A 57671-nucleotide genomic window follows, 5' to 3' on the forward strand; every position below is an offset into this window, starting at 1 on the left:
ACGTAACATGATCATGCGCACTAAAGGCGCTGTGACTGAGCAATCTATCATGCTTAAGCAAAAAGAAGAGCGTGCAGAGCGTGCTCCTCGTCGTGATGACCGTGAAGAACGTGCACCACGTCGTGAAGAAGAAGCTAAGCCAGAAGCTGCTGCTGAGTAATTCTTTTTTGGCCTTTTAGGTCATTAAATTTTATTCAACTCGTTTAGGTATTTTCACTACAAGCATTTGCTTACGCTTATTTATAAGCCTGTGTTAATACCGCATTATTAAATTTAGATCAGGAGATAGCCCATGGCTCGTTTCTTCCGTCGTCGTAAATTCTGCCGTTTTACTGCAGAAGGCGTACAAGAGATTGACTACAAAGACGTAGCAACTCTAAAAAACTACATCACTGAAGCTGGTAAAATTGTACCTAGCCGTATCACTGGTACAAGTGCTAAATACCAACGTCAGCTAGCTCGCGCTATCAAGCGTTCTCGTTACCTAGCTCTACTACCGTACACTGACAAGCATCAGTAATCGGTAATAGTTAACAATAGTTTAAGAGGACTAAGATAATGCAAGTTATTCTACTTGATAAAATCGGTAACCTAGGTGGCCTTGGCGACCAAGTAAACGTTAAATCTGGTTACGCTCGTAACTTCCTTATCCCACAGGGTAAAGTAGTTATGGCAACTAAAGACAACGTTGCTATGTTCGAAACTCGCCGTGCTGAACTAGAAGCTAAAGTTGCTGAGCAACTAGCTGCTGCAGAAGCTCGCGCAGAGACAGTTAACACTCTAGAAGGCGTTACAATCGCTTCTAAAGCTGGTGACGAAGGCAAACTATTCGGTTCTATCGGTACTCGTGACATCGCAGATGCTATTACAGCAGCTGGTGTTGCAGTAGTTAAGAGCGAAGTACGCCTACCTGAAGGCGCTCTACGTAACATCGGCGAATTCGAAGTAAGCATCCAACTTCACTCTGAAGTTTTTGCTACTGCGAAAATCGCTATCGTTGCAGCTGAGTAATTTCAGTACCAAGACGAATTCTTTCTTTTGAAAGTTTTAAACACCAGCTTCGGCTGGTGTTTTTTTATGTCTGAAATATAGGAAAATATAGCGAAGGGGTTATGGTAAGTAAAAAGCTTACAGTGATCCAAAAGCCCTTATTGCTGAACAGGCTGTTCTCAAGGTTATAAGTCGCCTTAAGACTAGAACAGCTCTTGATACTAGAACTGCTCTTGAGATTAGAATAGTTCTTGAAACTAGAACTGAAAGAGCAGGTTAATCGACAGCACAGAGTCTTCTTTGCTTAATCCATCAGGTACCTTATCGTGGTACTGGCGAGAGTGAGCTATTTTCAGCGCGATATTGTCAGTAATATCGTTGATCGCTTCTAATTCAGTATCAAATTTCAGGTTACTGTGGCCAGATACTAACGTCACATCAGCCTTGAGCTGCAAATTCTTCAACACCTGCCATGATGTATTCACATTGCCACGGAAAATCGCCTCTTCAACAATCTCTGGGAAGATGATGTCATCGTCGTCCAATTCATCGAGATTAGGTTCTTGGTAACGAAAACCCGGTCCGACTTCGACTTCCAACACAAACTCTTCAGTGTTCGAGAACTGATAACCCAAACCACTAGATATTGTGTAGTCTTTAAAGTAAGCACTGTATCGTGAATCGACACCTTTAAAGCTGCCGTAAAGGTAGGTTTTAGGACTTAACTTGTAGTCACTCTGAGCCGAGTAAGTCGATTGCCTTTTATCTTCTTCACCGTCTTTGTAGAGGTTGTAGTATTTCCATTCGCCACTGGTTCTATGACGGCCAGCCGTATACTCACCGTTTAGGCGGGCATTTAGCGATCGTGAATCAGAATTACCAGTATGCGACTGATACCCAAATTCGACTTCCGTCTTGAGTGGGTTCGGCAGTTCTGTGTCACTCGTATCACTTGGTGCGATATCCATATCTTTTTCAGGTGTCGGTGCAACGACGATCGGCTCAACAGTAGGTTCTGAAACTACTATAGAGTCGAGGATTGCATCGACAGAGGCTTTAGTATCATCATCAGCTAAGGCCAACGGAGAGCTCAGAAGGCTGGTGCTTAGAAGACCAGAGCTTAGAAGACCAGTGCTCAGAGCCAATAATTTGGACACGCATACCTCTAGTTATACAGTGAGTGAATGGCAGGATCGTAATGCTACCCTTGGTTAATTCCGTCAGCAATAGGTAAATTCTTCCTGAAGAATAAAACAAACGCTTAGGAACGGATTACAAATGAGTGTTCTTGGGTATAATGAACGATCATTATTAGTTATTGAGTGTAGTCATAGTGGATACCAAAAGTCAGAAATCAGCCAACGATCAGGTGGACGCCATCAAGGTCCCGCCACATTCATTAGAAGCTGAGCAATCTGTTATTGGCGGTTTGTTATTGGATAACGAACGCTGGGATACAGTTGCTGAAAAGGTTGTGGCCAAAGACTTTTATAGCCGTCCTCACCGTCTGATCTTTGAAGCGGTAAAGGATATCCTTGAAGAAAGTTCTCCTCTGGACCTGATTACACTCTCTGAACATTTAGAGCTTCGTGAGCAGCTAGAAGACGTAGGTGGCTTTGCTTACCTTGCTGACTTAGCCAAAAACACCCCAAGTGCCGCTAACATTAATGCGTATGCTGATATCGTGGCACAGCGAGCACTGGTTCGCAGCCTGATCGGTGTGGCGAATGAGATCGCCGATTCTGGTTATGACCCTCAAGGTCGTACATCGGAAGAGCTGGTTGATCTTGCTGAAAGTAAAGTCTTCGCGATTGCAGAAGGCCGAGCAAGTGAAAACGAAGGCCCACAAAACGTTGATAGCATTCTCGAGAAGACGCTAGAACGTATCGAAATCTTATATAAATCGCCACAAGATGGTGTTACTGGTGTCGACACTGGCTTTAACGACCTCAACAAGAAGACAGCAGGCTTGCAGGGTTCTGACTTAATCATTGTTGCTGCGCGTCCATCGATGGGTAAAACTACGTTTGCGATGAACTTGTGTGAAAACGCGGCGATGAAGCAAGACAAACCGGTTTTAATTTTCTCGCTAGAGATGCCAGCTGAACAGCTGATGATGCGTATGCTTGCGTCACTTTCTCGCGTCGACCAAACCAAGATTCGTACCGGTCAATTAGACGATGAAGATTGGGCGCGTATTTCGTCGAGTATGGGTATTCTTATGGATAAGAAGAATATGTATATCGATGATAGCTCGGGCTTAACACCAACAGAGGTGCGTTCGCGTGCTCGACGTATCGCTCGTGAGCACGATGGTATCTCTATGATCATGATAGATTACCTTCAATTAATGCGTGTACCCTCGTTGTCTGAAAACCGTACGTTAGAGATCGCCGAAATTTCGCGTTCCCTAAAAGCGCTAGCGAAAGAGTTGAACGTTCCGGTTGTGGCACTTTCTCAGCTTAACCGTTCCCTAGAGCAACGTGCTGATAAGCGCCCAGTAAACTCGGATTTGCGTGAATCAGGTTCTATCGAGCAAGATGCCGATTTGATCATGTTTATCTATCGTGATGAGGTTTATAACCCAGACAGTTCACTGAAAGGCATCGCTGAGATCATCCTTGGTAAGCAACGTAACGGTCCTATCGGTTCGGTTCGTTTAACATTCCAAGGTCAACACTCCCGATTTGATAACTATGCAGGTCCTGCATTTGATGATGAGTAAGTTAATGACTTATATGAAAGCAGCGACGGCAAGCATTGACTTAAACGCGCTCGAACATAACCTGAACCAGATAAAGTCGAAGGCTCCACAGTGTAAAGTTATGTCGGTTGTGAAAGCAAATGGCTACGGGCACGGCTTACTGCATATCGCTAAGCACTCGAAAAACTCAGATGCTTTTGGTGTGGCACGTATTGAAGAAGCCTTACAATTGCGAGCTGGTGGTATTGTTAAACCCATCTTGTTGCTGGAAGGGTTTTACTCTTCGGGTGATTTACCCATCCTGGTGACCAATAACATTCAAACCGTGGTGCATTGTGAAGAGCAATTAAGCGCGCTAGAGAATGCAGATTTGGAAACACCCGTTGTGGTATGGCTTAAAGTCGACAGTGGCATGCACCGATTAGGTGTTCGCCCTGAGCAATACCAAAACTTTGTTGAGCGTTTGCATCAATGTGCGAATGTTGCCAAACCTCTACGTTACATGAGCCACTTTGGTTGTGCTGATGAACTTGATAGAGCAACCACCGTTGAACAGACTGAGCTTTTCTTATCTCTCACTGACGGCTGTGAAGGTGAGCGTTCACTTGCTGCCTCTGCGGGTCTATTGGCTTGGCCTAACAGCCACCTTGATTGGGTTCGCCCGGGAATCATTTCTTACGGTGTTTCGCCTTTTGCTGATAAATCAGCGCAAGAGCTTGGCTTTAAGCCTGTGATGACTCTGACCTCACATCTGATTGCGGTTCGTGATGTTAAAGCAGGTGAAAGCGTAGGCTATGGCGCTAACTGGACCAGTGAACGTGATACCAAGGTTGGCGTGATCGCGATTGGTTACGGTGATGGTTATCCACGCATGGCACCTAACGGCACTCCAGTGTTCGTTAATGGACGAAAAGTACCGATCGCAGGACGTGTGTCAATGGACATGCTAACGGTCGACCTTGGCCCTGATGCTGCAGATCAAGTGGGCGATGAAGCGACTCTGTGGGGTAAAGGCTTACCTTCAGAAGAAGTAGCAGATCATATCGGCACTATCGCGTACGAGTTAGTCACTAAGCTGACTTCACGTGTTGCGATGGAGTATGTGAAGTAGCTATGGATCTTGTAAACTAAATGATGTTCAAGCGAACGACTCGACACTGGTTAACGTCAGCTATGGCATTGCTCGGTGTTAGCTTTTCTTCTTCTGTCTTGAGTGAAGAAAAAGATTCAGCCTTTGTCCCTTTCTATTTTAGTACTGAAACATTGGGCAATACCTTTGGGGTTGCGGGTGTCGCAAAGGGTGTTTGGCAACCTCAAGCCGCTCTGTTTGGTATGGCGCTTTATTCAGACAAAGACAGTTATGTCGGTTTTCTATCGGCCTTTAACTACGCTTTGTCTGAGAATATCTTGTTTAGTACTCAGATGTACCAAGCGCGCTTCAACGACAATCCTTATTACATTGGCTCTCAAGGCGATAACGATTCATCTATTGATGATAAAACCATTGCCGATGGCTTAGAGCAAAACTATCAGTTCGAATTTAAGTATTTGCTACCTTGGGGCAATGTTGCAGAACATGGCTTGTTAGGGGCTTTTCAGCCAATCAAAGATGTGAGTTTTGCTTCGCCAGTCGAGTCGGGTGTCAGCTCGATTATCTTCACGCCTTTTTATACGGCACGTGAGCTAGAAGGTTTAAACAACACGGAAGAGGCGACAGGCTTTAGTCTGGCATTGGATTGGGATAACCGTGATAGCACACGTAACCCAACCACGGGCTCTCATACTAACCTTGAATTCACGACTGGCGCAGAAAGCTGGTCTAACGATGATTTATGGTTGAAGTGGACGTTCCAAAATAGCCAGTACTTCGCATTAGGCCCTTTAGGTGACCTGTTCGACCAACAAGTCGTGGCACTCGATTTCTATACCGCTGATACACCAACCTGGGATAACTGTTCTGGGCAAGATTGTGCTCGTCCACCGGAAACTGAACAAGCTCGATTGGGTGGTTTATATCGCTTACGAGGTTATACCGGAGGTCGCTATCATGGACGTTCTGCGGTTCATTACTCTGCTGAGTACCGAGTGATTCCTGACTGGCAACCTTTGGGTGATATCCCACTGATTAACTACTACGATTTGCCTTGGTGGCAATGGGTGGCGTTTGCCGAAGTCGGGCGCGTTGCTGATGAGTACGATATAAAAACACTGCACTCGGATATGAAATGGAGCCTAGGTGGCGCGGTTCGTTTCCAAGTAGAGGGTATTGTTGTTCGTGCTGAGTTAGCTCGAGGTGGTGATGAAGGGACCTTTAGGGTCATGATAAACCAGCCTTTCTAATCTGGTTTTACTAACTCGAATATCTCATATTTTTAAAGGGTGACACATAACTGTGCCACCCTTTTTTGTTGTCTATCATTATGTTTTTAATGGTTTTTTATAGCTAGCTACTTAAGGTTATTCACCTTGAATGGTCGCAACAACCGTACGGCTGCCACCACAATCTCGATGCTCACCTAAGTAAATGCCCTGCCATGTTCCTAAAGCTAAACGACCATTAGTGATGGGTATTGTCACACTGGTGCCAAGTGTCGATGCTTTAATGTGGGCTGGCATGTCATCATCGCCTTCATAGGTGTGTCTGTAGTAGGGTGCTCGCTCAGGTACAAACTTATTAAAGTGTGATTCCATATCGGTACGGACGGTAGGATCTGCGTTCTCGTTTAGCGTGAGGCTGGCAGAGGTATGTTGGATAAAAAGATGTAATAAACCAACAGATAGAGAATTGATATCGTGTATCTGTTGTTCAATTTCATCAGTAATGAGATGAAATCCACGCTTTCGTGCATTTAGGTGTATAGTCTTCTGAATCCACATACGCCATCCTTTATAATGTATTTGGAAAAAAAGTGGTTTAACGCTATCTTTTGAACTTGAATTTATCAGGTATCGCTCACATTTAATTATGTTAGAGCTAGAGTCTGTACCGATTCTTGTATCAGGAAATCGAATCCTGATTTATCTCAAGGTACAGCTCTTCATATGCGGCATAATACGTCGTGAAAAAAAATTACAAAGAATCTTTCAGTGGTGACGCGGTTTGGTCATCACAGAAAAATATAAACTTTCGCCTAATCGGGGGTTCTATTCATCACCCAGGTGACGTTTAGAATAAAACCTACAGTAACATCGGGATAGATACCATGTTGAAAAATATCAACCCAACGCAAACACAAGCGTGGAAAGCTCTAACTGCACATTTTGAGTCTGCTCAAGATATGGATATGAAAGAGCTGTTTGCTCAAGATGCAAAGCGTTTCGAGAGCTTTTCTACTCGTTTCGGTTCTGACATCTTAGTGGATTACTCTAAGAACCTTATCGATGCTGAAACGATGCAGCACCTATTTGCTCTTGCGAACGAGACTGAAGTTAAGTCTGCAATCGAAGCAATGTTCGGCGGTGATGCAATCAACAAGACTGAAGGTCGTTCAGTACTTCACACTGCTCTACGTAACCGTAGCGACAACCCAGTAATGGTTGATGGCAAAGACGTAATGCCAGCAGTGAACGCAGTACTAGCAAAAATGGAACTGTTCACGCACCGCATCGTTTCTGGTGAGTGGAAAGGTTACACAGGTAAAGAGATCACTGATGTAGTTAACATCGGTATCGGCGGTTCGGACCTTGGTCCATACATGGTGACTGAAGCACTTACGCCATACAAAACTCGCCTGAACATGCACTTCGTTTCTAACGTAGATGGCACTCACATTGTTGAGACACTTAAGCCTCTTAACCCAGAAACAACGTTGTTCCTAGTAGCATCGAAGACATTTACGACTCAAGAAACAATGACGAATGCACACTCTGCTCGTGATTGGTTCCTGGCTGAAGCGGGTGATGACGCACACGTAGCTAAGCACTTCGCAGCGCTATCAACTAACGCAACTTCAGTTGCTGAGTTTGGTATTGATACTGACAACATGTTCGAATTCTGGGACTGGGTTGGTGGTCGTTACTCACTATGGTCTGCAATCGGCCTTTCTATCTCTCTTTCTATCGGCTTCGATAACTTCGCTGAGCTACTAGACGGCGCACACGAGATGGATAACCACTTTGCTTCAACTGAGTTTGAAAGCAACATTCCAGTGATTCTTGCGCTTATTGGTGTTTGGTACAACAACTTCCATGGCGCTGAGTCAGAAGCGATTCTACCTTACGATCAGTACATGCACCGTTTTGCTGCTTACTTCCAGCAAGGTAACATGGAATCAAACGGTAAGTTTGTTGACCGTGAAGGCAACCCAGTAGAATACCAAACAGGTCCTATCATCTGGGGTGAACCTGGTACTAACGGCCAACACGCTTTCTACCAACTGATTCACCAAGGCACTAAGCTGATCCCATCAGACTTTATTGCGCCTGCAATCAGCCACAACCCAGCATCTGATCACCACCAGAAGCTAATGTCTAACTTCTTTGCTCAAACTGAAGCACTAGCATTCGGTAAGACAAAAGAGACAGTGGAAGCTGAATTCCTAGCGGCTGGTAAAACAGCAGAAGAAGCAGCGGAGCTTGCTCCTTTCAAAGTATTTGAAGGCAACCGTCCAACGAACTCAATTCTTGTGAAGCAAATGACTCCTCGCACTTTAGGTAACCTAATCGCGATGTACGAGCACAAGATCTTCGTTCAAGGCGTTATCTGGAACATCTTCAGCTTCGACCAATGGGGTGTAGAACTTGGTAAGCAACTAGCAAACCAAATTCTTCCAGAGCTTGCTGATGATGCTCAAGTAACCTCTCACGACAGCTCAACTAACGGTCTAATCAACGCATTTAAAGCGCTGAAAGCTTAAGACTGTTTAAGTAACACCAAGTAATAACTGTAAACGCCAACCTTTCGGTTGGCGTTTTTTATGTCCGTTGATTTTACGGCAATAAAAAAGGCTGACGTATGTACGTCAGCCTTTCATTTTTTATTTACTCGATTGTCTCTATTCGAAACAGATCTCGATGAAGGCGTTACCCCATTGAGATGTGAAAGGCATGATGATAATAGCACCTTCACACTTATGACGAATGGTGTGGCCTTTACCTGATACGACGATTGGCGTTGCCATGTCGAAATCAAAGCCGCTTTCTGCAAGAATTCGTTTTGCACCACCAGTCACCATATTAGTGATTTCACCCACCATATCGGTCACTTCTTCGTTCAAGCCATTTGGTCGTTCACCCAACATGTTTTCCATGATTTCTAGGGCAAGACCTTCATCAAAAGTGATCGACATTGAGCCACGAGATTGTGTGCCAACCATACCAATTAGGCCGGATACATCACCACGAGCGATCTCATCTTTCTTAACTCTTGGTTTTTGTGGCTTCAATTCAAGAGAAGCCATCGTTTTTAGTACATTCATCAAAGAAGCTAAAAACGGGTTTACAAATTCAGCGCGCATAATGTTCTTCTATAATCTTATTCTTTCATTTCGGAGGAGCAAGATTGGCAAATGCCATGCGATTCAATGACATGATTGGTCAATTGAAAGCCATGCTTCTCAGCGTTACTAGCGAGTAGAGTGACAAGCGCATCGTCTTGCAATTCTATCACAGTGCCACATTTATCGCAGATCAGTAGTTGGGAGAAATGTTTGTTCGCATTGCAAGAACAGCAACATATGAAGCTATTGGTTGATTCAACTCGGTGAATGAAACCTTGTTCCAACAAGAAATCCAAAGCACGATAAACTGTAGGAGGCTTGGCTTGCGGTTCACTGACTTTCAACTGCTCTAATAATTCATAAGCACTGGAGGCTTTTTTATTAGAGAAAATGAGCTCAAACACTCGCTTTCTCTGAGGTGTTAATCTAACGCCTCGAGATGCGCATATCCCTTCAACTTGCTCTATTAATGTGTGGTCCAAATTTTTCACCATTCAATCGGACATCCCTATTCAAACCCTATTTCTAGGTTACTACGTTTTGGGAGCCAATGATTTCTATTAAAGTCAGGTACAGAGCGTATTGTGACCCACGACTTTGAATAAGACAAGGTAACTCAAAATGACAGTGTGACTCAAGGCATAACTGATTAATGAGGCTGAATTAGAGATCTGGTGAATGTGTTTATAAAAAAATGTGCAATAAGGTGCTTTTATAAAATGCTCTCAATCGACATTGGCTTGTCATCGACTAAGAAAGGTTTAGCGTTACTTGGCGCGGGAGCGGCTTTGGTAGTTGGTCACCCTGAACTTATCACCGCGAGTGTATCGGCAGATGGTGTGCAATTCGGGGGTATTATTGGCGCAAGTGCTCCAATAGTATTTGGCCTATGGGAAATCCTACGTAATGAGTTCAAGTAATGGCAGAGTATCAGACAGTAATTATCGCAGTTGTCAGTGCGTTATCTAGCGGGGTGGGTGTAGGTATTACACTCAAAACTGATGTTAAGTGGTTGCGCTTAATGATGGAAAAGATGGATGAGCGTTTGACTCGACTTGAAAGTAAAAGCCCTAATTCATAGGGCTTTTTTGAACAGTAATATAATTTTTGGTTAAATCTTTGAGTGTGGAGGTTATCAGCTTAAAAACGACCAAAGCTCACTACTTACTACTAAAAGAATAAGGCTAGAAAATACGATAATGAAGAGCCACTTGATGCCTAACAATTCATTGAATGAAAAGTCACTCTTATTGTTACTATCAAAGTTGTCTCGTCGCATTGTGTATGAGCTAAGTCTACTAAAAAGCTCACCGAGTATATGGACTGTGAACCATGAACTATGTTCTAGTTTCAAATCGTTTGTATAGAAGCTATCTAACCGTTTGACTTCAGGTAAGTCTTTTACCGAGAGTACATTTATAGAATCAAGTTCAATCCCATGCTCAGTTTCTAAAGTTTTTAGACTTTTTAGGTGTGAATCTAAAGTATCAACACTTTCGATATGATCTGGAGTTAGTTGAAACTCGGCTTTATTATGGTGAAACCAATGCCCATTTTTGTAGACATTAACCGATCTATCGGTTCCATTCTCAGTGTATTTAACTACGTATTTGCTTAAGCTCGAAATGACAAACTCTTTACCATCTGGCTTTTCATCAAAGACTCGCCAAGGTTTAAGTGTTGCTATGTAGCCATTTCTTAAAGTTTCAACAACAGGCATCCAGCCTTTGGTTCTTTTCTTAGTTACATATTTGCCGTTATTGGTTGATAGGACAACTTTCACAGGTACTTTGTTTACTAAGTGGTTAATGCTAACTTTATAGTGGCTACACCCATAAAAAGACACGGGCTTGTAAGTCCTAGTTATAGTTTCGAACGGCTGTAAAACTAGTGGATCATCATTTAAATCTTCTAGCTCTATGTAGCAATTATTTCCGATAGAAATGCAAATACCAAAGATAGCTTCAGATTTATCTTTCAGGTTTTGAAGGGTTACATGGCTTGGATAGTGGTCATTGTAAAATGCACTGCTACAAAAAGAAGTCGAACCTATAATTTTAATAGAGCGTTTTAGTCGATATTGAGCCACTGCAAACCATACACCTAGAGCCGCGACAACTAGACTAAGTAAGGCTCCCACTACAGATACAAGGATGCTCAAGATGGTCAGTGTTGTTCCATCTAGTTTACTAAGCACTTCAATAGCTTGAATCAATTTATCCATTAGTTGTGTCATTTAACATATTTTAAGGGATAGCATATCAAGTGTGGTCATTAAAGCCAGTTTTCATAACTGATTCATATGCTTCATAATTGAGCCTTGTTATGTAACATAGATGGGAATAACTGAGTATATACCTGCCACAAAATATTCAAGTTTCGATGTCCCGTAACTTGAGCCACTTCTTCAATAGAGTAGCCCATTTCAAACAACTGGCTTGCTCCCTCTCTTCGTAAGTCGTGATACCTCAAATCTTCAATGCCTAATTCGTTTCTTACACGCTGAAAGCCTGCATTAACACTTCGTGAGTTGTACGGGAAAATAAGTTCGTCTTTGTTCCTGAATGTTTTCGATTCCCTGTGTATAATCGCCCAATTATTTTTGACTACAATGTCCACTGTGAAGCGTGATTCACCGCTTTGAAGTGTTCTTTTTTTAATGCTAAATGATGCCTTCGTTCCACCCCGTCAATACGTACTATAGGCGTACTGAACGGGTGAGTTTGCGGCAGAACTAGCGAGTTTCTGTATATATATGCAGTGTATAGATTTTGAGTAACGCTTTATGAAACCTGACAATACCAGTAAATACGCGGCTAACCGCTTATCCGTCGCTCCAATGCTCGATTGGACTGACCGCCACTGTCGTTACTTTCACCGTTTGCTTTCTCAGCAGACGCTTCTGTACACGGAAATGATAACAACGGGTGCGATCTTACATGGTAAGGGCGACTTTCTAGAATATAACGAGCAAGAACATCCTCTTGCACTTCAACTCGGTGGTTCAAACCCGGTTGATTTGGCGGCGTGTGCCAAGCTTGCTGGTGAGCGTGGCTATGATGAAATCAACCTTAATGTCGGTTGCCCTTCCGACCGAGTTCAGAATGGTCGCTTTGGTGCTTGCCTAATGGCTGAGCCTGAGCTGGTGGCAGATTGTGTGTCGGCGATGAAAGAAGTCACTGATATTCCAATTACCGTGAAAACGCGTATTGGTATCGACGACCAAGACTCTTATGAGTTCTTAACTAAGTTTGTTTCGACGGTTTCTGAAAAAGGCGGCTGTGAACAATTTACTATTCATGCTCGTAAAGCATGGTTGAGTGGCCTTAGCCCGAAAGAGAACCGAGAGATTCCACCGCTAGATTACGATCGTGCATACCAAATCAAGAAAGATTTCTCTGATCTTGTGATTGCCGTGAATGGTGGCGTTACTACTCTTGAGCAAACTAAAGAGCACTTGCAACACCTTGATGGTGTGATGATCGGTCGTGAGGCTTACCATAGCCCATTTATCTTGGCTGAAGTTGATCAACAGATTTTTGGTTTAGACACGCCAATCAAGAAGCGCTCACAAGTGGTTGAAGAAATGTACCCGTACATAGAGCGTGAGCTTTCAAATGGTGCAAGCTTAGGACACATCTCTCGTCATATGCTTGGTTTGTTCCAAAGCATGCCGGGCGCAAGACAATGGCGTCGTTACATCAGTGAAAACGCACATAAGAAAGGTGCAGGTATCGAAGTGATGCAGACAGCATTGGCTAAGATCCCTAAAGAGCTAAACGTATAACCTCCCTCGAGGTTAAAAGTTCGAGCTTAAAAGCCCAAGGTTAGAAACTTAAGGTTAAAAAACCAAGCTTAAAAACTTAAGCTTAAAAACCTAAGGTTAAATTCGCCACTAGAGGCTAAATTTGCCATTGATAGTTTCTTTAAAAGCCACGCATTTAGATGTGTGGCTTTTTATTTGCCTGATAAGTAAGGGTTTTATTGGTTTCACTAACTTGGTATGGAAGCTGCAATGTTAGAAAGTAGGAAAGATAGGTCATTAACTCATTAGGGAGACCATTATGTTTGAATTAATCTTTGTTCTTATTTTCGTCGCAACTCTACTTGTCACTGGTATCACGTTTATGACGGTATTGGCTGCAACCGGAATCGCGTTAGTCGTCATGTTGGTCTTGGGTATGATGGGGGTTGTGTTTAAGTTGCTGCCTTGGTTAATTGTGATTGCATTGGGTATCTGGTTTTTCAAAAACTTTGTACACAGTTCTAACCAAAGACGTTACTAAGGTCATGGTGTCGTCAAATCTTTGATCGTCATCGGTTTATCGTTTTAGAATTTAAGATGTGTGATAGAATTTTCCCCAATAATCTATGAATGTGCATACAATTAGCACAACGATATGGAATTGGAGCTATCTCAAATGAATAAAATGCCATTAATTGCTTTAGTGGGAATGCTATCTTTAAGCTCGGCAGTGTCTGCTGAAGAAGAGTTTTCTTACACGGCTAAAGTCGGTGCCGATATGTGGTGGGGAAGTACAAAGCTAAACGAAGTTAGACAAGATGATGATTCTAACTCACCTTCGTTGTATCTCGCATTTGAGCATAATGCCCCGATGCTACCAAACGCTAGCTTTCGCTATACTTCTGTTGATGCAGATTCATTGGCTTTCGATAAGTACGACTACACCTTCTATTACACGTTGTTAGATCACAAGCTGATGAACTTCGATGCGGGTGTGACGTTTACTCAGTATTCAAACTCGAATTATATCGAACCGAAAACGGGTGGCGCTCAAACAAGCTTTGATGAATTCACTTGGAGCTTCTACGGCAACGCAGAGATCAACGTTCCTGAGACCAATTTCGATATCATCGGTACGATGGAGTTCGGTGATAGCAGTGGTATTAAGAGCACGGATTTGATGGCAGGTGTTCAGTACCGAATTCCTGTAGCAGAAACTGAGATAGCACTGCGTGGTGGTTACCGCGTGATCGACCTTGATTCGGAAGAGTTCTTCTCTTCAGAGGTTGGCAAAGAGTTTGTCATGGTTGATGGCTGGTTTGCTGGCGCTGAAGTGCGCTTCTAGGCCATAGAAAGCAAATTTAGAACGAATTTTGAGAACGCCACTTTATTAAGTGGCGTTTTTTTATATCTATTGGTTATATCCTTCTGGAATTAGTTAGCACATTCATCACTTTCGACCATCCTTTATACAGAGAGCTAATTAGCGTCTATTCTTATAAGGTCTATGTTGTGAGGTCAAAGCAAGGGATGGAATATGACACTCAATGAATTACGAAATTTATATAGAGAAAATCTGTTAGTTGAAGCGATCATAGAGCCCTCAATTCAAGAAGGGGCTTGGGTTGTGGAGTTTCGCCATATGGGAGGTGGCTTTGTTCTGCTTACTGATGTTCATGGTGAAGAGTGCCATTACGCGGATTTAGACCTAGCATCTAAGTCGGCAATGGCGGTTGGCTTTCAGCAAGTGCGTATTGAAAACCAGTAAGTCAATTTAGGTTTCAATCGGTTTTTACTTCCAAAAAGTTATAAAACATACTTTTCTATTCTTTCTTGTTATTAAAAGGAGTGGTTAATCTATCGTCACGCAATGATTAGGGATGTCGTGACCATGTCTTTAAATAAGAAAGAGTCTTCACAAAATAATAATGCACAGTCTGGGGCTAATGAGTTACCTGGGCTAGCAGCACCACTTAATGACCAACAATTGGGTCATCTTCAACACACTGTTTCTGAGTTATCTTCACAACAACTGGCATGGGTCAGTGGTTACCTTTGGGGAGTGAGCCAAGCTCAGCCTGTCGGTGCAGCTGCGCCAATCGCTCAAGCGGCTGCTGCAGTAGCGGCTAAACCAGCGGGTAAGCTCAGCATTATCTTTGCTTCTCAAACAGGTAATGCTAAAGGTGTCGCTGAATCGCTTGAGGCAGAAGCTAAAGCCTTGGGTATTGCTGTCGAGCTTTTCGATGCAAGTGATTATAAAGGTAAGAACCTAGCCAAAGAGACACACGTCATTTTTGTCGCTTCAACCAATGGTGAGGGCGAAGCCCCTGATAACGCTATTGAGTTGCATGAATTCCTACAATCGAAGAAAGCGCCAAAATTATCAAACCTACAATACGGTGTGATTGGTTTAGGTGACTCAAGCTATGAGTTCTTCTGCCAAACGGCTAAAGACTTCGATAGCTTCCTCGCTAAGCTTGGTGCTCAATCGTTTGTCGACCGTCTTGATTGTGATGTTGATTACGAAGAATCAGCAACGGAATGGCGCGCTAAAGCATTAGAGCAAGTAAAAGAGACGCTATCGACAGGCACTGAAGCTGATGTGGTTCAATTACCAGTCGGTCAAGCGGCTGCCGGTCATTCGCAATACACTAAACAAAATCCATACACCGCGACACTATTGACGAGCCAAAAGATCACCGGCCGTGATTCGGGCAAAGATGTTCGTCATATCGAGATTGATCTTGATGAGTCGGGTATTACTTACCAACCGGGTGATGCGCTAGGCGTATGGTTTGAAAACAGTTCAGAACTCGCTAATCAGATTCTTTCTAAGGTTGGGTTGTCTGGTATCGAAAGTGTTGATGTCGATGGTGACAACTTATCTATCCACAGCGCACTCGTCAGTAAATTCGAAATTACATCTTCAAATCCTCAACTAGTGACTAAGTTTGCTGAGCTTTCGGGCAGCAAGAAGTTAATTAAGCTGGTGGAAGATAAAGACAAGCTTCGTGAATACGCGGGTAATACTCAAGTTGTCGATGTTTTAGCTGAGAAGAAAACTAAGCTATCGGCTGATGAATTGATTGGTCTACTACGTAAGCTGACCCCACGCCTCTATTCTATTGCATCAAGCCAAGCTGAAGTGGATGAAGAGGTTCACTTGACGGTTGGTTTGGTTGAATACCAAAAAGGCGATGAATCTCGTTTAGGCGGAGCTTCTAGCTTCTTAGCCCAACGTCTTGAAGAAGGCGGTGAAGTGAAGGTGTTTGTTGAGAACAACAATAACTTCAAACTACCACAAGACGACAATACACCAATCATCATGGTCGGCCCGGGTACCGGTATCGCACCGTTCCGCAGTTTTGTTCAAGAGCGTGAAAACAATGATGCTGAAGGCAAAAGCTGGCTCTTCTTTGGTGACCGAACTTTCACTCAAGATTTCTTATATCAAGTTGAATGGCAGAAGTACCTTAAGTCTGGTGCGCTAACCAAGCTTGATGTTGCCTTCAGTCGAGATCAAAAAGAAAAGGTTTATGTTCAAGACCGCTTAATTGAACAAGCAGATCAGGTTTGGCAATGGCTTCAAGAGGGCGCTTACCTCTATGTATGTGGCGATGCGACTCGAATGGCGAAAGATGTTCATGAAGCATTAGTTACAATTGCGGAAAAACATGGCAATCAGAGCCGCGAGCAAGCTGAACAATATATTAATGATTTACGTAAAGCGAAACGTTACCAAAGGGATGTGTACTAATGAGCAAGCAAGTAATAGAGCAAGAAGTGCTAGGTCAAGTACTGGGACCTTTGGCTGACAATGAACGTCTTAAGCGTGAAAGTAAAAATCTTCGCGGTACGATTGAACAAGATCTCCAAGATAGAATTACGGGTGGCTTTACTGCTGATAACTTCCAGTTGATCCGCTTCCACGGTATGTATCAACAAGACGACCGTGATATTCGTAATGAACGTACCAAGCAAAAGCTAGAACCTTTACATAATGTCATGCTGCGTGCGCGTATGCCTGGCGGGATCATCACTCCGAAGCAGTGGCTCGCGATTGATAAATTCGCAGATGAAAGTACCTCTTATGGTTCTATCCGTCTCACAACTCGTCAAACTTTCCAGTTTCACGGTGTGTTGAAGCCGAACATTAAGTTAATGCACCAAACACTAAACAGTATTGGTATTGATTCCATTGCAACTGCGGGTGACGTAAACCGCAATGTTTTGTGTACCACAAACCCGGTTGAGTCTGAGCTCCATCAAGAAGCCTACGAGTGGGCGAAAAAGATCAGTGAACATCTATTACCTAAGACTCGTGCTTATGCAGAAATCTGGTTAGATGGTGAAAAGCTAGCAACAACGGACGAAGAACCTATCTTAGGTAGCAACTACTTACCACGTAAGTTCAAGACGACGGTTGTAATTCCTCCACAAAATGACGTAGATGTGCATGCTAACGATCTTAACTTTATCGCGATTGCTAAAGACGGAAAGTTGGTGGGCTTTAACGTATTAGTGGGCGGTGGTCTTGCAATGACGCACGGCGATGCTTCTACTTATGCGCGTAAAGCTGACGACTTTGGTTTTGTGCCATTAGATAAAACGTTAGATGTAGCAGCGGCGGTGGTAACGACTCAGCGTGATTGGGGTAACCGTTCGAACCGTAAGAACGCCAAAACCAAATACACACTAGACCGTGTTGGTATTGATGTATTCAAAGCAGAAGTAGAAAAACGTGCAGGCGTTGAGTTTTCTGAAAGCCGTCCTTATGAGTTTACTGGCCGTGGCGATCGTATCGGTTGGGCGGAAGGCATTGATGGTAAGCACCACTTAGCGTTATTCATCGAAAATGGTCGTTTACTTGATTTCCCTGGGAAAGCGCTGAAAACAGGTGTTGCTGAAATAGCGAAGATCCACAAAGGTGACTTCCGCATGACAGCGAACCAAAACCTCATTGTTGCTGGTGTACCTAAGAGCCAAAAGACAAAAATTGAAAAGCTGGCACGTCAATACGGTCTGATGGATGATGCCGTTTCCGAGCAGCGTAAAAACTCAATGGCTTGTGTGGCATTCCCAACATGTCCTTTAGCAATGGCAGAAGCTGAGCGTTTTCTTCCTGAGTTTGTAACGGATGTTGAAGACATTCTGAAGAAACATGGATTACCAGAAGAAGATAACATCATCCTTCGTATCACGGGTTGTCCAAACGGTTGTGGCCGTGCAATGTTGGCTGAGCTGGGTTTAGTCGGTAAGGCTCCGGGGCGTTACAACATGCACTTAGGTGGCAACAAAGCCGGAACTCGTATCCCGAAGATGTATAAAGAGAACATCACTTCAGCTCAGATCTTAGAAGAGATTGATTCGCTGGTGGGACGTTGGGCTACGGAACGTAACGACAATGAAGGGTTCGGTGATTTTACAATCCGAGCTGGCATCATCGAAGAGGTGATCATTTCAAAGAGGGATCTGCATGCATAATTCTGTCGCTTCAAAACTGAAGTTAGCAGAGCTACTCGCATTGACTAAGACGGAGCAAATACTTCGTCTTGGACAAATCAATGCTGAGTTAGAGCAGCTAACCGCATTAGAAAGAGTTAAGTGGGCACTAGAACATTTAGAAGGGACACATGTTGTGTCTTCTAGTTTCGGAATCCAAGCGGCGTTGATGCTGCACTTAGTGACTCAAGCAAAACCAGATATTCCGGTTATTCTTACGGACACTGGGTATCTATTCCCGGAAACGTATCAATTTATCGATGAGTTAAGTCAGAAGTTGACTTTAAACCTTCAAGTTTTTCGTTCTCAGCAGAGCCCTAATTGGCAAGAAGCGCAATATGGCAAACTTTGGGAGCAAGGTATAGAAGGGATAGAGAAGTACAACAAGCTTAATAAAGTTGAACCGATGAGAAGAGCGCTGGATGAACTCGAGGCTGGCACTTGGTTTTCTGGGTTGAGAAGAGAGCAATCTCAATCGCGTGCAAACTTGCCTATCTTATCTATCCAAAATGGTGTGTTTAAGTTCTTGCCAGTAATTGATTGGACAAATAAAGATGTTCATTATTACTTAGAAGAGCATGGTCTCAGTTACCACCCACTTCGCGAACAGGGGTACCTTTCTGTTGGAGATACTCATACGACTAAGAAATGGGAACCGGGTATGACTGAAGAAGAAACCCGTTTTAATGGTCTAAAACGAGAATGTGGTCTCCATGAAGACGATGGAGAGCAATATGGCTCTGGGATTTAGACTCATTGCCATTTAAAAAGCTGCCTCAAGGCAGATTTTTTAGTTTCTAGCATGAAAATTAGAGCAATTGTGGATAAGTCTGTGGTTATTCTGTAAGTACTTTGTAGTTAAACTTGCATAAATAAGGCTTTGAGTGTTTATTCGTCATCTAACCGTTATTTTTACATTTTTGGGTAATAAACACTTGCCAATGTGAGGAACATCTCTATAATGCCGCCTCACTGACACGGTAGACGCCACAAGGCTTCAGCGAAGAATGTTAGTAAGGCAACTAGCTTTAAGCGATTATTCGCTTCTACTTTTTAAAAGTAGAAATTAATTTTCAAAAGTGTTTGACACTGAGAATTAAAACGCTAGAATGGCCGCCTCTTCCGAAGTGATGTAAGTCACAACGAAGAGAAGCTCTTTAACAATTTAAACCTATCAATCTGTGTGGGCACTCGTTGATGAATATCAAAACGTTTTATCTTCCCTTTTTATTAAGAGAAGTAAAACAGATTCCTCGGAATCAACTTTGGTTTCAATGAACTGAGTGACCAATACGAATAACTACTTTCTCTTGTAGAAAGAAAGTATTTGGCACAGTCAATTCATTATCTTTCTGTTGGAAAGATAATAGCTTTAGAATTACTTTTTGTAGTTTTGAAGTCAGTATTCATTGAGCCGACAAAATCTTAAATTGAAGAGTTTGATCATGGCTCAGATTGAACGCTGGCGGCAGGCCTAACACATGCAAGTCGAGCGGAAACGACACTAACAATCCTTCGGGTGCGTTAATGGGCGTCGAGCGGCGGACGGGTGAGTAATGCCTAGGAAATTGCCTTGATGTGGGGGATAACCATTGGAAACGATGGCTAATACCGCATAATGCCTACGGGCCAAAGAGGGGGATCTTCGGACCTCTCGCGTCAAGATATGCCTAGGTGGGATTAGCTAGTTGGTGAGGTAATGGCTCACCAAGGCGACGATCCCTAGCTGGTCTGAGAGGATGATCAGCCACACTGGAACTGAGACACGGTCCAGACTCCTACGGGAGGCAGCAGTGGGGAATATTGCACAATGGGCGAAAGCCTGATGCAGCCATGCCGCGTGTATGAAGAAGGCCTTCGGGTTGTAAAGTACTTTCAGTTGTGAGGAAGGGTGTGTAGTTAATAGCTGCGCATCTTGACGTTAGCAACAGAAGAAGCACCGGCTAACTCCGTGCCAGCAGCCGCGGTAATACGGAGGGTGCGAGCGTTAATCGGAATTACTGGGCGTAAAGCGCATGCAGGTGGTTCATTAAGTCAGATGTGAAAGCCCGGGGCTCAACCTCGGAACTGCATTTGAAACTGGTGAACTAGAGTGCTGTAGAGGGGGGTAGAATTTCAGGTGTAGCGGTGAAATGCGTAGAGATCTGAAGGAATACCAGTGGCGAAGGCGGCCCCCTGGACAGACACTGACACTCAGATGCGAAAGCGTGGGGAGCAAACAGGATTAGATACCCTGGTAGTCCACGCCGTAAACGATGTCTACTTGGAGGTTGTGGCCTTGAGCCGTGGCTTTCGGAGCTAACGCGTTAAGTAGACCGCCTGGGGAGTACGGTCGCAAGATTAAAACTCAAATGAATTGACGGGGGCCCGCACAAGCGGTGGAGCATGTGGTTTAATTCGATGCAACGCGAAGAACCTTACCTACTCTTGACATCCAGAGAAGCCAGCGGAGACGCAGGTGTGCCTTCGGGAACTCTGAGACAGGTGCTGCATGGCTGTCGTCAGCTCGTGTTGTGAAATGTTGGGTTAAGTCCCGCAACGAGCGCAACCCTTATCCTTGTTTGCCAGCGAGTAATGTCGGGAACTCCAGGGAGACTGCCGGTGATAAACCGGAGGAAGGTGGGGACGACGTCAAGTCATCATGGCCCTTACGAGTAGGGCTACACACGTGCTACAATGGCGCATACAGAGGGCAGCAAGCTAGCGATAGTGAGCGAATCCCAAAAAGTGCGTCGTAGTCCGGATTGGAGTCTGCAACTCGACTCCATGAAGTCGGAATCGCTAGTAATCGTGAATCAGAATGTCACGGTGAATACGTTCCCGGGCCTTGTACACACCGCCCGTCACACCATGGGAGTGGGCTGCAAAAGAAGTGGGTAGTTTAACCTTTCGAGGAGGACGCTCACCACTTTGTGGTTCATGACTGGGGTGAAGTCGTAACAAGGTAGCCCTAGGGGAACCTGGGGCTGGATCACCTCCTTATACGAAGATACTTACGATGAGTGTCCACACAGATTGATGGTTTAGATTTAGTTAAAGCCAGAGCTTTAATTAATAACGTAAGTTATTGATTAAAGCTTTTTGCTTTATGCTCTTTAACAATTTGGAAAGCTGACTGATTAACTGACTTACGAGTCATGTTAATCAAATTTAAAAGTTCTCAATGTTTATCTTTCATTAGATAAACACAACAAACACATTCAAGTGTCTTGTATTCGAATGATCAGAAATGATTGTTCATTTTTTGATTCTACTTTTCTTAAAAGTGGAAACAAAAAGTAAATTGAGTCCGGCAAACAGTCATCAAGAATTAACCCTTCTTGATGACAACCAAAAACCTTGGTTAGTTGCCATACGCTTATTTGTCTTCACTTTTTAAAGTGAAAGCAAATAGAAACCCTTTCGGGTTGTATGGTTAAGTGACTAAGCGTACACGGTGGATGCCTTGGCAGTCAGAGGCGATGAAAGGCGTAATAACTTGCGATAAGCCCAGATTAGGTAGTAATAACCTTTTGAGTCTGGGATTCCTGAATGGGGAAACCCACTTGCATAAGCAAGTATCCTGTTGTGAATACATAGCAACAGGAGGCAAACCGGGGGAACTGAAACATCTAAGTACCCCGAGGAAGAGAAATCAACCGAGATTCCGAAAGTAGCGGCGAGCGAAATTGGATTAGCCCTTAAGCTTTTAATGATGCAGGTGAAGAGTCTGGAAAGTCTCGCAATAAAGGGTGATAGCCCCGTAACCGACACATCATAATCAGTGAAAACGAGTAGGGCGGGACACGTGATATCCTGTCTGAATATGGGGGGACCATCCTCCAAGGCTAAATACTACTGACTGACCGATAGTGAACCAGTACCGTGAGGGAAAGGCGAAAAGAACCCCTGTGAGGGGAGTGAAATAGAACCTGAAACCGTGTACGTACAAGCAGTAGGAGCACCTTCGTGGTGTGACTGCGTACCTTTTGTATAATGGGTCAGCGACTTAATTTTAGTAGCAAGGTTAACCGTTTAGGGGAGCCGTAGGGAAACCGAGTCTTAACTGGGCGTACAGTTGCTAGGATTAGACCCGAAACCAGGTGATCTAGCCATGGGCAGGTTGAAGGTTGAGTAACATCAACTGGAGGACCGAACCGACTAATGTTGAAAAATTAGCGGATGACTTGTGGCTAGGGGTGAAAGGCCAATCAAACCTGGAGATAGCTGGTTCTCCCCGAAAGCTATTTAGGTAGCGCCTCGGACGAATACTACTGGGGGTAGAGCACTGTTAAGGCTAGGGGGTCATCCCGACTTACCAACCCTTTGCAAACTCCGAATACCAGTAAGTACTATCCGGGAGACACACGGCGGGTGCTAACGTCCGTCGTGGAGAGGGAAACAACCCAGACCGCCAGCTAAGGTCCCAAAGTATAGCTAAGTGGGAAACGATGTGGGAAGGCTCAGACAGCCAGGATGTTGGCTTAGAAGCAGCCATCATTTAAAGAAAGCGTAATAGCTCACTGGTCGAGTCGGCCTGCGCGGAAGATGTAACGGGGCTAAGCTATACACCGAAGCTGCGGCTACGTACCTTAGGGTATGTGGGGTAGGGGAGCGTTCTGTAAGCCGTTGAAGGTGGTCTGTAAGGGCTGCTGGAGGTATCAGAAGTGCGAATGCTGACATGAGTAACGATAAAGGGAGTGAAAAACTCCCTCGCCGGAAGACCAAGGGTTCCTGTCCAACGTTAATCGGGGCAGGGTAAGTCGACTCCTAAGGCGAGGCCGAAAGGCGTAGTCGATGGGAAACGGGTTAATATTCCCGTACTTCTTACAATTGCGATGGGGGGACGGAGAAGGCTAGGTGGGCCTGGCGACGGTTGTCCAGGTTCAAGTATGTAGGCGGAAAGTTTAGGTAAATCCGGACTTTCATTAACGCTGAGATACGATGTCGAGCTACTACGGTAGTGAAGTCATTGATGCCATGCTTCCAGGAAAAGCCTCTAAGCTTCAGATTGTAAGGAATCGTACCCCAAACCGACACAGGTGGTCGGGTAGAGAATACCAAGGCGCTTGAGAGAACTCGGGTGAAGGAACTAGGCAAAATGGTACCGTAACTTCGGGAGAAGGTACGCTCTTATCAGTGAAGTCCCTTGCGGATGGAGCAGACGAGAGTCGCAGATACCAGGTGGCTGCAACTGTTTATTAAAAACACAGCACTGTGCAAAATCGTAAGATGACGTATACGGTGTGACGCCTGCCCGGTGCCGGAAGGTTAATTGATGGGGTTAGACTTCGGTCGAAGCTCTTGATCGAAGCCCCGGTAAACGGCGGCCGTAACTATAACGGTCCTAAGGTAGCGAAATTCCTTGTCGGGTAAGTTCCGACCTGCACGAATGGCGTAATGATGGCCACGCTGTCTCCACCCGAGACTCAGTGAAATTGAAATCGCTGTGAAGATGCAGTGTACCCGCGGCTAGACGGAAAGACCCCGTGAACCTTTACTACAGCTTGGCACTGAACATTGAACCTACATGTGTAGGATAGGTGGGAGACTATGAAATTGCGTCGCTAGATGTGATGGAGTCGTCCTTGAAATACCACCCTTGTAGTTTTGATGTTCTAACGTTGGTCCCTGAATCGGGATTACGGACAGTGCCTGGTGGGTAGTTTGACTGGGGCGGTCTCCTCCCAAAGAGTAACGGAGGAGCACGAAGGTGGGCTAAACACGGTTGGACATCGTGTGGTTAGTGCAATGGCATAAGCCCGCTTGACTGCGAGAATGACAATTCGAGCAGGTGCGAAAGCAGGTCATAGTGATCCGGTGGTTCTGAATGGAAGGGCCATCGCTCAACGGATAAAAGGTACTCCGGGGATAACAGGCTGATACCGCCCAAGAGTTCATATCGACGGCGGTGTTTGGCACCTCGATGTCGGCTCATCACATCCTGGGGCTGAAGTCGGTCCCAAGGGTATGGCTGTTCGCCATTTAAAGTGGTACGCGAGCTGGGTTTAGAACGTCGTGAGACAGTTCGGTCCCTATCTGCCGTGGGCGTTGGAAAATTGAAAGGGGCTGCTCCTAGTACGAGAGGACCGGAGTGGACGAACCTCTGGTGTTCGGGTTGTCATGCCAATGGCATTGCCCGGTAGCTAAGTTCGGAATCGATAACCGCTGAAAGCATCTAAGCGGGAAGCGAGCCTTGAGATGAGTTTTCCCTGGCGCTATAAGCGTCCTAAAGGGTTGTCGTAGACTACGACGTTGATAGGCAGGGTGTGTAAGTGCTGCGAGGCATTGAGCTAACCTGTACTAATTGCCCGTGAGGCTTAACCATACAACACCCAAGGGGTTTTGTGGACTCAATAGAAAGACAGACCTTGAATGCGTTTGAAGAGATACTTTTATAGCTCTATTAAATAGAGAAGCAGCTTTCCGAATTTTAAAATTTGCTTGGCGACCATAGCATTGTGGACCCACCTGATTCCATGCCGAACTCAGAAGTGAAACACAATAGCGCCGATGGTAGTGTGGGGCTTCCCCATGTGAGAGTAGGACATCGCCAGGCTTTAATTTCGACTTTGTCTATTTAATAGACAAGTCACCATAGAGTTCTAAGTTTCTTAGAGTTTTATGTTGACTTTCAAAGTGGAAAGCGTATTATACGCGTCCTGCTTAAGTGCTAAGGCACTGAAAGCGTTCTCTTTTTAGAGAACACGCTCTTTAACAATTTAAACCTATCAATCTGTGTGGGCACTCGTTGATGAATATCAAAACGTCATTTTTAGGAATGGCAGTTACTTCGGTAACAAACTTGATTTCAATGAACTGAGTGACCAATACAAAATTAAGTTTACTTAATTTTGGCACAGTCAATTCATTACCATTCTGTTGGAATGGTAATAGCTTTAGAATTACATGTTCATCAATCTTTTTCGAAAGAGCGAATGAATATTAGTTTTGAAGTCAGTATTCGTTGAGTCACAAAATCTTAAATTGAAGAGTTTGATCATGGCTCAGATTGAACGCTGGCGGCAGGCCTAACACATGCAAGTCGAGCGGAAACGACACTAACAATCCTTCGGGTGCGTTAATGGGCGTCGAGCGGCGGACGGGTGAGTAATGCCTAGGAAATTGCCTTGATGTGGGGGATAACCATTGGAAACGATGGCTAATACCGCATAATGCCTACGGGCCAAAGAGGGGGATCTTCGGACCTCTCGCGTCAAGATATGCCTAGGTGGGATTAGCTAGTTGGTGAGGTAATGGCTCACCAAGGCGACGATCCCTAGCTGGTCTGAGAGGATGATCAGCCACACTGGAACTGAGACACGGTCCAGACTCCTACGGGAGGCAGCAGTGGGGAATATTGCACAATGGGCGAAAGCCTGATGCAGCCATGCCGCGTGTATGAAGAAGGCCTTCGGGTTGTAAAGTACTTTCAGTTGTGAGGAAGGGTGTGTAGTTAATAGCTGCGCATCTTGACGTTAGCAACAGAAGAAGCACCGGCTAACTCCGTGCCAGCAGCCGCGGTAATACGGAGGGTGCGAGCGTTAATCGGAATTACTGGGCGTAAAGCGCATGCAGGTGGTTCATTAAGTCAGATGTGAAAGCCCGGGGCTCAACCTCGGAACTGCATTTGAAACTGGTGAACTAGAGTGCTGTAGAGGGGGGTAGAATTTCAGGTGTAGCGGTGAAATGCGTAGAGATCTGAAGGAATACCAGTGGCGAAGGCGGCCCCCTGGACAGACACTGACACTCAGATGCGAAAGCGTGGGGAGCAAACAGGATTAGATACCCTGGTAGTCCACGCCGTAAACGATGTCTACTTGGAGGTTGTGGCCTTGAGCCGTGGCTTTCGGAGCTAACGCGTTAAGTAGACCGCCTGGGGAGTACGGTCGCAAGATTAAAACTCAAATGAATTGACGGGGGCCCGCACAAGCGGTGGAGCATGTGGTTTAATTCGATGCAACGCGAAGAACCTTACCTACTCTTGACATCCAGAGAAGCCAGCGGAGACGCAGGTGTGCCTTCGGGAGCTCTGAGACAGGTGCTGCATGGCTGTCGTCAGCTCGTGTTGTGAAATGTTGGGTTAAGTCCCGCAACGAGCGCAACCCTTATCCTTGTTTGCCAGCGAGTAATGTCGGGAACTCCAGGGAGACTGCCGGTGATAAACCGGAGGAAGGTGGGGACGACGTCAAGTCATCATGGCCCTTACGAGTAGGGCTACACACGTGCTACAATGGCGCATACAGAGGGCAGCAAGCTAGCGATAGTGAGCGAATCCCAAAAAGTGCGTCGTAGTCCGGATTGGAGTCTGCAACTCGACTCCATGAAGTCGGAATCGCTAGTAATCGTGAATCAGAATGTCACGGTGAATACGTTCCCGGGCCTTGTACACACCGCCCGTCACACCATGGGAGTGGGCTGCAAAAGAAGTGGGTAGTTTAACCTTTCGGGGAGGACGCTCACCACTTTGTGGTTCATGACTGGGGTGAAGTCGTAACAAGGTAGCCCTAGGGGAACCTGGGGCTGGATCACCTCCTTATACGAAGATACTTACGATGAGTGTCCACACAGATTGATTAGGTTTAGAAAAGTTAAGAGATACTAGTGTCCCGTTCGTCTAGAGGCCTAGGACACCGCCCTTTCACGGCGGTAACAGGGGTTCGACTCCCCTACGGGATACCATCTTTAAGTATTCTCTTCTATCAGAGTATTTAAAAATGGTTCATTAGTTTGAATCAAGCTCTTTAACAATTTGGAAAGCTGACTGATTGATTACTTACGAGTAATTCAATCAAATTTAAAAGTTCTCAATGTTTATCTGCTCTTAGTTAATAAGAACGGTATAAACACAACAAACACATTCAAGTGTCTTGTATTCGAATCAATGTTTACATTGATTCACAATTGAGTCCGGCAAACAGTTATCAGGAATTAACCCTTCTTGATGACAACCAAAAACCTTGGTTAGTTGCCATACGCTTATTTGTCTTCACTTTTTAAAGTGAAAGCAAATAGAAACCCTTTCGGGTTGTATGGTTAAGTGACTAAGCGTACACGGTGGATGCCTTGGCAGTCAGAGGCGATGAAAGGCGTAATAACTTGCGATAAGCCCAGATTAGGTAGTAATAACCTTTTGAGTCTGGGATTCCTGAATGGGGAAACCCACTTGCATAAGCAAGTATCCTGTTGTGAATACATAGCAACAGGAGGCAAACCGGGGGAACTGAAACATCTAAGTACCCCGAGGAAGAGAAATCAACCGAGATTCCGAAAGTAGCGGCGAGCGAAATTGGATTAGCCCTTAAGCTTTTAATGATGCAGGTGAAGAGTCTGGAAAGTCTCGCAATAAAGGGTGATAGCCCCGTAACCGACACATCATAATCAGTGAAAACGAGTAGGGCGGGACACGTGATATCCTGTCTGAATATGGGGGGACCATCCTCCAAGGCTAAATACTACTGACTGACCGATAGTGAACCAGTACCGTGAGGGAAAGGCGAAAAGAACCCCTGTGAGGGGAGTGAAATAGAACCTGAAACCGTGTACGTACAAGCAGTAGGAGCACCTTCGTGGTGTGACTGCGTACCTTTTGTATAATGGGTCAGCGACTTAATTTTAGTAGCAAGGTTAACCGTTTAGGGGAGCCGTAGGGAAACCGAGTCTTAACTGGGCGTACAGTTGCTAGGATTAGACCCGAAACCAGGTGATCTAGCCATGGGCAGGTTGAAGGTTGAGTAACATCAACTGGAGGACCGAACCGACTAATGTTGAAAAATTAGCGGATGACTTGTGGCTAGGGGTGAAAGGCCAATCAAACCTGGAGATAGCTGGTTCTCCCCGAAAGCTATTTAGGTAGCGCCTCGGACGAATACTACTGGGGGTAGAGCACTGTTAAGGCTAGGGGGTCATCCCGACTTACCAACCCTTTGCAAACTCCGAATACCAGTAAGTACTATCCGGGAGACACACGGCGGGTGCTAACGTCCGTCGTGGAGAGGGAAACAACCCAGACCGCCAGCTAAGGTCCCAAAGTATAGCTAAGTGGGAAACGATGTGGGAAGGCTCAGACAGCCAGGATGTTGGCTTAGAAGCAGCCATCATTTAAAGAAAGCGTAATAGCTCACTGGTCGAGTCGGCCTGCGCGGAAGATGTAACGGGGCTAAGCTATACACCGAAGCTGCGGCTACGTACCTTAGGGTATGTGGGGTAGGGGAGCGTTCTGTAAGCCGTTGAAGGTGTGCTGTAAGGCATGCTGGAGGTATCAGAAGTGCGAATGCTGACATGAGTAACGATAAAGGGAGTGAAAAACTCCCTCGCCGGAAGACCAAGGGTTCCTGTCCAACGTTAATCGGGGCAGGGTAAGTCGACTCCTAAGGCGAGGCCGAAAGGCGTAGTCGATGGGAAACGGGTTAATATTCCCGTACTTCTTACAATTGCGATGGGGGGACGGAGAAGGCTAGGTGGGCCTGGCGACGGTTGTCCAGGTTCAAGTATGTAGGCGGAAAGTTTAGGTAAATCCGGACTTTCATTAACGCTGAGATACGATGTCGAGCTACTACGGTAGTGAAGTCATTGATGCCATGCTTCCAGGAAAAGCCTCTAAGCTTCAGATTGTAAGGAATCGTACCCCAAACCGACACAGGTGGTCGGGTAGAGAATACCAAGGCGCTTGAGAGAACTCGGGTGAAGGAACTAGGCAAAATGGTACCGTAACTTCGGGAGAAGGTACGCTCTTATCAGTGAAGTCCCTTGCGGATGGAGCAGACGAGAGTCGCAGATACCAGGTGGCTGCAACTGTTTATTAAAAACACAGCACTGTGCAAAATCGTAAGATGACGTATACGGTGTGACGCCTGCCCGGTGCCGGAAGGTTAATTGATGGGGTTAGACTTCGGTCGAAGCTCTTGATCGAAGCCCCGGTAAACGGCGGCCGTAACTATAACGGTCCTAAGGTAGCGAAATTCCTTGTCGGGTAAGTTCCGACCTGCACGAATGGCGTAATGATGGCCACGCTGTCTCCACCCGAGACTCAGTGAAATTGAAATCGCTGTGAAGATGCAGTGTACCCGCGGCTAGACGGAAAGACCCCGTGAACCTTTACTACAGCTTGGCACTGAACATTGAACCTACATGTGTAGGATAGGTGGGAGACTATGAAATTGCGTCGCTAGATGTGATGGAGTCGTCCTTGAAATACCACCCTTGTAGTTTTGATGTTCTAACGTTGGCCCCTGAATCGGGGTTACGGACAGTGCCTGGTGGGTAGTTTGACTGGGGCGGTCTCCTCCCAAAGAGTAACGGAGGAGCACGAAGGTGGGCTAAACACGGTTGGACATCGTGTGGTTAGTGCAATGGCATAAGCCCGCTTGACTGCGAGAATGACAATTCGAGCAGGTGCGAAAGCAGGTCATAGTGATCCGGTGGTTCTGAATGGAAGGGCCATCGCTCAACGGATAAAAGGTACTCCGGGGATAACAGGCTGATACCGCCCAAGAGTTCATATCGACGGCGGTGTTTGGCACCTCGATGTCGGCTCATCACATCCTGGGGCTGAAGTCGGTCCCAAGGGTATGGCTGTTCGCCATTTAAAGTGGTACGCGAGCTGGGTTTAGAACGTCGTGAGACAGTTCGGTCCCTATCTGCCGTGGGCGTTGGAAAATTGAAAGGGGCTGCTCCTAGTACGAGAGGACCGGAGTGGACGAACCTCTGGTGTTCGGGTTGTCATGCCAATGGCATTGCCCGGTAGCTAAGTTCGGAATCGATAACCGCTGAAAGCATCTAAGCGGGAAGCGAGCCTTGAGATGAGTTTTCCCTGGCACTATAAGTGTCCTAAAGGGTTGTCGTAGACTACGACGTTGATAGGCAGGGTGTGTAAGTGCTGCGAGGCATTGAGCTAACCTGTACTAATTGCCCGTGAGGCTTAACCATACAACACCCAAGGGGTTTTGTGGACTCAGAAGTACCAGACCTTGAATGAGTTTGAAGAGAAATAACTTTTAGATTAGCTTTCCGAATTTTAAAATTTGCTTGGCGACCATAGCATTGTGGACCCACCTGATTCCATGCCGAACTCAGAAGTGAAACACAATAGCGCCGATGGTAGTGTGGGGTTTCCCCATGTGAGAGTAGGACATCGCCAGGCTTTAAATTCGACTTTGTCTATTTAATAGACAAGTCACCATAGAGTTCTAAGTTTTCTTAGTATTTTATGTTGACTTTCAAAGTGGAAAGCGTATTATACGCGTCCTGCTTACGTGCTAAGGCACTGAAAGCAAAGCTCTTTAACAATTTAAACCTATCAATCTGTGTGGGCACTCGTTGATGAATATCAAAACGTTATTACTTAGGTAATAGCAGTTACTTCGGTAACAAACTTGATTTCAATGAACTGAGTGACCAATACAAAGTTAAGTTTACTTAATTTTGGCACAGTCAATTCATTACCATTCTGTTGGAATGGTAATAGCTTTAGAATTACATGTTTACTTCGGTAAATATTAGTTTTGAAGTCAGTATTCGTTGAGTCACAAAATCTTAAATTGAAGAGTTTGATCATGGCTCAGATTGAACGCTGGCGGCAGGCCTAACACATGCAAGTCGAGCGGAAACGACAACATTGAATCTTCGGAGGATTTGTTGGGCGTCGAGCGGCGGACGGGTGAGTAATGCCTAGGAAATTGCCTTGATGTGGGGGATAACCATTGGAAACGATGGCTAATACCGCATAATGCCTACGGGCCAAAGAGGGGGATCTTCGGACCTCTCGCGTCAAGATATGCCTAGGTGGGATTAGCTAGTTGGTGAGGTAATGGCTCACCAAGGCGACGATCCCTAGCTGGTCTGAGAGGATGATCAGCCACACTGGAACTGAGACACGGTCCAGACTCCTACGGGAGGCAGCAGTGGGGAATATTGCACAATGGGCGAAAGCCTGATGCAGCCATGCCGCGTGTATGAAGAAGGCCTTCGGGTTGTAAAGTACTTTCAGTTGTGAGGAAGGGTGTGTAGTTAATAGCTGCGCATCTTGACGTTAGCAACAGAAGAAGCACCGGCTAACTCCGTGCCAGCAGCCGCGGTAATACGGAGGGTGCGAGCGTTAATCGGAATTACTGGGCGTAAAGCGCATGCAGGTGGTTCATTAAGTCAGATGTGAAAGCCCGGGGCTCAACCTCGGAACTGCATTTGAAACTGGTGAACTAGAGTGCTGTAGAGGGGGGTAGAATTTCAGGTGTAGCGGTGAAATGCGTAGAGATCTGAAGGAATACCAGTGGCGAAGGCGGCCCCCTGGACAGACACTGACACTCAGATGCGAAAGCGTGGGGAGCAAACAGGATTAGATACCCTGGTAGTCCACGCCGTAAACGATGTCTACTTGGAGGTTGTGGCCTTGAGCCGTGGCTTTCGGAGCTAACGCGTTAAGTAGACCGCCTGGGGAGTACGGTCGCAAGATTAAAACTCAAATGAATTGACGGGGGCCCGCACAAGCGGTGGAGCATGTGGTTTAATTCGATGCAACGCGAAGAACCTTACCTACTCTTGACATCCAGAGAAGCCAGCGGAGACGCAGGTGTGCCTTCGGGAACTCTGAGACAGGTGCTGCATGGCTGTCGTCAGCTCGTGTTGTGAAATGTTGGGTTAAGTCCCGCAACGAGCGCAACCCTTATCCTTGTTTGCCAGCGAGTAATGTCGGGAACTCCAGGGAGACTGCCGGTGATAAACCGGAGGAAGGTGGGGACGACGTCAAGTCATCATGGCCCTTACGAGTAGGGCTACACACGTGCTACAATGGCGCATACAGAGGGCAGCAAGCTAGCGATAGTGAGCGAATCCCAAAAAGTGCGTCGTAGTCCGGATTGGAGTCTGCAACTCGACTCCATGAAGTCGGAATCGCTAGTAATCGTGAATCAGAATGTCACGGTGAATACGTTCCCGGGCCTTGTACACACCGCCCGTCACACCATGGGAGTGGGCTGCAAAAGAAGTGGGTAGTTTAACCTTTCGGGGAGGACGCTCACCACTTTGTGGTTCATGACTGGGGTGAAGTCGTAACAAGGTAGCCCTAGGGGAACCTGGGGCTGGATCACCTCCTTATACGAAGATACTTACGATGAGTGTCCACACAGATTGATGGTTTAGATTTAGTTAAAGCCAGAGCTTTAATTAATAACGTAAGTTATTGATTAAAGCTTTTTGCTTTATGCTCTTTAACAATTTGGAAAGCTGACTGATTGATTACTTACGAGTAATTCAATCAAATTTAAAAGTTCTCAATGTTTATCTTTCATTAGATAAACACAACAAACACATTCAAGTGTCTTGTATTCGAATCAAACTTTAGTTTGATTCACAATTGAGTCCGGCAAACAGTTATCAAGAATTAACCCTTCTTGATGACAACCAAAAACCTTGGTTAGTTGCCATACGCTTATTTGTCTTCACTTTTTAAAGTGAAAGCAAATAGAAACCCTTTCGGGTTGTATGGTTAAGTGACTAAGCGTACACGGTGGATGCCTTGGCAGTCAGAGGCGATGAAAGGCGTAATAACTTGCGATAAGCCCAGATTAGGTAGTAATAACCTTTTGAGTCTGGGATTCCTGAATGGGGAAACCCACTTGCATAAGCAAGTATCCTGTTGTGAATACATAGCAACAGGAGGCAAACCGGGGGAACTGAAACATCTAAGTACCCCGAGGAAGAGAAATCAACCGAGATTCCGAAAGTAGCGGCGAGCGAAATTGGATTAGCCCTTAAGCTTTTAATGATGCAGGTGAAGAGTCTGGAAAGTCTCGCAATAAAGGGTGATAGCCCCGTAACCGACACATCATAATCAGTGAAAACGAGTAGGGCGGGACACGTGATATCCTGTCTGAATATGGGGGGACCATCCTCCAAGGCTAAATACTACTGACTGACCGATAGTGAACCAGTACCGTGAGGGAAAGGCGAAAAGAACCCCTGTGAGGGGAGTGAAATAGAACCTGAAACCGTGTACGTACAAGCAGTAGGAGCACCTTCGTGGTGTGACTGCGTACCTTTTGTATAATGGGTCAGCGACTTAATTTTAGTAGCAAGGTTAACCGTTTAGGGGAGCCGTAGGGAAACCGAGTCTTAACTGGGCGTACAGTTGCTAGGATTAGACCCGAAACCAGGTGATCTAGCCATGGGCAGGTTGAAGGTTGAGTAACATCAACTGGAGGACCGAACCGACTAATGTTGAAAAATTAGCGGATGACTTGTGGCTAGGGGTGAAAGGCCAATCAAACCTGGAGATAGCTGGTTCTCCCCGAAAGCTATTTAGGTAGCGCCTCGGACGAATACTACTGGGGGTAGAGCACTGTTAAGGCTAGGGGGTCATCCCGACTTACCAACCCTTTGCAAACTCCGAATACCAGTAAGTACTATCCGGGAGACACACGGCGGGTGCTAACGTCCGTCGTGGAGAGGGAAACAACCCAGACCGCCAGCTAAGGTCCCAAAGTATAGCTAAGTGGGAAACGATGTGGGAAGGCTCAGACAGCCAGGATGTTGGCTTAGAAGCAGCCATCATTTAAAGAAAGCGTAATAGCTCACTGGTCGAGTCGGCCTGCGCGGAAGATGTAACGGGGCTAAGCTATACACCGAAGCTGCGGCTACGTACCTTAGGGTATGTGGGGTAGGGGAGCGTTCTGTAAGCCGTTGAAGGTGGTCTGTAAGGGCTGCTGGAGGTATCAGAAGTGCGAATGCTGACATGAGTAACGATAAAGGGAGTGAAAAACTCCCTCGCCGGAAGACCAAGGGTTCCTGTCCAACGTTAATCGGGGCAGGGTAAGTCGACTCCTAAGGCGAGGCCGAAAGGCGTAGTCGATGGGAAACGGGTTAATATTCCCGTACTTCTTACAATTGCGATGGGGGGACGGAGAAGGCTAGGTGGGCCTGGCGACGGTTGTCCAGGTTCAAGTATGTAGGCGGAAAGTTTAGGTAAATCCGGACTTTCATTAACGCTGAGATACGATGTCGAGCTACTACGGTAGTGAAGTCATTGATGCCATGCTTCCAGGAAAAGCCTCTAAGCTTCAGATTGTAAGGAATCGTACCCCAAACCGACACAGGTGGTCGGGTAGAGAATACCAAGGCGCTTGAGAGAACTCGGGTGAAGGAACTAGGCAAAATGGTACCGTAACTTCGGGAGAAGGTACGCTCTTATCAGTGAAGTCCCTTGCGGATGGAGCAGACGAGAGTCGCAGATACCAGGTGGCTGCAACTGTTTATTAAAAACACAGCACTGTGCAAAATCGTAAGATGACGTATACGGTGTGACGCCTGCCCGGTGCCGGAAGGTTAATTGATGGGGTTAGACTTCGGTCGAAGCTCTTGATCGAAGCCCCGGTAAACGGCGGCCGTAACTATAACGGTCCTAAGGTAGCGAAATTCCTTGTCGGGTAAGTTCCGACCTGCACGAATGGCGTAATGATGGCCACGCTGTCTCCACCCGAGACTCAGTGAAATTGAAATCGCTGTGAAGATGCAGTGTACCCGCGGCTAGACGGAAAGACCCCGTGAACCTTTACTACAGCTTGGCACTGAACATTGAACCTACATGTGTAGGATAGGTGGGAGACTATGAAATTGCGTCGCTAGATGTGATGGAGTCGTCCTTGAAATACCACCCTTGTAGTTTTGATGTTCTAACGTTGGCCCCTGAATCGGGGTTACGGACAGTGCCTGGTGGGTAGTTTGACTGGGGCGGTCTCCTCCCAAAGAGTAACGGAGGAGCACGAAGGTGGGCTAAACACGGTTGGACATCGTGTGGTTAGTGCAATGGCATAAGCCCGCTTGACTGCGAGAATGACAATTCGAGCAGGTGCGAAAGCAGGTCATAGTGATCCGGTGGTTCTGAATGGAAGGGCCATCGCTCAACGGATAAAAGGTACTCCGGGGATAACAGGCTGATACCGCCCAAGAGTTCATATCGACGGCGGTGTTTGGCACCTCGATGTCGGCTCATCACATCCTGGGGCTGAAGTCGGTCCCAAGGGTATGGCTGTTCGCCATTTAAAGTGGTACGCGAGCTGGGTTTAGAACGTCGTGAGACAGTTCGGTCCCTATCTGCCGTGGGCGTTGGAAAATTGAAAGGGGCTGCTCCTAGTACGAGAGGACCGGAGTGGACGAACCTCTGGTGTTCGGGTTGTCATGCCAATGGCATTGCCCGGTAGCTAAGTTCGGAATCGATAACCGCTGAAAGCATCTAAGCGGGAAGCGAGCCTTGAGATGAGTTTTCCCTGGCACTATAAGTGTCCTAAAGGGTTGTCGTAGACTACGACGTTGATAGGCAGGGTGTGTAAGTGCTGCGAGGCATTGAGCTAACCTGTACTAATTGCCCGTGAGGCTTAACCATACAACACCCAAGGGGTTTTGTGGACTCAGATGTACCAGACCTTGAATGCGTTTGAAGAGAAATAACTTTTAAATACAGTTTTCCGAATTTTAAAATTTGCTTGGCGACCATAGCATTGTGGACCCACCTGATTCCATGCCGAACTCAGAAGTGAAACACAATAGCGCCGATGGTAGTGTGGGGTTTCCCCATGTGAGAGTAGGACATCGCCAGGCTTTAAATTAAATCTTTAGGTTGACCGACCTGGAGATATGGACGCTCACTTAGTGAGTTGACCACTGCGGAGTGGTAGTTCAGTTGGTTAGAATACCGGCCTGTCACGCCGGGGGTCGCGGGTTCGAGTCCCGTCCACTCCGCCACTTATTCGATAACCTCGCCTAGTGCGAGGTTTTTTCGAATCTGACGTAGTAAAAAGTTTTAGGGGTGTAGCTCCAATTGGCAGAGCAGCGGATTCCAAATCCGCGTGTTGGGAGTTCGAATCTCTCCACCCCTGCCATATACGAAGCCTCAGCAGAAATGCTGAGGCTTTTTTGCATCTGTTGCTTCTACGGAGCAATGTTGGGAGCTGGATCGCCAGCCCGGTCTAATCTCCGGAGTGCTGGCTCAGTCCACCCCTGCGATATTTAAGGCTCTAGACTGCGCGTCCTAGCAGAAATGCTAGAGCCTTTTTTATGCCTGTCACCTTTAATGTAACGCTAGAAGTATTAAGTGCTCCTTTAGCTCCCCCTATTTAGTCGAATCGCTTAATACCTATTGAATACAACCTTGCTGTATTTGAAGACTTAGTCGAACACTAGAGCTTTCTGTTCAGCACTGATCTGGCTGCGTAGTTTCTGGTAGTGACTAAAGCTATTGCTGTTAGGCCTTGAGTCTCATTATTTTTTCCGGAAGAAATGCTTATGCAACGGAACTCTTTTCTAGTGGGTAGACTCGCTAGTGTTGTAGAAGAACGAGTTCTTTGCATGCTTCACTTCTAGCAAGATTTTTGTCTAAGATCGCTGTTTATCATGTCGTCTGTATCATGATTAAACATCCTTTGTAGTTATTTTGGTTCTGGCCAAATCTAGTGTTCAATCCACATTAAGGTTTCTGATTACTCTAGTACTAGTGCATAAAATATCGAAGTAAGTTCTATTGTTCATGTATACCTTTCAACTAGATCTTGAGTGAGGGGAGCTGTGAATTTGACTTTTATCAGGTATAAAAAAGGCCACCTATATTAGGCAGCCTAGTTTAATATTTTGAGATGTTAATCTAACTCTTTCTCAGCTTGTTTCGCTTTCTCTATCATCGGAGTAATTGTTGAACCTTGAACTAAGATTGAGAACACAACAACAGCGTATGTCATGACGAGGATTATCTCTTTAACATCTATTGCCTTGTCTTCAATCACCCAGATACCTGAAGGGATTGAAAGTGCCATGGCTAGAGCTAGTCCACCACGCAACCCACCCCAAGTTAAGATCTTGATTGACCAAGGGTTGTAAGTTCTAAAGCGTTTGAATCCGATATAAGACAAGAAAACACTTAGGTAGCGTGCGCTTAGCACTAGAGGTACTGCGAACGCCATTAAGATCCAGTCTTCTTGGTGGAATTTGAATAACAACATCGACATACCGATCAATAAGAACAAGACGCCATTTAAGAATTCATCTATCAATTCCCAGAAGTGGTCTAGGTGATCCTCACTCTCTTTCGAGAATCCAATAAAGCGCGTCCAGTTACCAATCATGATACCTGATACCACCATTGCTAACGGTCCTGATACATGTAGGACTTCAGCAAAGGCATAACCAGCTGTCGGAATACCTATGGTTAATAGCAACTCCATCGAGTGGTCATCGGTGTTGCTGATTAGGTAATGGAATATTAAACCTAGAACAAAGCCATAGACGATACCACCGATAGCCTCTTGGACGAATAACATGGTCACGCTACCTACAGTCGGTGCTTCTGTACCGAACGCAATGGTAAATAGGGTAACGAAGATCACTAGGCCAAAACCATCGTTGAATAGAGATTCTCCCTCGATTTGAGTAGAGATTCGTCTGGGAGCATCGAGCTTCTTCACTATAGCTAATACAGCGATTGGATCGGTTGGAGAGATTAGAGAACCAAAAAGTAAGCAATAAATTAGGTCAAATTGAATACCGATAAACTGACAGAATCCATACAGTACAAAGCCAATAAAGAATGTCGAAAACAGTGTAGCGCCAAGAGCGAGTACCGTTATTTCCCATTTCTGATCTTTTAGATTAGGTAACTTAATCCCCAAACCACCTGCAAAGAGTAAGAATCCCAGTATTCCTTTCAGGAGGAAATCTTCAAAGTTGATACTGGCAACGGTTTCTGAGGCGATGTCAGCCAATTGGAACCAATTGTTTTGTCCCGCAATGATAATTAATAGAGATAACATCATTGAGCCAGCTGTAATGGCGATGGTTGTCTGCATTTTACCAATTTTGGTATTCACGAAAGCAATAAGCATGGCAGCTGCGGACAAGAAGCATAAGGTGTAATAGACCGACATTGGGATCCCAACATGTAACAAAGTATGAATATGAATTTTCGTTGTCTCATGCTCAAATAGCAAACATTTTTTTGTCATGACTTGGTAATCAATTTCATCTTTTAGACGTCTAGACTCCTTTTTAATGTGTGGTAGGATGGAGAGATAATTAAAGGAATGAGGTTGTACCGTGGGAAGTAATGTAAGGCAAAAGATTGACGCTCTGTTGAAGCAACGAATTTTACTGATTGATGGTGGCATGGGTACCATGATTCAGGATTATAAATTGGAAGAGCAAGACTATCGTGGTGAGCGCTTTGCTGATTGGCATAGTGATTTAAAAGGTAACAACGACCTTTTGGTACTTACACAACCTAAGCTTATCAAAGATATCCATATGGAATATTTGGAAGCCGGTGCTGATATCCTCGAGACCAATACCTTTAACTCTACAACCATCGCTATGGCCGACTACGATATGGAAAGCCTTAGCGAAGAAATTAACTTTACAGCTGCAAAATTAGCTCGTGAAGCGGCAGACGAATGGACGGCAAAGACCCCAGACAAACCCCGTTTCGTAGCGGGTGTGTTAGGTCCAACTAACCGAACGTGTTCTATCTCCCCAGACGTTAATGATCCGGGCTATCGTAATGTTAGCTTTGATGAGCTTGTTGAAGCTTACTCCGAATCGACACGAGCACTTATCAAAGGCGGCTCAGATCTTATTCTTATCGAGACTATCTTCGACACGTTAAATGCAAAAGCATGTTCTTTTGCGGTTGAATCTGTTTTTGAAGAGGTAGGCATCACGCTTCCTGTGATGATCTCCGGTACCATTACTGACGCTTCAGGTCGTACGCTTTCAGGGCAGACAACAGAAGCCTTCTACAACGCCCTTCGTCATGTTAAACCTATCTCATTTGGATTGAACTGTGCATTGGGCCCTGACGAACTGCGAGAGTACGTTGGTGAGATGTCTCGTATCTCAGAATGTAACGTTTCCGCCCACCCTAACGCGGGTTTACCTAATGCGTTCGGTGAGTATGACCTTTCCCCTGAAGATATGGCTGAACACGTTAAGGAATGGGCCGAGAGTGGCTTCTTGAACCTAATTGGTGGTTGTTGTGGTACGACGCCAGAACATATACGTCACATGGCTGAGGCCGTTGAAGGCGTAACTCCACGTCAATTACCTGATTTGCCTGTGTCTTGCCGTTTATCTGGCTTAGAACCATTAACGATTGCCAAAGAATCTCTATTTGTGAACGTCGGTGAACGTACTAACGTTACCGGCTCTGCTCGATTTAAGCGATTGATTAAAGAAGAGCTCTACGACGAAGCTTTGAGTGTTGCTCGAGAGCAAGTTGAGAACGGCGCTCAGATCATCGATATCAACATGGATGAAGGGATGCTAGACGCTGAGGCGTGTATGGTTAAATTCCTTAATCTATGTGCGTCTGAGCCAGAGATCTCGAAAGTACCAGTCATGGTCGACTCTTCAAAATGGGAAGTTATCGAAGCGGGTCTGAAATGTATTCAGGGTAAAGGCATCGTTAACTCTATCTCATTGAAGGAAGGGAAAGAAAAGTTTGTCGAGCAAGCTAAACTGGTTCGTCGTTATGGCGCAGCAGTCATCGTGATGGCGTTCGATGAACTAGGGCAGGCTGATACTCGAGAGCGTAAAGTCGAGATTTGTACTAATGCCTACAATATTCTTGTTGATGAAGTAGGTTTCCCGCCAGAAGATATTATTTTTGACCCGAACATTTTCGCAGTAGCTACTGGTATTGATGAGCATAACAACTATGCGGTCGATTTCATTGAAGCAGTAGGAGATATCAAACGCGATCTCCCTCATGCGATGATCTCTGGTGGTGTATCTAATGTTTCGTTCTCATTCCGAGGCAATAACTACGTTCGTGAGGCAATCCACGCAGTATTCCTATACCACTGTTTTAAAAACGGTATGGATATGGGCATCGTAAATGCTGGGCAGTTAGAGATTTACGATAATGTGCCTGAGGATTTGCGTGAAGCCGTTGAAGATGTAGTTCTAAACCGCCGAGACGACTCAACAGAGCGATTACTCGATATCGCGACTGAATATCTAGAGCGTGCAGTTGGCAAAGTTGAAGATAAATCGGCGTTAGAGTGGCGCACCTGGCCAGTAGAAAAGCGCTTAGAGCACTCTTTGGTGAAAGGCATTACTGATTTCATCGTTGAAGATACCGAGGAAGCTCGTGTTAATGCCTCTCGCCCTATCGAGGTGATTGAAGGTCCATTAATGGATGGCATGAACGTAGTTGGTGACCTCTTTGGTGAAGGTAAGATGTTCCTTCCTCAAGTGGTGAAATCTGCCCGTGTTATGAAGCAGGCGGTAGCCCATCTAGAGCCATTTATTAATGCAACCAAAGACGTTGGTGCAACTAACGGAAAAATCTTACTGGCGACCGTAAAAGGCGATGTTCATGATATTGGTAAAAACATTGTTGGCGTTGTCTTGCAGTGTAATAACTACGAAATTATCGATCTGGGCGTGATGGTTTCATGTGAAAAAATCCTTAAGGTCGCTAAGGAAGAGAACGTCGACATTATTGGTCTTTCCGGGCTGATTACTCCTTCTCTTGATGAAATGGTACATGTTGCCAAAGAGATGGAGAGACAAGGCTTTAAACTGCCTCTTCTGATCGGTGGAGCAACCACATCTAAAGCGCATACAGCCGTTAAGATTGAGCAGAACTACTCTGAACCTGTGGTCTACGTAAACAATGCCTCACGTGCTGTTGGTGTGTGTACTTCTCTACTCTCTAACGAACTGAAACCTGCATTTGTTGAGAAGTTGGATATTGATTACGATCGCGTTCGTGATCAACACAACCGTAAAAAGCCGCGCACTAAGCCAGTCTCGCTAGAGAGAGCGCGTGCCAATAAAGTTGCTATCGATTGGAATGCGTATACTCCCCCTGCACCCGCTAAACCGGGAGTACACATCTTCAAGGACTTTGATGTGGCTACTTTACGTCAGTACATCGACTGGACCCCGTTCTTTATGACATGGTCATTAGTTGGAAAGTACCCAGCAATTCTCAATCATGAAGAAGTGGGCGAGGAAGCGAAACGCTTATTCAAAGATGCGAATGATTTGTTGGATCGAGTGCAGAAAGAGAAGCTACTTGAAGCTCGCGGGATGTGTGCGATGTTCCCAGCAAACAGTGTTGGCGATGATATTGAAGTGTATACCGATGAATCGCGTACTGAAGTGTTAAAGGTTCTGCACAACCTTCGTCAACAAACCGAAAAGCCCAAAGGATTTAACTACTGTTTGTCAGATTACATTGCGCCAAAAGACAGTGGTAAAGCGGATTGGATTGGTGGTTTTGCAGTAACGGGTGGTATTGGTGAGCGAGAGCTGGCTGATGAATACAAAGCCAATGGTGATGACTACAACGCGATCATGATTCAGGCGGTTGCAGACCGATTGGCTGAAGCGTTCGCTGAATACTTGCATAAAGAAGTGAGAAAGGACATTTGGGGCTACTCACCTGATGAGAATTTGTCTAACGACGATTTGATTCGCGAGAAGTACCAAGGTATTCGTCCAGCCCCGGGTTACCCTGCTTGTCCAGAGCATACAGAGAAAGGCACGTTGTGGGAGTTGATGGACGTTGAAAAAGCAATCGACATGTCACTAACCACGAGCTACGCAATGTGGCCAGGTGCCTCAGTGTCTGGTATGTATTTCTCACATCCTGATGCCCGATACTTTGCGATTGCACAGATTCAACAGGATCAAGTGGATAACTATGCCGACCGTAAAGGTTGGGATATGTTGGAAGCTGAGAAGTGGTTAGGTCCAAACATTAACTAGTTTGAATCTATGACGGGCTTTGATTCGTAAAAATAAGAGGGTTGCTTAAGAGCAACCCTTTTTGTATCTGTCGTTTGGTGATTTTAACTAATCGAGCAACCGTCGTTTTATTCAAACAGCTCTTGATGCAGTTTTTGAATCGCTAACTTGGAGACAGATTCATCAAGCAAGAAGCACAGGTTGTGTGGGCTCGCTCCGTAACAAATCATACGTAGGTTGAAGTCTTCAAGCGTGCCGAATACTTGCTTCGCATAGCCTTTGCTTTCACTCATGTTGTTGCCAATAAGAGCAACAAGGCATAGGTCGTGCTCAATATCTACGGAACACAACTCTTCAAGCTCAAGGCGAGCGGCTTCAGGTAACTCAGGAGCACCACCAGAGGTATCTGTTTGATCGAGAGTCAGTGATACACTGATCTCTGAGGTAGTGATAAGATCGACAGAGATCTTATGTTTAGCAAGGATCTCGAACACTTTTGCGAGGAAGCCATAAGCATGGAACATATTAGCGCTGCGTAGCGTAACCATGGTTTGGTTGCAGCGTAGGGCAAGCGCTCTGAACAGAGGGGAGCTTTCAACTTGTTGACGAATCCATGTGCCACCGAGCTCTGGTGCTTTTGATGAGCCGACAAATACCGGGATTTGATGGCGTAGTGCCGGGACTAGAGTCGAAGGGTGTAATATCTTCGCGCCAAAGTTTGCCATTTCCGATGCTTCGCTAAAGCTGATCTCTGGGATAGGAGATGCTTTCGATGCGATACGTGGATCCGTGGTGTAGATGCCCGGAACATCAGTCCAGATTTCTAAACCAATCGCTTGTACAGATTCTGCAATCAGTGCCGCTGAGTAATCACTACCACCACGACCTAACGTTGTGGTGTTACCTTCGCTATCGGCGCCGATAAAGCCTTGGGTAACGACAACTTGCTGTTGGCATAGTGGAATCAATTTCTGTTGAGCTAAGGCTGCAATATCTTTTAACAGTGGTTCAGCTTTGCCGAAGTCACCATTGGTGCGCATCACTTCTCTGATATCAAAACGGACAGCGGGTGTGCCACGCTCGCGAATGATTTGAGCGAGGATATGTGTCGACATTAGTTCGCCACATGCCACTAGGTGATCGGTGAGTTTAGTACTGGCTTGGAATGATGCCGCTTCGGCTGCACTCGCAATGTCATCGAGAATGCAGTGCACATCTTTTTCAATGCTAATTGGGTCAGCTAGCTGATCAAGAATCGCGTTATGAATGTCAGTCAATAGCGTCAATAATTCCTGACGACGAGTTTTGTCTTGGACACCATTCGCTAGTTCAACCAGCAAGTTGGTGACGCCTGAGCACGCGCTGCTCACAACCAGTTTCGTATTCGAGTTATTTTCAATAATGGCAGCACAACGGGTCATTGCTTCAAAGTTGGCAACACTTGTTCCACCAAACTTAGCGACATTAAAAGAACCAGCTACATTAGATGCACTCACGATATATCTCCCACGACTTCCTAAAATAAAATTACGGTTGGGTAATCCAACGTCCGATGTTTTTCGAAGAGAGTATTTAGAGCAAAAAGAGAGGAATTATTAGAATAGTAACCTCAGAAGCTCTTCACCATATAGAAATGGCGACAGTTGCCGGGATTCAGCCCGCTCAACCGATAATAAAGGTCCTGCATCCTTTTATTATCTCGGCACTGCTCCCCCTTGATGCTTTGTATTGGAAATGCGGTTCCACAAAACATCTGCCTGGGCAGTGCTCCTCTTCTGCTAGATAGCCATTTCATTGAACGTGTTTGCGGTAACAATGTCAATCCGTAACTGGAGATATTTAAAAAATAATTTTAACAATTATGTGACACTGGTGTGACCTCAATACTTTTAGCTAATTGATGACGGTATCGATTTGCTTTAGGGTGGATTGTTCACAACATTAACGTAAGGGATGTACATGTCTAATTTAACACTCACTACTGCTATCGAGAGCTTTTATCCGCCACACCGAACGTTAATGGGGCCGGGGCCTTCAGACATTTCTCCTCAAGTTTTACAGGCCTTAAGCCGTCCTACTATTGGTCACCTCGACCCGTTATTTATCGCGATGATGGATGAACTGAAACAACTTCTTAAGTATGCATTCCAAACAGAGAATGAATTCACTATTGCTGTTTCTGCGCCCGGCAGTGCAGGTATGGAAACCTGTTTTGTTAACTTGATTGAGCCCGGTGAGAAGGTGATTGTTTGTCGCAATGGCGTTTTTGGTGAGCGTATGCGAGAGAATGTTGTGCGTTGTGGTGGTGAAGCGATCCTTGTTGATGACGAGTGGGGCAAGCCCGTTTCCGTTGAAAAGGTAGAAAAAGCATTGGCAGAAAACCCTGATGCTGTTGCTGTCGCTTTTGTGCATGCAGAGACGTCTACTGGAGCGTTATCGGATGCTCAAGCGATTTCAGCAGTGGCTCGTCAGTCTGATGCGTTGTCGATTGTTGATGCGGTGACATCACTAGGTGGTGTGCCATTGTTGGTTGATGAATGGCAGCTCGATGCGGTTTATTCTGGCAGTCAAAAATGTCTATCTTGCGTTCCTGGACTGTCTCCAGTGACTTTCTCTCAACGAGCGGTTGAGAAGATGAAGGCGCGTCAAACGCCGGTACAAAGCTGGTTCCTAGATCAAAGCTTAGTACTGGGTTACTGGAGTGGAGAAGGCAAGCGTAGCTACCACCATACGGCACCCGTGAATAGCCTGTATGCTTTGCATGAGTCGTTGGTTTTATTGAAAAATGAAGGCCTGGATAATGCGTGGTCACGTCACCATGCGATGCACCAAGAGCTTAAAGAAGGTGTAGAAGCACTAGGATTAAAGTTTGTGGTTGATGAAGAGAGTCGTCTTCCGCAGCTCAATGCGCTTTATTTCCCTGAAGGAATCGATGAAGCCAAAATCAGAACACAACTTCTAGAAGAATATAACCTTGAAATTGGCGCGGGACTTGGTTCTTTGGCTGGCAAGGCTTGGCGTATTGGTTTAATGGGTTATGGCGCTCGAAAAGAGAATGTCGCTTTGTGCTTAAAAGCGTTGCAAGACGTTTTAAAATAGCGGTAATAAACTCAAGTTCAAAAGAAAAGCGCACGAGAGATCGTGCGCTTTTTTGTGTCTAGACTAAACGTCAATATGGTGAATTAACTCTAGATTTCTTGGCGTCATTTAGCAGAAGAAATGTTATTTTCAGCTTCTGATATTTTCTTATATTGAACCTTGGAAAAGTCTCTATTTGGGAACAAGAAGCTCGCTTCACTACGAATTTGTTCTGCTTTACTGTGATCGCCCAATCCTTGATATGCAAGAATCAGGTTGCTGTAGAAAGCAGGCCTTGGCTTTCGTTTTATGATCTCTAACGACCAATCTATATAAGGTTGGATCAAGCTAGGATCAGCTTTGTAGAGGCCGATATTTAGATAGGTGCTGTATACGTCCCAATCATAGCGATCTTTCCAGACTACAGGATTTGTTACCTGCTTAAGAATATCCGGGTTTCTGGGTTTAGAAAGTTCAAATTGAGTCAGGACATAATTGGTGTGTAAGGCACTCAACATATAAAAACTGACCAAGATAGGGACGACTAAGCTCGATACTCTAAATAGGGTTTTACTGATGATACTAAACGGCTGTTGGTAGTGACGAGAAGCTCGTTGATCGACCCAGTAAATCAAAATGATAAAGGTTATCCAGTGAATCGCCGAGTGGTAAAAAGGATACTCAAGCTGAGAATGTAAGAGTATCGGTATAAATAGTGCGAGCAGTGCTAGACGTGTTCCCTTCGCTGAGCTTGCTATACGTGACATGACTAAGAACGCAGCAAGCAAGATCCCGATGATTGGTACTATTCCTCCCTCAACCCCCCAAAACAAGAACTCATTGTGTGGGTGATCCATTGAAGGAAGGCCGGGATGATAATTTGAGTTAAGTTGATGTTGGCGAGCCGTGTATAGCGTGTATTCGGATTCGAATTTTCCGTAGCCATAACCTGTAAATGGCTTTTCGATCATCATATCGAGCGCTTGTGGGAAGGTATAAGCTCGTGGGCTTTCTAAGTTAGCCCTTTTACTGGCGAGGCTATCAGTTGTACTGAGACTGATTACCGAAAAAGCGACCACGATACCGACTACCACTGATGCGCACCATCCGTAGAAGCGTTTCTTGGTCGAGAATTTGTATAGATAAGGCAGAATGCAAACAAACCCAATGACGGCAGCCAACCATCCGGTACGTGATGCGATGATGATCAGCAAAGGTACGGTTAAGGTCGGGGTTAGGTATAGTAAGAACGACTCGCTAATTTTGTGATTATATTTAGCGGGCTGTCTCGCTAAAAGATACGCTGAAAGCACAAAACCAGTAGCTAAAAAGCTAGCCATAACATTCGGTTGTTGGAATATCCCATAAGGTCGATTAGCCGCAGTGTTGTAACCAAATAGATTGCCGGGTTCCAGTAAGAAATATTGCACGTAACCAAAGAGTGCTTGTATAACCACAGCAAGCACAATGAACCACAACATGCGTTGCTTGTGTTTATTGCTGAACTTAAATTGCTGAAGTACGACGAATAAAGCGAAGCCCGCCCACAATCCCAGTAGTCGACCAGATGCGGCTTGAGGAAAGGCGTTACTGTAGAGCGTGGGTAGCGTAAGTATCACGCAACTGATCAGCAAACCAACGGTTAACTTGGAATATTTGAGTACTCGGTTAGTCGCGAGTTGGTAGAAGCCAATTGCTAACGTAAAGCTAAGAGCTAACCAAGTGGTTGGGTTAAACGATAACGCAAGGCCTGAGCCTCCAGGATTCGGCATGAAAAAATGCATGGCTAACAAGAATACAACAGCTAAAGAAGCCAGAAATGCTTTATTGAGTGGTAGCTGAGTTACCTGATTTTCTAGTTGGGTACCGCTAGTGTGTATTGTTGCCATAAATCCCTAACCTTATAAAAACAGAGCTTGTTCCTTTTGAAACAAGCTCTGTTACTTTAACATTTTTCTGTCTGCTCGCAGGGCGCTATTTTACACCTACTTCAAATTTAACATAGGCTTAAGGAAGCGAGCAGTGTGTGAACCTTCGACTAACGCCACATCTTCAGGTGTACCTTCTGCAACAATCTCACCGCCCCCTTGGCCACCTTCAGGACCAAGGTCTAAGATCCAGTCTGCTGTTTTGACGACATCGAGGTTGTGCTCAATCACGACAACCGTATTACCGTGATCACGCAGCCTATGTAATACCGTCAATAGCTGCTGGATATCGTGGAAATGAAGACCTGTTGTTGGTTCATCAAGAATGTATAAGGTTTTTCCCGTGTCTCGTTTAGACAATTCACGCGCTAATTTAACACGCTGCGCTTCACCACCAGATAAGGTTGTCGCTGCTTGTCCGAGGCGAATGTAAGAAAGGCCAACATCCATCAATGTTTGCAGCTTACGAGCGATAACAGGAACAGGGTTGAAGTATTCTCGAGCATCTTCCACTGTCATCTCTAGAACTTCGTCAATGGTTTTGCCTTTGTAGCGAACTTCTAAAGTTTCACGGTTATAACGCTTACCTTTACACACATCACACGGCACATACACATCTGGCAAGAAGTGCATCTCTACTTTGATGACACCGTCTCCCTGACACGCTTCACAGCGACCACCACGAACGTTAAAACTGAATCGACCTGGCTTGTAGCCACGAGATCGTGATTCTTGGGTACCGGCAAATAACTCACGAATTGGCGTGAAAATACCAGTGTAGGTTGCAGGGTTTGATCTAGGGGTGCGACCGATAGGGCTTTGATCAATATCGATCACTTTGTCGAAATGCTCTAAGCCTTTTATCTTTTTGTGCTGCGCCGGAACTGCGGTTGTAGCACCGTTTAATTGAGTGTGGGCAACTTTAAAGAAGGTGTCATTGATTAGTGTAGATTTACCTGACCCCGATACCCCCGTAATACAGCTGAACAAGCCTACAGGGATCGTCGCAGTGACATTCTTTAGGTTGTTCCCCGTTGCGCCAACGATCTCGACGACCTTTTTCTTGTCGATAGGCGTTCTTTGTTTTGGTATCGCAATTTCTTTGGCGCCACTCAGGTATTGCCCGGTTAAAGAATTCGGGTTTTCGATGATGTCTTGCATGGTGCCTTCTGCGACCACGTGTCCACCATGCACACCCGCACCTGGGCCGATATCGATAACATGGTCAGCACAACGGATTGCGTCTTCATCATGTTCAACAACAAGCACGGTATTTCCTAAGTCTCTGAGGTGAACCAAAGTTTGCAGTAGACGTTCATTATCACGCTGGTGGAGGCCAATTGATGGTTCATCGAGTACATACATAACACCCACTAAACCAGCACCAATTTGACTTGCGAGACGAATCCGTTGCGCTTCACCACCAGACAGTGTTTCCGCACTGCGTGATAAATTAAGGTAATTCAAACCAACGTTCACCAAGAAATGCAGACGGTCATTGATCTCTTTCATTACTTTATCAGCGATCTGACCACGCTGACCGCTGAGCGATAAGTTTTGGAAAAACTCGAGTGCATCAGCAATGCTGAGCTCAACGATTTCGGGCAGTGTGGTATCGCCAATGAAGACATTTCGAGCTTCTAATCTTAAACGCGTGCCATTACAGCTAGAACACGACTTTGTTGATATGTACTTGGCAAGATCTTCACGCACCGCGCTAGATTCAGTATCGCGGTAACGGCGCTCCAGCGTATTTAAAATACCTTCAAATGGGTGACGTTTGACTCGAATATCACCACGATCATTGATGTATTTGAATTCCACTTCAGTACGCCCTGATCCTTTAAGAATGATCTCTTGAGTCTTTTTAGGTAGAGAGTTGAATGGCACATACAGATCAAAACCATAATGGTCTGATAGCGACGTTAGCATCTGAAAATAGTAATAATTCTTCTGATCCCAGCCTTTTATCGCACCTTCTGCAATGCTTAGGTTCTCATCTAAAATCACTCGACTTGGATCAAAATATTGTTGAACACCAAGTCCATCACAAGTACCACATGCACCTGCAGGATTGTTGAATGAGAATAGGCGCGGCTCAAGTTCTTGCATGCTGTAGCCACACTTTGGACAAGCAAAGTTAGCTGAGAACACGATCTCTTCTTGTTCGGTGTCATCCATCCAACCGACAACAGCGATACCACCAGATAGCTCTAATGTGGTCTCGAATGACTCGGCTAAACGTTGTTGAAGATCAGGACGAACCTTGAATCTGTCTACCACGACTTCAATGGTGTGCTTTTTGTGCAGTTCCAATGTGGGTGGATCGGACAGATCACAGGTCTCGCCATCAATACGAGCTCGGATAAAGCCTTGCGCAGCTAGGTTTTCCAGTGTCTTTACATGCTCACCTTTACGTTCTTTGACGATTGGTGCCATCAGCATCATCTTTGAGCCTTCAGGCAGTTCTAATACCTTGTCGACCATTTGGCTGATGGTTTGCGCCGCTAGAGGGATATTGTGATCAGGACAGCGTGGCTCGCCGACTCGCGCGTAAAGTAGTCTTAGGTAATCATAGACCTCAGTGATGGTACCGACGGTTGAGCGAGGGTTGTGAGAGGTCGACTTTTGTTCTATCGAGATGGCTGGAGATAAACCTTCGATATGGTCGACATCGGGTTTTTCCATAAGAGATAGAAATTGACGGGCGTAGGCCGACAAAGACTCAACATAACGACGTTGACCTTCCGCATAGAGAGTATCAAACGCAAGTGACGACTTTCCTGAACCTGATAAACCAGTGATAACCGTCAGCTTATCACGGGGTATGGTTAGGTTAATGTCTTTGAGGTTATGCGTACGAGCGCCTCTAATTTCTATTTTATCCATCTCAATAGACCATGTAATTTTAAGTGGCTAAAGTATTACATAGAGTGAGATTTGTGCAAAGTTTTACTGGATAAAAAAACAGTAAACAAAAAAAGGCGACTCTTTTGAGTCACCCTTGGAATCATTTAATGTGCTGTTAACCAACCGCTAATTGCTGTTAACTCAATAGCTAAATAGCTAAATAGCTAAACCGATCAATAGCTAAACAGCGAGTAAGCCAAAATTAGCGATTAAGCTTCTTTTGTTGTTGAGTGCTTACCTAGCTCGATTTGTTGCTGATCTTTTTTGTATAGGTTTTCAAAGCAGTAATTTGTTGCTTCGATATAGCCTTCAACACTACCGCAGTCAAAACGTTGACCTTTAAATTTGTAAGCCAATACACAACCTGCTTTTGCTTGTTTTAGCAATGCATCAGTGATTTGGATTTCGCCGCCTTTGCCTGGTTCAGTCTGTTCGATAAGCTCAAAGATATCTGGAGTCAGAATGTAACGGCCAATGATTGCTAGGTTGCTTGGCGCAGTGCCTGGTTCTGGCTTTTCTACCATGTCATCAACACGGAAAAGATCATCTTTAATCATTTCGCCAGAGATAACACCGTATTTGTGAGTCTCTTCCTCTGGAACTTCTTGGACTGCCACAATTGAACAGCGGAACTGTTTGTATAGTGCAACCATTTGAGCCAGTACGCCTTGCTGTTCGTTAACACAAAGGTCATCAGCAAGCACTACTGCAAAAGGTTCATCACCCACAAGTTCGCGACCCGTCAAGATAGCGTGGCCAAGGCCTTTCATTTCACGTTGACGAATGTACGTGAAGTTTGCTGCTTCAATCGTCTCACGGATATTGATCAGTAAATCTTCTTTATTGGTGCCGCTGATCTGGTGCTCAAGCTCGTAGTTCTTATCAAAGTGGTCCATCAATGAGTGCTTACCACGGCCAGTCACGATGCACATGCCGTCCATACCGGCTTCGATCGCCTCTTCAACGCCGTATTCAATCAGAGGTTTGTTTACGACAGGCATCATTTCTTTCGGCATTGACTTAGTTGCAGGTAAAAAACGTGTACCGTAGCCAGCTGCCGGGAAAAGGCACTTTTTGATCATGGTAAGACCCTTTATCTATAATAATTATGGATTCAACCTGAATGGTTGATATTTCTGAGGGCAACTCTAGCATAAGTGATGTCGAAAATTCAGCAACAATCCGTATGGTTCACTAGAGCTTTCCTCAAAATTATCGTTAGTTTAAGAGGCTGATCAATTATGCAAGCAAGTTCTGGTTTGCCCATGCAATAGCTTGGACTCTATTCTTAACGGCTAACTTACGAAATATTTGATAAAGATGAGATTTGACGGTGAATTCGCTAATAAACAAGTCATCGGCTATTTGCGTGTTTGATGAGCCTGATTGAAGGCAGCGAATCACTTGCAGCTCTCTAATAGTTAAGTCGACATTGGTTGGGGTGGTATTGGTGCTCACGATATTTCGATAGTAGAACAACAATTGGCTTGCCACTTTTCTAGGTAGCCAATTGTCTCCATTGATCACCTCTTCAAGCCCCTTCGCTATTTTGGCTTTCTCTTCAGAGTTGTAAAAGAGACCTTTTAATACGCCAAACGTAATCAACTCCGATGTGGGAAGAGCTTTGGGGACGTTGAATAGAATGATCTCATGATTTTTCCACATCACAGGTAGATTTGGATGAAGGTTGATTAATCGAGGCACCTCTTTGTAATCAACCAGTAAAATTCGGTTGCTCTGCTTGCGATCAAATAACATCAAATCGTCCGGTGTCATTTTGTAGAGAATAATAGATAAGTGTTTTTCTATCTCTTTTACATGTAGATAGGTGTCGTTTGGAACGATGCAAATAAAATGCAAAGTGCGAGCATATCGAGATTTTCTCATTGAAACTCCTTGTTGAACTGGGATGAGATTTCACGTTGTCATGCATGCTTTCGCTTCTCTAGCGCCTTAATGGTGACTTGCGTTGAATATCAATTATCAAAGTAAATGAGAGGTTTGTAAGTGGAGAAAAAAGCAACATCGCTCTGAATATCATGATTTGTTACGTTTTTATTCTTTGTAGTGAGGCGAGAATAGGAATGCGATTTATCACTGCAGAAAAGCATGCTATTCTTGTGCGCTAAAATTTTCTGAGACTATGAATTTAGACGGAGCAAATCATGGCTAGCCGTGGAGTTAACAAAGTTATATTAGTGGGTAACCTAGGTAATGACCCTGAAATTCGTTACATGCCCAATGGCGGTGCAGTAGCGAACATTACCATTGCAACGTCAGAGTCATGGCGTGATAAAGCAACTGGCGAACAGCGTGAAAAAACAGAATGGCACCGTGTTGCTCTGTTTGGCAAGCTGGCGGAAGTTGCAGGTGAGTACCTACGTAAAGGTTCTCAAGTTTACATTGAAGGTCAACTTCAAACGCGTAAATGGCAAGATCAAAGCGGTCAAGATCGCTACACAACAGAAGTCGTTGTTCAAGGCTTCAACGGTGTAATGCAAATGCTTGGCGGTCGTGCTCAAGGCGGTGCTCCTGCTCAAGGTGGTATGGGTAACAACCAACAGCAAGGTAGTTGGGGTCAGCCACAGCAGCCACAGCAGCAGCAACAAGCACAACAACAATACAGTGCTCCAGCTCAACAACAGCCGAAAGCACCTCAACAAGCTCCTCAGCAGGCTCAACCTCAATATAATGAGCCGCCAATGGATTTTGATGATGACATCCCATTTTAAGCCCTGTTTTTAATATATTATAAAGACAGTATTAAATTGGAAAAAGCCGCGTTTATCGCGGCTTTTTGTTACCTAGAATTCTTAACGCTTTATTTACAACGTCAATTTATAGTATAAGTAGCAATACGGTATAATGTGAGTTGAAAAGGATTTCGTTATTCATGAGATATACCCCGACACTAAAATTGAGCACTCGATTGGTCGCATTTGTCACTGTGATAGTGATCAGTGCGATGTTCATTCTTTTTATTGGTGGCACACTTTCCTTTAAGCGTATCGGACAGGAATATTTAGACCATTATTTGGTTGGTATTGTCGACGTTGTAGATAAAGAGATGGAAGATCCTGACGCTGCGTATTCGATGCAGCGTTGGATGCCTAAGATGTTGCAGGCGAGCAATATTGTTGAGATGAAACTCTCGAACCAGACTGGTATCGTTTATCGCTTCAAAGATACCTCCCCACAAATTGATCCCAATCGTCTTTATGAAAGAAGCTTTATTCTAGAGCGCAATGAAGGTTATCGAATCGAGTTTAAAGCATTGCCTCCTTATATTGGTTATAGCTACTCAATGGAAGCAATGTGGTCAATTACTTTGGCAGTTGCATTGATCCTTTTCTGTCTGGCTCGTGGTGTTCGTTGGTTGAAGGAACAGTTGATGGGTTCTGAGATCTTGGAAGAGCGAGGAAGAATGATCCTCGCAGGGCAAGTTGAGGCTCATGCAAAGGGAGATGAACTTGAATGGCCATACACGGCAAGTGAAGCCTTGGATGTCTTGATCGAAGAGCTGCAAGATGCTCGTCAAGAAAGAAGCCGCTTCGATACCTTTATTCGTACCCATACCTTCCTAGACAAACTCACAGGCACGGCAAACCGAGTCTTATTCGATAACAAGCTTGAATCGGCTTTGCATGAAAGCGGTGCTCGAGGTGGTGTGTTACTGATACGTATCGACGAATGGGAGCAAGTTCGTGATGCTAATGACAAGCAAGTTACTGACGGCTTTATTATCGAAGTTGGCGAAGTATTGTCGAATATTGTTCAACGCTATCCAGATGTTATTTTTTCTCGCTATTACGATGCTGATTTTGCCGTATTTATTCCGCATCAGGGGGCTAAAGATATTGCTACCTTGGCGGCTCAGTGTTTAAGGCAGTTAGACAAGCTAACCCCGCCGGAACCTTTAGATTCTGATAATTGGTGCCATATTGGCGTAACCATGTATACCGAAGGTGAGCGTCACAGTCAGATCATGGATGAAACGGAAACAGCATTAAAGAGTGCCCAGCTGGAGCGTATTAATAACTGGAGCCGTTACCCTAAGCAGAATACAAATGAGTTGGATAGAGGCAGTGTTCGTTGGAGAACATTATTGGATAAAGCGCTGCTTCCTGAAAATTTAGTAATCTTTGCTCAGCGATGTTATCTTATGCCGGAATCTGGTCAAGCTAATGAATTACATAGAGAAATATTCACTAGAATTCAGGATCCTGATAAAGGTTTATTGAAATCTTCTCGATTTATGCCTGCGGTAGAGCAAGTGGGTTATCAAGCTCAAATGGACCAATCGGTGCTAAAGGTTTTGTTGAAATCGCTGAAAGAGTCAACTCAGCCTCTCAACTATTCGGTGAATCTGAATGTTACTCCATTTGCGAATAAACAGCATTTTAAGTGGTTTAGAAGTGAGTTGTTACAGCTCTCTGCTCAGCACCGCTCTCAGCTTGCGTTTGAGTTTCCAGAAGGGCACTTGATTGCCCATCTTGATTATATGAGACCGGTGGCAAAGATGCTGCGAGGTTTAGGGTGTAAAGTTGTGGTTGGCCAAGCTGGACGAACCATTGTTAGCACTCACTATATAAAAGACTTAAAGGTCAATTACATTAAGCTTCATCGAAGCTTAATAAAGAAAATCGATCAAAGGCATGAAAACCAACTGTTTGTCCGAAGCTTAATTGGGGCATGCGGTGACTCTCCAACTCAAGTTATTGCTGTTGGAGTCGAGACAAAACAAGAAAAGAACACCTTGATAGAGTTAGGCATTAACGGCTATCAAGGGAGATATTTCGACGAAGAACAACAAATTATCCCTTTGCCTAATCAAGTTGAAAAGGTCGCGAAAGCGGAATCTGTTGTGAAAGTTGGACGAAGAAATCGATGGCGTAAGAGTAGTAGTTAACAATGAATTTTAAAGCGATTTTAGACAAGATAAAGCCAACTAATAATAAAGGCAGCTCTCAAGTTGTCATGTTAGGCAACGATGCCATTTATATTTCATCGACAGAACAAGAACCTCAAGTAACTAGCATTCCCGTGGTTAATGGGGACTGGGAGAGTGCGCTAAAAAAATCGCTTAGCAGTGAGGCGTTTACTAGTAATAGCCTCCAGCTGATTGTCTGTGCTAACTACTACCAAACCTACCAAATTGATAAACCGGATATTCCAGAGAGTGAATGGTCGGTTGCCCTGCCTTTTTTACTCAAAGATCTTGTATCTGAAAGAGTGACCGAAATTATTGCAAGTGCGGTCGCGTTACCGACGTCGAATAAGCTGCAAGTGTATGTTCTACCTAAAAAGCTGTTAGACAAGCTTTTGAATATTGCTTATTCGGTTCAGGTTGAATTAATAGGTGTTGCTCCTGAAGATGAAATCTGGGGTTACAGTGCTGGCGAACTGTCTAATTTTATCCTTTTACAGCGCAGCGCCAATTCACACTTTAAGCTGGGTGCGTTTGTTGAAAATACCGTTTGCTTTCAAAGAACCATCCGTAGTGTTGTTCCACCTTTAACGGGTGTTGCATCAAGCGCTCTGCAGTTAGATGGCCTTGCTCTAGAACTCCAACGCTCGATTGATTACCTTTCTTCTCAAATTAAAGGTACTCAACTTCATCAGTTGAAAATCTGCTGTGATGAGGAAGATGAGTCTGAGTTACAAGGCGCGTTAAATAACACATTGAGTTCGACCGTTTCTCTGCTCGTTGAAGGTGAGCGTGATAATTCAGAGAGTTTGTTGGTTAAGCTTGCGGCTGAAAAAGAGGCTTTTAATGTCAATCTTTACCCTGAACATCTCAAGCCTAAGAAAGAATATTTTACGCTGACGAATGTTGTTGCGAGCTGGGGGCTCGTTTGTGTGCTGCTACTTGGTGGTTACTCTGTAATGCAGTATCAAGCTTCTAATCTAGATAAAACCCTAACAGCTTTGCAACATGACTCGAACCAGCTTAACAAGCAAGTTAACCAATTGAATAGTAAGTTAACTCAGCATAAACCGTCTCCAGAGAAAGTGGCGGCAGTTGCGCGTCTCAAACGTGAGACTCAGGCTAAAAAAGAGGCTTTGAAGGCGGTAGGACAATACGACGAATCACAACAAGTCGGGTATTCTGGCGTCATGAATTCCTTAGCTAAATTAGGCCGAAATGACATCTCTCTTTCGCACATCTACATGACTCACGATACTTTAGATCTTAGTGGCTTTGCTCGTAACGCAAATGTGGTTCCTAACTGGATTGGTCAGTTTAAAAGTGAGCTTAATTTAGTTGGACGTGCTTTTGAAAAACTAAAAATTGGGCGCAATGATCAGGATGTGGTGACGTTTGAGCTAAGTACTCGCAGGGAGAGTAAATAATGCAGCAGTGGAACCAGCTCAGCGATAAGTTTCTTGCATTAAGTCAGAGAGAAAAATGGCTACTTTTCGTGTGTGGTTTTGTTGGCCTATCGATGTTGTTGTTCACCTTGTTGGTTGAGCCAGCGTATCTCGATTTACAGGCTAAAAATGCTAAGACGATGAATCTGACTCAGGCAAACCAGAGACAGCAAGGTGAGTTGCTCGTTCTTCAAGCTAAGTTAAACAAAGACCCAGACAAAGATATTAATCGAGAGTACAAAAAACTGCTGGTGGAGAGCCAAGATCTGTCACTTCAGCTTTCCCAGATTGTCGATGGACTGATCACTCCTTCTCAAATGTCTCAACTATTGGAGAGTGTTCTTAATGCCGGAAATGGACTTAAGCTAGAATCGCTAGAGTCGTTAAAACCAGAAGCAATTTCGAATAATCAAGAGACCAGTGAATATTCAGGCTACTTTCTTCACCCTGTAAGAATGGAATTAACGGGCAGTTACTTTGATATTTCCGCTTATCTTCAAGCGCTTGAGTCTCTTCCTGTCAGTTATTACTGGCGCACATTTCAGTATTCGGTCGAAGAATACCCTAAAGCTCGACTGGTGTTTGAGGTTTACACACTAGGTACTAGACAGGAGTTTATCGGTGGTTAGAACTCTTTTGTTGTCATTACTTTTTAGTAGCCAAATGGCTTGGGCCGAACAGGATCCTACGGCGCCATTAGGCTGGTTGACGCCACAACAAAAAACAACGTCAGCTAAAAAGGCGCCAACTCGTTATCGCTTACCTTCTCTAGAAAGCATTGTGTGCAAAGGCGATACACCTTGCTATGCCATTATGAATGGTCAGATTCTCGGTCAAGGAGAAATGATCAGAGGGTACCGAGTTAAGAACATAGATCCAGAATACGTCACTCTGCAGAGAAGCTCTAAGCAGTGGAAATTAGAGATGTTCTCTTTAGATGTTAAGAATAATTAAGGTTAGAGTGAAGACATGCGTAAACTTGTAGTAGCAATCCTAGTGTCATCTTTAGTCGGCTGTTCGATGGGACATAGAGATCCCGTTGAGATCAAAGAGTCTTTAAACGAATCAATTAATGAAGCGAATAGCAAAGCGCTTCGTGATCTTCCTTCGTCAGTACAAGATGATCTGATGCCTCAGCTTAATTCGGATGCGATGTCTCCGGGTATGGAAACCGTTAAGCGTTTTCGTATTCAAGCTAAAGGTGTTGAAGCGAGGACCTTTTTTGCTAGCTTGGTAAAAGGCACTGAATACAGCACGGCTATTCACCCAAGCGTTGCCGGGAAGCTGACTTTAAA

At 45.1% G+C, this 57671-nt stretch carries 36 protein-coding genes, 3 tRNA genes, 9 rRNA genes and 1 riboswitch (2 of these 49 running past the window's edge); of the genes, 36 read left to right on the plus strand and 12 right to left on the minus strand.

Translation table 11 applies throughout. The features are described from left to right. The 3 genes from rpsF to rplI all read left to right on the plus strand — a co-directional run. A protein-coding gene (gene rpsF / locus AC3CID_RS01375) for a 30S ribosomal protein S6 (protein ID WP_004735855.1) crosses the window boundary here: on the plus strand, positions 1-160 show its end. Its footprint begins 254 nt before the window's first position; 160 of the gene's 414 nt are visible here — the last part of the coding sequence; its start codon lies beyond the left edge, outside the window; the stop codon is at positions 158-160. A 132-nt stretch (positions 161-292) separates the two neighbouring features. Continuing rightward, positions 293-520, plus strand: a complete 228-nt coding sequence (gene rpsR, locus AC3CID_RS01380) for a 30S ribosomal protein S18 (protein WP_000090472.1) — start codon at positions 293-295, stop codon at positions 518-520. 38 nt (positions 521-558) lie between these two features. Further along, the gene (rplI, locus tag AC3CID_RS01385; protein WP_004735854.1) at positions 559-1011 is read left to right on the plus strand and encodes a 50S ribosomal protein L9; all 453 of its coding nucleotides are present in this window, start codon (positions 559-561) and stop codon (positions 1009-1011) included. A 236-nt stretch (positions 1012-1247) separates the two neighbouring features. Here rplI and AC3CID_RS01390 read toward each other — a convergent pair whose 3' ends face one another. Continuing rightward, the gene (locus tag AC3CID_RS01390; RefSeq protein WP_488526851.1) at positions 1248-2147 is read right to left on the minus strand and encodes a DUF481 domain-containing protein; all 900 of its coding nucleotides are present in this window, start codon (positions 2145-2147) and stop codon (positions 1248-1250) included. A gap of 176 nt (positions 2148-2323) precedes the next feature. Here AC3CID_RS01390 and AC3CID_RS01395 point away from each other — a divergent pair, with 176 nt between their 5' ends. The 3 genes from AC3CID_RS01395 to AC3CID_RS01405 are packed head-to-tail and all read left to right on the plus strand — an operon-like array spanning position 2324 to position 6034. After that, on the plus strand, positions 2324-3715 hold the full coding sequence (locus tag AC3CID_RS01395) for a replicative DNA helicase (protein ID WP_171309440.1): 1392 nt from the start codon (positions 2324-2326) through the stop codon (positions 3713-3715). 4 nt (positions 3716-3719) lie between these two features. Then, complete coding sequence (alr, locus tag AC3CID_RS01400) at positions 3720-4805, plus strand: alanine racemase (protein WP_017078240.1); 1086 nt, start codon at positions 3720-3722, stop codon at positions 4803-4805. A gap of 23 nt (positions 4806-4828) precedes the next feature. Beyond that, positions 4829-6034 carry a BamA/TamA family outer membrane protein gene (locus tag AC3CID_RS01405; protein ID WP_102553527.1) on the plus strand — a complete coding sequence of 402 codons (1206 nt, stop codon included), beginning with the start codon at positions 4829-4831 and terminating at the stop codon, positions 6032-6034. Positions 6035-6151: 117 nt separating this feature from the next. Here AC3CID_RS01405 and AC3CID_RS01410 read toward each other — a convergent pair whose 3' ends face one another. Beyond that, a complete protein-coding gene (locus AC3CID_RS01410) occupies positions 6152-6571 on the minus strand; it encodes a secondary thiamine-phosphate synthase enzyme YjbQ (protein WP_065205749.1) in 420 nt (139 codons plus the stop codon). Positions 6572-6897: 326 nt separating this feature from the next. On the opposite strand from AC3CID_RS01410, the gene pgi reads away from it, so the two are divergent. Beyond that, positions 6898-8550, plus strand: a complete 1653-nt coding sequence (gene pgi, locus AC3CID_RS01415) for a glucose-6-phosphate isomerase (RefSeq protein ID WP_102553516.1) — start codon at positions 6898-6900, stop codon at positions 8548-8550. 138 nt (positions 8551-8688) lie between these two features. Here the strand turns inward: pgi and AC3CID_RS01420 are convergent, their stop codons facing one another. Together AC3CID_RS01420 and zur are read right to left on the minus strand one after the other, a co-directional pair. Beyond that, positions 8689-9150, minus strand: coding sequence for a chemotaxis protein CheX (locus tag AC3CID_RS01420; protein ID WP_004735847.1), 462 nt, complete (start codon positions 9148-9150; stop codon positions 8689-8691). Between the two features lie 17 nt (positions 9151-9167). After that, the gene (zur, locus tag AC3CID_RS01425) at positions 9168-9626 is read right to left on the minus strand and encodes a zinc uptake transcriptional repressor Zur (protein WP_017078243.1); all 459 of its coding nucleotides are present in this window, start codon (positions 9624-9626) and stop codon (positions 9168-9170) included. Between the two features lie 246 nt (positions 9627-9872). On the opposite strand from zur, the gene AC3CID_RS01430 reads away from it, so the two are divergent. Further along, positions 9873-10052 (plus strand): hypothetical protein, encoded by a 180-nt coding sequence (locus AC3CID_RS01430; RefSeq protein WP_488527264.1) that lies wholly within the window; start codon positions 9873-9875, stop codon positions 10050-10052. Continuing rightward, positions 10052-10213, plus strand: a complete 162-nt coding sequence (locus AC3CID_RS01435; RefSeq protein WP_488526852.1) for a hypothetical protein — start codon at positions 10052-10054, stop codon at positions 10211-10213. Before AC3CID_RS01430 ends, AC3CID_RS01435 begins: the two co-directional genes overlap by 1 nt. Before the next feature lie 54 nt (positions 10214-10267). On the opposite strand, the gene AC3CID_RS01440 is transcribed toward AC3CID_RS01435, so the two are convergent. Both AC3CID_RS01440 and AC3CID_RS01445 read right to left on the minus strand, forming a co-directional pair. Beyond that, a complete protein-coding gene (locus tag AC3CID_RS01440) occupies positions 10268-11356 on the minus strand; it encodes a hypothetical protein (protein ID WP_488526853.1) in 1089 nt (362 codons plus the stop codon). Between the two features lie 83 nt (positions 11357-11439). Then, on the minus strand, positions 11440-11751 hold the full coding sequence (locus tag AC3CID_RS01445) for a tyrosine-type recombinase/integrase (RefSeq protein WP_488526854.1): 312 nt from the start codon (positions 11749-11751) through the stop codon (positions 11440-11442). A gap of 166 nt (positions 11752-11917) precedes the next feature. Here AC3CID_RS01445 and dusA point away from each other — a divergent pair, with 166 nt between their 5' ends. From dusA to AC3CID_RS01540, 19 genes are all read left to right on the plus strand, one after another. After that, on the plus strand, positions 11918-12919 hold the full coding sequence (dusA, locus tag AC3CID_RS01450) for a tRNA dihydrouridine(20/20a) synthase DusA (protein WP_017080832.1): 1002 nt from the start codon (positions 11918-11920) through the stop codon (positions 12917-12919). A 277-nt stretch (positions 12920-13196) separates the two neighbouring features. Further along, complete coding sequence (gene pspG, locus AC3CID_RS01455; RefSeq protein WP_004735816.1) at positions 13197-13418, plus strand: envelope stress response protein PspG; 222 nt, start codon at positions 13197-13199, stop codon at positions 13416-13418. 135 nt (positions 13419-13553) lie between these two features. Beyond that, complete coding sequence (locus AC3CID_RS01460) at positions 13554-14222, plus strand: TIGR04219 family outer membrane beta-barrel protein (RefSeq protein ID WP_054548390.1); 669 nt, start codon at positions 13554-13556, stop codon at positions 14220-14222. 192 nt (positions 14223-14414) lie between these two features. Next, complete coding sequence (locus AC3CID_RS01465) at positions 14415-14645, plus strand: hypothetical protein (RefSeq protein ID WP_102339310.1); 231 nt, start codon at positions 14415-14417, stop codon at positions 14643-14645. Positions 14646-14768: 123 nt separating this feature from the next. After that, positions 14769-16634, plus strand: coding sequence for an assimilatory sulfite reductase (NADPH) flavoprotein subunit (locus AC3CID_RS01470; protein ID WP_372244990.1), 1866 nt, complete (start codon positions 14769-14771; stop codon positions 16632-16634). Next, a complete protein-coding gene (cysI, locus tag AC3CID_RS01475) occupies positions 16634-18361 on the plus strand; it encodes an assimilatory sulfite reductase (NADPH) hemoprotein subunit (protein WP_488526855.1) in 1728 nt (575 codons plus the stop codon). Before AC3CID_RS01470 ends, cysI begins: the two co-directional genes overlap by 1 nt. Continuing rightward, positions 18354-19130, plus strand: coding sequence for a phosphoadenylyl-sulfate reductase (locus tag AC3CID_RS01480; RefSeq protein WP_017073463.1), 777 nt, complete (start codon positions 18354-18356; stop codon positions 19128-19130). Before cysI ends, AC3CID_RS01480 begins: the two co-directional genes overlap by 8 nt. Positions 19131-19806: 676 nt before the next feature. Continuing rightward, positions 19807-21361, plus strand: a 16S ribosomal RNA gene (locus AC3CID_RS01485). Positions 21362-21792: 431 nt separating this feature from the next. Beyond that, positions 21793-24686 (plus strand): 23S ribosomal RNA (locus AC3CID_RS01490). Between the two features lie 115 nt (positions 24687-24801). Next, positions 24802-24917 (plus strand): 5S ribosomal RNA (gene rrf / locus AC3CID_RS01495). A 425-nt stretch (positions 24918-25342) separates the two neighbouring features. Beyond that, positions 25343-26897 (plus strand): 16S ribosomal RNA (locus AC3CID_RS01500). Positions 26898-26964: 67 nt separating this feature from the next. Then, positions 26965-27040 (plus strand) — tRNA-Glu (locus AC3CID_RS01505). 352 nt (positions 27041-27392) lie between these two features. Further along, positions 27393-30286, plus strand: a 23S ribosomal RNA gene (locus AC3CID_RS01510). Positions 30287-30384: 98 nt separating this feature from the next. Beyond that, positions 30385-30500 (plus strand): 5S ribosomal RNA (rrf, locus tag AC3CID_RS01515). A gap of 394 nt (positions 30501-30894) precedes the next feature. After that, positions 30895-32449, plus strand: a 16S ribosomal RNA gene (locus AC3CID_RS01520). A gap of 389 nt (positions 32450-32838) precedes the next feature. Then, positions 32839-35732 (plus strand): 23S ribosomal RNA (locus AC3CID_RS01525). Between the two features lie 99 nt (positions 35733-35831). Further along, positions 35832-35947, plus strand: a 5S ribosomal RNA gene (gene rrf / locus AC3CID_RS01530). Together the 16S, 23S and 5S rRNA genes with 3 tRNA genes alongside form the textbook arrangement of a ribosomal RNA operon. A gap of 67 nt (positions 35948-36014) precedes the next feature. Further along, positions 36015-36091 (plus strand) — tRNA-Asp (locus AC3CID_RS01535). A 60-nt stretch (positions 36092-36151) separates the two neighbouring features. Next, a tRNA-Trp gene (locus AC3CID_RS01540) sits at positions 36152-36228 on the plus strand. Between the two features lie 753 nt (positions 36229-36981). On the opposite strand, the gene AC3CID_RS01545 is transcribed toward AC3CID_RS01540, so the two are convergent. Next, positions 36982-38262: a cation:proton antiporter gene (locus tag AC3CID_RS01545; RefSeq protein ID WP_017078851.1), complete on the minus strand. Its 1281-nt coding sequence runs from the start codon at positions 38260-38262 to the stop codon at positions 36982-36984. 169 nt (positions 38263-38431) lie between these two features. On the opposite strand from AC3CID_RS01545, the gene metH reads away from it, so the two are divergent. After that, on the plus strand, positions 38432-42109 hold the full coding sequence (gene metH / locus AC3CID_RS01550) for a methionine synthase (RefSeq protein WP_488526856.1): 3678 nt from the start codon (positions 38432-38434) through the stop codon (positions 42107-42109). Positions 42110-42216: 107 nt separating this feature from the next. Here metH and lysC read toward each other — a convergent pair whose 3' ends face one another. After that, entirely contained in the window at positions 42217-43584 is a 1368-nt protein-coding gene (gene lysC, locus AC3CID_RS01555; protein ID WP_488526857.1) for a lysine-sensitive aspartokinase 3, read from the minus strand. A gap of 109 nt (positions 43585-43693) precedes the next feature. Beyond that, positions 43694-43871: riboswitch (Lysine riboswitch) on the minus strand. A gap of 176 nt (positions 43872-44047) precedes the next feature. On the opposite strand from lysC, the gene AC3CID_RS01560 reads away from it, so the two are divergent. Continuing rightward, positions 44048-45187, plus strand: a complete 1140-nt coding sequence (locus tag AC3CID_RS01560; RefSeq protein WP_488526858.1) for a pyridoxal-phosphate-dependent aminotransferase family protein — start codon at positions 44048-44050, stop codon at positions 45185-45187. A gap of 104 nt (positions 45188-45291) precedes the next feature. Here AC3CID_RS01560 and AC3CID_RS01565 read toward each other — a convergent pair whose 3' ends face one another. From AC3CID_RS01565 to AC3CID_RS01580, 4 genes are all read right to left on the minus strand, one after another. Continuing rightward, positions 45292-47055, minus strand: coding sequence for a PglL family O-oligosaccharyltransferase (locus AC3CID_RS01565; RefSeq protein ID WP_488526859.1), 1764 nt, complete (start codon positions 47053-47055; stop codon positions 45292-45294). A gap of 96 nt (positions 47056-47151) precedes the next feature. Continuing rightward, entirely contained in the window at positions 47152-49983 is a 2832-nt protein-coding gene (gene uvrA, locus AC3CID_RS01570) for an excinuclease ABC subunit UvrA (RefSeq protein WP_488526860.1), read from the minus strand. 230 nt (positions 49984-50213) lie between these two features. Continuing rightward, a complete protein-coding gene (galU, locus tag AC3CID_RS01575; RefSeq protein ID WP_065606690.1) occupies positions 50214-51086 on the minus strand; it encodes a UTP--glucose-1-phosphate uridylyltransferase GalU in 873 nt (290 codons plus the stop codon). Positions 51087-51243: 157 nt separating this feature from the next. Continuing rightward, the gene (locus tag AC3CID_RS01580) at positions 51244-51891 is read right to left on the minus strand and encodes a LuxR C-terminal-related transcriptional regulator (protein WP_488526861.1); all 648 of its coding nucleotides are present in this window, start codon (positions 51889-51891) and stop codon (positions 51244-51246) included. A 278-nt stretch (positions 51892-52169) separates the two neighbouring features. Here AC3CID_RS01580 and AC3CID_RS01585 point away from each other — a divergent pair, with 278 nt between their 5' ends. The 6 genes from AC3CID_RS01585 to mshL form a co-directional block, all read left to right on the plus strand. Beyond that, positions 52170-52736, plus strand: a complete 567-nt coding sequence (locus tag AC3CID_RS01585) for a single-stranded DNA-binding protein (RefSeq protein WP_017078845.1) — start codon at positions 52170-52172, stop codon at positions 52734-52736. A gap of 161 nt (positions 52737-52897) precedes the next feature. After that, positions 52898-54913 (plus strand): RNase E specificity factor CsrD, encoded by a 2016-nt coding sequence (gene csrD, locus AC3CID_RS01590; RefSeq protein ID WP_108118203.1) that lies wholly within the window; start codon positions 52898-52900, stop codon positions 54911-54913. A 2-nt stretch (positions 54914-54915) separates the two neighbouring features. Next, complete coding sequence (locus AC3CID_RS01595) at positions 54916-56358, plus strand: MSHA biogenesis protein MshI (RefSeq protein WP_488526862.1); 1443 nt, start codon at positions 54916-54918, stop codon at positions 56356-56358. Continuing rightward, positions 56358-57005 carry a type IV pilus inner membrane component PilO gene (locus AC3CID_RS01600; RefSeq protein ID WP_004735949.1) on the plus strand — a complete coding sequence of 216 codons (648 nt, stop codon included), beginning with the start codon at positions 56358-56360 and terminating at the stop codon, positions 57003-57005. Before AC3CID_RS01595 ends, AC3CID_RS01600 begins: the two co-directional genes overlap by 1 nt. Next, positions 56998-57330 (plus strand): MSHA biogenesis protein MshK, encoded by a 333-nt coding sequence (locus AC3CID_RS01605; protein ID WP_488526863.1) that lies wholly within the window; start codon positions 56998-57000, stop codon positions 57328-57330. The genes AC3CID_RS01600 and AC3CID_RS01605 overlap by 8 nt, the downstream gene beginning before the upstream one ends. Before the next feature lie 15 nt (positions 57331-57345). Next, positions 57346-57671: the 5' end (the start) of a pilus (MSHA type) biogenesis protein MshL gene (gene mshL, locus AC3CID_RS01610; RefSeq protein WP_488526864.1), read on the plus strand. Its footprint extends 1342 nt past the window's final position; 326 of the gene's 1668 nt are visible here — the first part of the coding sequence; its start codon is at positions 57346-57348; the stop codon falls past the right edge of the window.

This window comes from Vibrio sp. QJM3NY_21, assembly GCF_057785975.1.

Coding starts and splice junctions, on each gene's coding strand:
- rpsR (WP_000090472.1), top strand. CDS start 293: ATGGCTCGTTTCTTCCGTCGTCGTAAATTCTGCCGTTTTACTGCAGAA.
- rplI (WP_004735854.1), top strand. CDS start 559: ATGCAAGTTATTCTACTTGATAAAATCGGTAACCTAGGTGGCCTTGGC.
- alr (WP_017078240.1), top strand. CDS start 3,720: ATGACTTATATGAAAGCAGCGACGGCAAGCATTGACTTAAACGCGCTC.
- AC3CID_RS01405 (WP_102553527.1), top strand. CDS start 4,829: ATGTTCAAGCGAACGACTCGACACTGGTTAACGTCAGCTATGGCATTG.
- AC3CID_RS01410 (WP_065205749.1), bottom strand. CDS start 6,571: ATGTGGATTCAGAAGACTATACACCTAAATGCACGAAAGCGTGGATTT.
- pgi (WP_102553516.1), top strand. CDS start 6,898: ATGTTGAAAAATATCAACCCAACGCAAACACAAGCGTGGAAAGCTCTA.
- AC3CID_RS01420 (WP_004735847.1), bottom strand. CDS start 9,150: ATGCGCGCTGAATTTGTAAACCCGTTTTTAGCTTCTTTGATGAATGTA.
- zur (WP_017078243.1), bottom strand. CDS start 9,626: ATGGTGAAAAATTTGGACCACACATTAATAGAGCAAGTTGAAGGGATA.
- AC3CID_RS01435 (WP_488526852.1), top strand. CDS start 10,052: ATGGCAGAGTATCAGACAGTAATTATCGCAGTTGTCAGTGCGTTATCT.
- AC3CID_RS01440 (WP_488526853.1), bottom strand. CDS start 11,356: ATGGATAAATTGATTCAAGCTATTGAAGTGCTTAGTAAACTAGATGGA.
- dusA (WP_017080832.1), top strand. CDS start 11,918: ATGAAACCTGACAATACCAGTAAATACGCGGCTAACCGCTTATCCGTC.
- pspG (WP_004735816.1), top strand. CDS start 13,197: ATGTTTGAATTAATCTTTGTTCTTATTTTCGTCGCAACTCTACTTGTC.
- AC3CID_RS01460 (WP_054548390.1), top strand. CDS start 13,554: ATGAATAAAATGCCATTAATTGCTTTAGTGGGAATGCTATCTTTAAGC.
- AC3CID_RS01465 (WP_102339310.1), top strand. CDS start 14,415: ATGACACTCAATGAATTACGAAATTTATATAGAGAAAATCTGTTAGTT.
- AC3CID_RS01470 (WP_372244990.1), top strand. CDS start 14,769: ATGTCTTTAAATAAGAAAGAGTCTTCACAAAATAATAATGCACAGTCT.
- cysI (WP_488526855.1), top strand. CDS start 16,634: ATGAGCAAGCAAGTAATAGAGCAAGAAGTGCTAGGTCAAGTACTGGGA.
- AC3CID_RS01480 (WP_017073463.1), top strand. CDS start 18,354: ATGCATAATTCTGTCGCTTCAAAACTGAAGTTAGCAGAGCTACTCGCA.
- AC3CID_RS01545 (WP_017078851.1), bottom strand. CDS start 38,262: ATGTCGGTCTATTACACCTTATGCTTCTTGTCCGCAGCTGCCATGCTT.
- AC3CID_RS01560 (WP_488526858.1), top strand. CDS start 44,048: ATGTCTAATTTAACACTCACTACTGCTATCGAGAGCTTTTATCCGCCA.
- AC3CID_RS01565 (WP_488526859.1), bottom strand. CDS start 47,055: ATGGCAACAATACACACTAGCGGTACCCAACTAGAAAATCAGGTAACT.
- uvrA (WP_488526860.1), bottom strand. CDS start 49,983: ATGGATAAAATAGAAATTAGAGGCGCTCGTACGCATAACCTCAAAGAC.
- galU (WP_065606690.1), bottom strand. CDS start 51,086: ATGATCAAAAAGTGCCTTTTCCCGGCAGCTGGCTACGGTACACGTTTT.
- AC3CID_RS01580 (WP_488526861.1), bottom strand. CDS start 51,891: ATGAGAAAATCTCGATATGCTCGCACTTTGCATTTTATTTGCATCGTT.
- AC3CID_RS01585 (WP_017078845.1), top strand. CDS start 52,170: ATGGCTAGCCGTGGAGTTAACAAAGTTATATTAGTGGGTAACCTAGGT.
- csrD (WP_108118203.1), top strand. CDS start 52,898: ATGAGATATACCCCGACACTAAAATTGAGCACTCGATTGGTCGCATTT.
- AC3CID_RS01595 (WP_488526862.1), top strand. CDS start 54,916: ATGAATTTTAAAGCGATTTTAGACAAGATAAAGCCAACTAATAATAAA.
- AC3CID_RS01600 (WP_004735949.1), top strand. CDS start 56,358: ATGCAGCAGTGGAACCAGCTCAGCGATAAGTTTCTTGCATTAAGTCAG.